Source organism: Cupriavidus sp. L7L, from assembly GCF_004353535.1.
In the GTDB taxonomy this organism is placed as follows: Bacteria; Pseudomonadota; Gammaproteobacteria; order Burkholderiales; family Burkholderiaceae; genus Cupriavidus; species Cupriavidus oxalaticus_A.
Map to the genome: position 1 here is coordinate 287,239 of NZ_SMNY01000003.1, position 56,053 is coordinate 343,291.

Genomic DNA, 56,053 nt, shown 5'->3' on the forward strand with positions numbered 1-56,053 from the left:
TGAACGACGCGCCGACCCGGACGCTGGCAGCGGCTCAGGCATTCGGGGCAATACGCGGCCCGGAGTTTACGCCCGAGGAGCTGCGGTTGCGCAGCTTGATCGGCAGCCGGGAAGCCGCCGTCGCCTGAACCGCGCCTCGCGTCGCCAGCCAGTCCAGTCGCCCACGCACGCTGTACGTCCGGGCCGCGAGGGGCCCGACGCGGCGAACGCCACCTGGTTCGTCGTGGCGCTCCGGGGAAGGCGGCCTCGACTTCGAGGAAGAAAGCCTTCGATCACACCGGTGTTCAGCAGTTCGGGCAGCTGCGCCGCGGATCAGCCGTGCATGGCCGACAGGAACTGCTGCAATTCCGCCGTCCGTGGGTCGCCGAACAGCTGCTCAGGGGTGCCGGTCTCGTGCACCCTGCCGTGGTGCATGAAGACGATGCGGTCGCTGACCTTGCGCGCAAAGTTCATCTCGTGCGTGACCATGATCAGCGTCATGCCGTCGGCGGCGAGCGACTCGACCACACTCAGCACCTCTCCCACCAGCTCCGGGTCCAGTGCCGAAGTGATTTCGTCGCACAGCAGCACGGCCGGGTCCATCGCCAGCGCGCGGGCGATCGCCACGCGCTGCTGCTGTCCGCCACTGAGCTGGTCGGGGTAGCTGTCGAACTTCTCGCCGAGGCCGACGCGCTGCAGCAGTGCCTGCGCGCGCCGGCGCGCATCCGCCTTCGGCACGTCCTTGACCAGCGTGGGCGCGAGCATCACGTTCTGGCCTGCGGTCAGGTGTGGGAACAGGTTGAAATTCTGGAAGATCATGCCGACGCTCTGTCGCAGTTCGCGCATCGTCTTCGCGTCGCCGTGACGCAGCACCTGGCCGTCGATCGACAGCTTGCCTTGCTGGAAAGTCTCGAGCCCGTTCAGGCAGCGCAGCAGCGTGCTCTTTCCAGAACCGCTGCGGCCAATGATGCAGACGACCTCACGCCGGCCGATCTGCAAGTCGATGCCCTTCAGGACTTCGTTGTCGCCATACTGCTTATGCAGGCCCTCGACATCGACGAGAGCAAATGGCTGGGTGGTGGCGTGTGATGTGGACATGGATATGCAGCTTGGAGAGCCTTGCTAAGGCTTGGTAGGCGTGGGTGGGGGGCTCGGTGCGAGCCCCCGTCGCGGTTCTATCTGCGGATTCAGGCATGCGCCTGCCAGCCGCGTTCGAGCCTGCGGCTCCAGAGCGACAGCGGGAAGCACAGCGCGAAATACAGCAACGCGACGCAGCTATAGACCAAGAAGGGCTGGAAGGTCGCGTTCGAGATCATCTGCCCGGCCTTGGTCACTTCGACGAAGCCGATCACCGAAGCCAGCGCAGTGCCTTTGACGATCTGCACCATAAAGCCCACCGTCGGCGCCACCGCGATGCGGGCCGCCTGCGGCAGGATCACGTAGCGCAATTGCTCGCGCAGGTTCAGCGCAAGGCTGGCCGATGCTTCCCATTGGCCGCGCGGAATCGCATCGACGCAGCCGCGCCAGATCTCGGTCAGGTAGGCGCTGGCATAGAGCGTGAGACACAATGCGGCGGCGAACAGCGCCGAGGTTTCGATGCCGATCAGCGCCAGCCCGAAATAGGCCAGGAAGAGCTGCATCAGCAACGGCGTGCCCTGGAACAGCTGCACGTACAACGCAATGCCGCGCCCCGCCCCCGGCACCCGGGAAATGCGCGCCACCAGCAGCAGCAGGCCGACGACGCCGCCGCCGACGAAAGCAATCAGCGACAGTCCGACGGTCCAGCGCAACGCCAGCAGCAGGTTGCGGAAGATGTCCCACAGTGAAAACTCGATCATGGCCGTCTCCTGTCAGCGTCCGAACAAAAAGCGCGGCCCGATCCAGTTCAGGGCCTGGCGCACCGCAACGGCCAGCGCCAGGTACGCGACGGCAACGGCGATATAGGCTTCAAAGTTCCGGAAGGTGCGGCTGGCGATAAGGTTTGCCGCATAGGACATTTCCTCCGCGGAGATCTGGCTGCAGACCGACGAGCCCAGCATCACGATGATGATCTGGCCGACCAGTGCTGGCCAGACACGCTTGAGCGAAGGCGGCAGCACCACGCGCGTGAAGATCTGCCAGCGGTCGAGCGCCAGGCTCTGCGCGGCTTCGATCTGCCCGCGCGGCGTGGATTCGAGGCCGGCGCGGATGATCTCGCAGGCGTAGGCGCCCAGGTTGAGCGTCATCGACAACACGCAGGCCACCTCGGGCGTCAGCCGCACGCCAATCGTCGGCAGGCCGAAGAAGACGAAGAACAGCTGAATGATGTAAGGGGTGTTGCGGATCGCCTCGACATAGCCGCCGACCATGGCGCGCACCCACGCCGGCGCGTGCAGGCGCGACCAGGCGCACCCGATGCCGAGCACGGTGCCGGCGACTGCCGAGAATGCCGTCAGCAGAACGGTCAGGAAGAGGCCCTGCAGCAGCATCGGCCATTGCGAGAGCACTGGCCCGAAATCAAAGGAAATCATACGCAACAGCCACACAGAAGCGAAGGTGGAACCCGCGACGGCGCGCGCCGCCGCGGTCTTGGCAGGTTCTTATTCGGGCAACTCGCCGGTGCCGCGGCCGAGCCAGCGCTGCGCATAGTTACCCAGCGTGCCGTCGGCCCTGGCTTGGCGCAGGATCTCGTTGACCTTGGCCAGCAGTGCGGTTTCGCCCTTGCGCACGCCGATAAAGTTAGGCGAGTCCTTCAGCAGCAGCTTGTATTCGGCGTCCACCTTCGGATACTTCTGGATCGCCATGGCGGCGACCGCAGCCCCGGTGGCAACCAGCTGGGTCTGCTGCGTCACGAAGGCGGCCACCGTCGAGTTGTCATCCTCGAAGCGCTGGATCTTCAGCGTGGGCGGCGCGACCTGCTGCAGCACGTCGTCCTGAATGGTGCCGCGCGTCACAGCGATGGTCTTGCCCCCAAGGTCGGCAAAACTCTTGATGCTCAGGCTCTTCGGCCCGAACACCGCCTGGTAGAACGGCGCATAGGCGATCGTGAAGTCGATCACCTTGGCACGCTCGGCGTTCTTGCCCAGCGCCGACACGATCAGGTCGATCTTCTTCGTTTGCAGATAGGGAATGCGGTTAGGCGTGCTGACCGGCACAAGGTCGGCCTTGACGCCCATCTTGTCGGCAATCATCTGCGCCACGGCCACATCGAGCCCCTGCGGCTTCAGGTCGGGGCCCATGAAGCCATACGGCGCAAAGTCGACCGGGATGCCGATTGCAATCGACTTCTTCGCCATCACCGCGGTCAGGGAATCGTCGGCCTGCGCAGGCGCCATGGCGACCAGGGCGGCAGTGACGAGGACGGTGGCAATGGCGGTGAACTGTCTGCGTTTCATAAAACACCCTTTCTTCAGTCGGTCGAGGAGAACGAAGGGCCAATTCGCAAGATGCATGCCACGGCTCCTTGAAGCGTCGCCCGGAACCAGGAAGAGATAACACTCTCTTTAGATTCGACGGATTACGCGAGATCAGGCAAGCCATGGTGGCAGTTGGCATCGTCTTTGCTCGGGAAAGATCGAAACGTGGAACAGTAGTTTCACATGCTACAAATAGAGAAACTCTGGTTCCATAACTGTGCGAGACGGCGCCAAACCGGTGCAGCCGGAACGAGACCCAGGTATCGCAATCGATCGCTCCGACATGAACACTTACGACGCGCTCGAAGCGCAGATCATCCAGTGCTACGGTGAGTTTTCCGGAACCGACAAGAAGCTCGCCGACGTACTGCTCAGCCGCAAATCCGAGTTGCTCGGATACTCCGCTACCGAGCTCGCCGACCTGGCGAGCGTGTCCAAGGCGAGCGCCGCCCGCTTCTTCCGGCGGCTCGGCTATGCCGACTTCGGCGCGTTCCGGCAGGCGTTGCGCGACCAGCGCGCCAGCCAGTCTCCGCTGGCAAAGATGGGGCGCGCTGCCACCCCGCGTGGCGCTCGCACTGGTGTGGCTTTACCCGCGCTCGCCGGACTGCAGGCACATGTTCAGCTCGACGCGCACCGCCTGGCCGCCCTGCCGGAGCAGCTCAGCGAACGGGTACTCGATACCACCCTGCGCGAACTGGCCGATGCGCGCCGGGTCTGGGTGGTCGGCTATCGCAACAGCTTCATGCTGGCCTTCTATGCCAATGCCTTGCTGTCGCAGGTACGGCCGGAGGTCTACCTGCTCAACGAGCAGGCCGGCAAGGATGCCGAACTGATCGCGGAAATCGACAGCAAGGACGTGCTGCTCGCGGTCGATTTCCGGCGCCGCGCGCGCCGGCTCGCACCGATCGTCACGCTGGCCACCGAGGCGGGGGCGAAGATCATCCTGCTCAGCGATGCGCCGGTCTCCGCGCTGACCACGCACGCCACCGCCGTGCTGCGCTGCTCGCACCATGGCGACCAGGTGTTCGACTCCTATGTAGCCGCGACCAGCCTCGTCAATTACCTCGCCACCGCGATGGCGCGGCGCGCCCGCAAGCGCGCGCGTGCGCGGATGGCGCGGGTCGAACGCGCGCATGACCTGCTCGACGATCTCGACCTGCAGGCGTGAGCGCCCCGCATCCCGAATACAGCGCGAGTCGGCTCGCGCAACCCCCTCTCCTGTCAACACCGGAAGTCCCATGTCCACGTTACCGCAGCTCAAGCTCGATCTTTTCGTCAACCCTGCGCGCACCCGCAGCGAAGACTATGGCAGCACGCGCGAGGCCATTCTCGGTGCGCCGGCGCTGGCCACCGCGCAACGCGCCATCACCGCCTGGGAGGGCTACCGGCCTACGCCACTGCATGCGCTGCCGGCGCTGGCCGCCGCGCTGGGCGTCGGCAAGATCCACTACAAGGACGAAGGCACGCGTTTCGGTCTCGGCAGCTTCAAGGCACTGGGCGGCGCCTATGCGGTGGGCCGCCTGCTGGCGCGCGAGATCGGCAAGCGGATCGGCCGCGCGTTGACCCCTGCCGCCCTCACTTCGCCCGAACTGCGCGCGCTGTGCGCCGATTACACGGTGACCTGCGCCACCGATGGCAACCACGGGCGTTCGGTCACATGGGGCGCCCGGCGGTTCGGCTGCGCCTGCGTGATCTACATCCACGCCGCCGTCAGCGAAGGACGCAAGGCGGCGATCGAGCAGGTCGGCGCGACCGTGGTACGGACTACGGGCAACTACGACCAGGCGGTCCAGCAGGCCGACCGCGACGCTCGCGAACGCGGCTGGCACGTGATTTCCGACACTTCGTATCCCGGATACATGGACGTCCCGCGAGATGTCATGCAGGGCTACCAGGTCATGGTGGCCGAGGCCGTCGACGCGCTGCCCGAGTGGCCAACGCACGTCTTCATCCAGGCCGGCGTGGGCGGTTTCGCCGCCGCCGTCTGCGCCTACTTCTGGGAACGCAACGCAGCGCAGCGCCCGGTATTCGTGGTGGTCGAGCCGGACGCGGCCAACTGCCTGTACCGCAGCGCGCGCGCCGGCCACGTGACGGCGGTGACCGGCACGCTCAATACGCTGATGGCGGGCCTCGCCTGCGGAGAAGTGTCACTGCTGGCGTGGGAAGTGCTGGCCCACGGCGCGGATGCCTTCTGCACCATCGATGACGGAGCGGCGGTGGCGACGATGCGCTTGCTGGCGAATCCCGCTGATGGCGATCCCGCCATCGTCGCCGGCGAATCCGCGGTAGCGGGCCTGGCAGCCGCCATTGCGGGCATGCAAGATCCGCAAGCGCGTGCAGCGCTGGGCCTCGGCGCGCGCAGCCGCCTGCTGTTCGTTGGCAGCGAGGCCGATACCGATGCCGGGTTGTACGCGCGGCTGGTCGGGCGCAGTGCCGACGCCGTGCGCGCGGGAGCGCAGGCATGACAACGAACCTTAGCGCGGACAGCGGCCGCACGGCGCTCGACACCGAGTTCCCGGGCATCGACGGCGCGCGGTTGCTGCGCCGGCTCGACGAACTGAATACGCATGGCGCCATCAACGGCGGCGGCGTCTGCCGCTTGGCGCTGACTGACGCCGACCGCGCGGGGCGCGACTGGACCGTCGCGCAAATGCGTGCGCTCGGCATGGAGGTTACCATCGATGCCATCGGCAACGGCGTCGCGATTCATGCCGGCCATGAAGACCTGCCGCCGGTGATGGTCGGCTCGCACATCGATACGGTACGCACTGGCGGCAGGTACGACGGCAACTATGGCGTGATGGCCGGACTGGAAGTGGTCGCTGCGCTGCGCGATGCCGGCGTGCGGCTGCGCCGCCCGCTGGCGATCGCCTTCTTTACCAACGAGGAAGGCGCCCGCTTCCAGCCGGACATGATGGGCTCGCTGGTTTTCGTGGGCGGCATGCCGCTCGACGAAGCGCTCGCGGCAGGCGGCATCGACGGCAGCACGGTCGGCGCGGAACTGGAGCGAATCGGCTATCGCGGCGATGCGCCGGTCGGCCGGCCCGAGGTCGACAGCTTTGTCGAGCTGCATATCGAACAGGGCCCGGTGCTGGAGCGCATGGGCGTGCAGATTGGCGTGGTTGAAGGCGTGCAGGGAATCAGCTGGACCGAATTCGTGCTGGAAGGCGTGTCCAACCATGCCGGCACCACGCCGATGGCCCTGCGGCACGACGCTGGCTACTGCGCCGCACGCATCGCCACCTTCGTGCACGATCTGGCGCTGCGCTACGGCGGCCGCCAGATCGGCACGGTCGGCGCGATCCGCTTCGAGCCGAACCTCGTCAACGTGATTCCGAACCGCGCGACCTTTACCGTCGATCTGCGCAACACCGACGTCACGGCGCTCGCGCAGGCGGAAGCCGAGGTGCTCGCCTTCGCGCACCAGACCTGCGCGACGGAAGGTGTCGCGCTGCGCCAGCGTTCGCTGGCGCGCTTCGAGCCGGTGGCGTTCGACCCGCTGGTGACCGACCTGGTGCAGCGGCACAGCGACGCGCTAGGCCTGTCGACCACGCGGATGCCGAGCGGAGCGGGCCACGACGCGCAGATGCTGGCGCGCGTCTGCCCTGCGGGCATGATCTTCGTTCCCAGCGTGGGCGGACTCAGCCACAATGTTCGCGAGTTCACCGAAGCGGCCGACCTGGTGCGGGGCGCGCAGCTGCTGATGCGCGTGGTCGTCAGCCTGGCCAACCGTCCCTGAACGACCCGGGCACAGCCCCCCGATCCAACACCTTCTCTTCCCCCGAATTTCAGGAGTCAATCGTGTCCCGTTTCATCCATGTCGCACTTGGCCAGCTGGGCCCGATCGCACGCGCCGATACGCGCGTGCAGGTGGTCGCGCGGCTGTGCGAAATGATGCGCGAAGCCCATGCCTGCGGCGCGCACCTGATCGTCTACCCTGAACTGGCGCTGACCACGTTCTTCCCGCGCTGGTATATGGACAGCGATGGGGAAATCAACAGCTTCTTTGAACGCGAGATGCCGAGTGCCGACACGCTGCCGCTGTTCGCGCTGTCGCGTGAGCTCGGCGTGGGCTTCTATCTCGGCTATGCGGAACTGGCCAACGAGAACGGGCGCGAGGTTCGCTACAACACCTCGATCCTGGTTGACCGCAGCGGCACCATCGTCGGCAAATACCGCAAGGTGCATCTGCCCGGCCACTGCGAGCACGAACCATGGCGCCGCTTCCAGCATCTGGAGAAGCGTTACTTCACGCCCGGTGACCGCTTTGGCGTCACCGAGGCCTTCGGTGGCAAGATCGGCATGGCCATCTGCAACGACCGGCGCTGGGCCGAGACCTATCGCGTGATGGGCCTGCAAGGGGTGGAGATGGTCCTGATCGGCTACAACACGCCGGTGCACAACGCGCCCGCGCCCGCGCACGACGACCTGTCGCTGTTCCACAACCAGCTGTCGATGCAGGCGGGCGCCTACCAGAACGGCACCTGGGTGGTCGGCGTGGCAAAGGCCGGGATCGAGGAAGGCGTCGACAGCATTGGCGGCAGCTGCATCATCGCGCCATCCGGCGAAGTGGTCGCGAGCTGCATCACCAAGGGCGACGAAGTGGCGATCGCACGCTGCGACCTCGACTTCTGCGCGCTATACAAGCGCACCACCTTCAACTTCGACCTGCACCGGCAGCCGCACGCCTACGGCATGATCGTCGAGCGCAGGGGCGAAACGCTGCGCGCCGATGGGTCGCCGCTTGGCTAACGGAGCTGAACAGACCAGGCGATGTTCACCGGGTTGCTGAGGCAGGATGAGGGACGCGACACGCGACGAGCGGGCTCGGGAACCGAAGCCCGGCGTAGCGGTGGCCGGCAGCATGCCAATCAACGTGGCGCCCGCAGGGCGTCATCCAGGCCCTTGCTCCTGTCTTCGCTGTCAGGGACGTCGCCCATTCTGCCGCGAATGTAAGTAAGGATGCGGCGCGTTCAACCGGTCGTCGCTCAGCTTGCCGGCTTCCGCAGCCTTGATCCAGTTGCGCAGCGTCTGCTCCGACATACCCAATTCGCGGGCCACGGCGCTCACCCCCTGTCCGTCCTTCAGAGACAAGGCGGCCTTATATTCCCCCATGGATGCTCCATTTCAAATGCTGATGCCGCTCGGAAAATGTCAGTCTCAGCATTGATCCTCGAGACCAATTGAAGTCCCACTGGCAAGCCTGCCGATGTGAATCCTACTGGTAGTGACGCGGCTGGTTGCCCGGTGAGGTTGAACGGGTATGTGTAGTACTGCCAGGTGCAGGGATTTCGTCCCGCAAACTGAGGCGGTACGTCCACGTTCACCGGGAACGCCGGCACGGGCGCTGTAGGTGTGAGGAGCAAATCGAACGACTCGAACATCGCGCGGATCCTTTCGCGAAACTCGTAGCGCGCGAACACTTTCGTGTAGTACTCCAGTAGCGACTGGTCGAGCGCCTTGTCGAGAAGCGATGCCACGGCCGGATCGAGGATCTCCCGCGACTCGCTCAGTGTGCCGTTCAACCGTGTCCCCACTCCCGCATAGAATTCCGCCATCCACAGCTGGTCCGGGTCTGGGCCAATTCCTTCCGGCAGTTCGACAATCTCGCATCCCAACTTCTCAAAAACCCTCACCGCGGATTCGCAGAGACTCAAGACCTCTTGGTCGGGCTTCGCGTAACCGAGCGTGGGGCTCCATGCCAATCGCATGCCTTTGACTGGGAGATCGCAGGCTTGAAGCCACGCCGGCACGGGAGCGGCGACCGAGAACGGATCGCGCCCATCTTGCCCAGCGATTGCCGACAATAGGAGAGCGGCGTCTCTAACGGTACGCGCCAGAGGACCGACATGCGCCAGCGTTGGTGTGGCTGAAGCGGGGAACACCGGCACGCGCCCAAACTGAGCCTTGATGCCAAACAGGCCGGTAAGTGCCGCAGGCTCGCGGATCGATCCACCGCCATCGGTACCCAGTGCGAATGGTGTAACGCCAGCCGCCACGCTGGCAGCCGCACCGCAACTTGATCCGCCCGGCGTACACTCGGTATTCCACGGATTTCGCGTCACGCCCGTGAGCGGAGAATCGCCGACAGCCTTGCACCCGAATTCGCTCGTAGTCGTGGTTCCCACTATGCACGCGCCCGCCTGCTTGATGCGCCCTACGGCCGGCGCATCCGTCTTCGCAATGTTGCTGGCCATCGAGCGCGAGCCGAACGTCTGCCTCACACCGCCCACGGAGATGAGATCCTTGACCGAGATGGGCAATCCGTGGAGCAGGCCCACGGGCTCCCCGGCCATCAGAGCCCTTTCTGCCGACCTGGCAGCGTCCATAGCCAGGTCAGGCGTTCTGGTCACGAAGCAGTTCAACAGCGGCTCGACCGCTTCCAAGCGTGTCAGACACTCCTTCATGACCTCGACCGGTGAAACAGCCTTGCTCAGGATTGCCTCGCGCAGATGAAGTGCCGAGGAATATGCGTAGTCCTGCATGGTTAGCTTTCTCTTCGACTTAAATCAGACCCAGCGCTCGATCAAGCTGAGGCTCCGTACTCGCGACGCACTGTTCGAATTGCGCCAGGATCTGGTCCTTTGCAAGGCTGCGACCGATGAGCACGACACGGGTTTCCGCCTCGCTACGCGGCCAATCCTCTGCATAGGTCAGCGGACTGAATACACTTTGAACTCCCTGCAGAATGACCGGCTTGTCGATCTCAAAGAAATTTAGCAATCCCTTTACCCGATACAGGTTGCTGCCGTACGTCTCTACCTGATGAGCGAGGAACCTCATCACCTTGTCATAGGAGAGTGGACGCGGCTCTCGAATACTGATTGAGGCAATATCGGCAAGGTGAGATAGACTCGGATCATGCTCATGCACATGCCCGGTTACGCACTCTGTGCAGGAGGCGTCGTGCTGATGCTCATGGCTGCCATGACTGGCGTGGTGGGCACGCTCTGCGCCAATCCATGTTGCGATCGCGGACTGCTTGGTATTCGGATCAAACAAGTCGAGGCCAAGGAGCGCGTTCGCCCGCAGGTTTCCAAAGGAAGCGACCTCCTTAGGCGACAACGGATTCAGGCGATTGACAATCTCATGGGCGCGCTTTCGCTGACGATCAGTAGCCAGGTCGCTCTTGGTGAGCACCAGCTTATCGGCGAGAGCAACCTGCCTCATCGCTTCCTGCGAGCCTTCGACCTGGCTCTCGATGTGCACCACATCCACCAGCGTCACGATTGCGTCCAGACGGTAGGTCAGACTCAGCGACATATCCGTGTAGAAGGCCTGCGCAAGCGGGGTCGGGTCAGCAAGGCCCGTGGTCTCGATGATAATGCGCTCGAAGTCGACTTTTGGTTCTACGAGGCCCGCCTTACGCATATAGAGCTTGTACAAGGCTCCGATGAGATCGTCCTTACTGGAGCAGCAGATACAGCCGTTGCTGAGTTCCAGCATATCGTCTGACGACCTGGCGATCAGGTCCCCATCGATTCCAATCTCGCCAAACTCGTTGACAATGACGGCGATGCGACCGCTCGAGGGATCTGACAGGATGCGATTGAGCAGCGTTGTCTTGCCTGCACCTAGAAATCCTGTCAGCAGCGTGATGGGAATCCGCTGGTCGTTGTTGCTCGCTTCGGTCATGGTCTTGTATCTCCGCTGCTTGGGAGGCAGCAAGCGATTTGCTGCCTCCCCTGTCATTTAGACTGTGTTCCTACGCTCAGGCATCGAGAACGGCCCAGGCCCGGACCGGCGAACCGCTGCCCTGATGGATCTTGAGAGGCGGGCCATAGAACATGAATTCCTTCTTTCCGACCAGTTCCTCGAGATTCACGAGCCACTCGTAGTGGGTAATGCCACGATCTCGGCAAACGCGATGGCTAGGGAACAGGTTATGAGAGGGCTTGTCGGTGGACGGCCCCTCGACGCCGTGCAGCTTGGATCCCCGGTCAGCCAGCCAGTGCGTAGCTTCCGCGGTCAGGCCAGGATTGGTCCAGACCACCTCAACATTCGGGTAGTGGCGCTTATGGAGGCCGGTGTTCATCAGTACGATATGACCGTCTACCTTCACCCCTGCCTTCTCTTCCGCTTCCTCCAAATCCTTAACGTCAATATCGCCAAGGTCCGGGATGTGGGTCAGATCGAAGCAGACTGCCTTCCCCATGAACATGTCCAGAGGCATTTCGTCCACGGGCAAGCCGTCCGGATTGGTGTGATAGAACGCATCCACGTGCGTCGCGATATGGTCGATCGTAGCGATGAACGTCGTGGCGAACGTCATCTTGTCTTCCGGCACGCCCAAGCCAAAGGACTGTGTCTTTTGATGCGTCAGATGCGGCGTGACGATCGGACGCTGGAACAGCTTGTGCGCCGGCATGTTGTCAGCCAGCGTCAGCGTCAGGTCAACGATACGTTGTGGCATTTCCCTTCTCCTTTCTTACTCTCAGTGAAAACACGTGAATTCCTCTTACCGACCGGTCGGCCGATACAGCGGTGATTCGACAATCCAATAGGACCAATAGGGCGGCAGACTTCAAGCTGCCTTTCCCAGGTATGCCTCCATCACCGCCGGGTTTCCGGCGAGTTGTGCCGACGGACCACTCATGGTGATGCGACCGTTCTCCATCACGTAAGCACGAGTGGTTACGGAAAGTGCCTGCACGGCCAGTTGTTCGACGAGCAGAATTGCCAAGCCCTGCCGGTTCAACTCTTTCAAGACCGGAAATAGAAAATCGAGGACCTTGGGCGCTAGACCGAGAGATACTTCGTCGATCATCAACAACCTGGGCTTGGACAATAGCCCCCGACCAATCGCAAGCATTTGCTGCTCGCCACCCGAGAGGGAACCTGCAGCTTGCAATCGCCGTTCCTTCAAGCGTGGAAAGAGGTCGTAGATCCTGTCGATATCTCCCCGCAGGGACGCGACGCCCTTTCGCTGAGCGTGTATGTAGCCACCGAGGATGAGATTGTCTTCCACGGTCTGATCCGCGAAAACGTAACGCCCCTCTGGTACCATCGCGATTCCGCTCGCAACCATTTCGTGCGGACCACGGCCATGCACCTGCTGCCCTGCAAAAGTAATGGCGCCAGCAACCGGCTTCACGACCCCCGCGATGGCCTTGAGAGTTGAGCTCTTGCCAGCGCCATTTGATCCGATGATGCCGACGAACTCGCCCTCGTGAACTTCGAGGGAAACCGCACGTGCCGCTTCGATCCGTCCATAGTTCACGGATACGCTATCAAGTTTCAATAAGGGGTTGCTCATGACCGCACCTCCAGCGCAGGCTCAGGATCTTCCTGTGACTTGCTTGAGCCAAAATAGGCTTCAATCACGGCAGGATTGTTTCGGACTTCGGCCACCGGCCCCGACGCGATTACTTTTCCGTAATCCAGGACGGTCACATGGTCCGAAACAGCCATGATCATGTCCACATGGTGCTCGACAAGAATCATCGTCATGTGACGTGCGGCAAGGTCCCGGATCAGTCCACTGAGGCTTTCGATTTCGCCGTGCGTAAGGCCCGCTGCAGGCTCGTCAAGCAAGAGAAGCTTGGGTGATAGAGCAAGCGCTCGCGCAATCTCCAGCCGTCTCTGGTGACCAAACGGGAGGTTCTTGGCCAGTTCATCTGCAAAGCCCGCGAGTCCGACGTACTCAAGTAGAACCTGCGCCTCGTCCTGGAACCGCTTCTCATCACGAAAGAAGCTAGGCATCCTGAACAAGGTCGAGAGCAATCCGCTTTCAAAGCGCGTGTGATAGCCGACCAAAACATTCTCGAGAACTGTCATGTTGCCGAATAGCTCCGTGTTCTGGAAGGTTCGTGCCAGCCCCATTCTTGCGAGTTCGTGGCTCACCTTTCTAGTGGCTGAGACACCCAGGAATTCAATCTCCCCGCCGGTTGGTGCGTAGAATCCGGATACACAGTTGATGAACGTCGACTTACCTGCACCATTGGGGCCAATGACGGCGTGAACCTGCCCTGCCCTGAGAACTTCACTGACGTTATCGTTGGCAACCAGGCCGCCAAATGCCATCGTCAGTCCCTTTGTCTTCAGGCAGACCGCGCCTCGTTGCGCATCGACCTGCAGCATTGTGTTGATACGCGTGCCGAGCCGCGGCCACTCCTCGGATGCACGGCTAACGGAAGCGCGAAACCGACCGCGAAGATTGGAGAGGGTACCGACGACGCCCAACGGGAGACAGAACATGACCAGCGCGAGAAGCGCGCCGTAGGCGAAACGTTGCCACTCCCCGAAAGCCTGCAGGTACTCCGGAAGGAACGTCAGAACGCTCGCGCCCAGTACCGGCCCAACGATGGTTCCCGAGCCACCGAGAATAACCATCAGAAGGAATCGGACCGAGTCGTCAAATCTGAACGTGTCGGGGTTGACGTACAGATTCAGATAGGCATACAGACCGCCAGCCATTCCGGCAAAAGCTGCAGCAATGACAAACGAGAACGTTCGAATGGCAATGGGATTGATGCCCATCGAGCGAGCCGCAATTTCGCTCTGACTGACCGCACGCATCGCTCGCCCGAAGCGCGACTTCATAATGTTGTAATGCAGTACGTACGCCGCGAGGAACAGCACTGCAAGTAGATAGAAGTATCCCGTATCGTCCAGCGCTTTACCCAGAAAGGCTGGTCCCGGAATTGCCGAAATCCCGTTTGTTCCACCTGTTACGCCCTGCCACTCAATGGCAACGTTCTCAACAATAATGCCGAATGCGATTGTGATGACGGCAAGATAAACGCCCTTGACACGTACCGTTGGGTAGGCGAGTAATGCGCCGAACAGGGCGGCTACTATCGTCGCAATTACGATTGTGGCGACGAATCCGACGCCAAGCTTGGCGGCCAGAATCGCGGCTACATAGGCACCGATGGCAAAGAGTCCTGCCTGCCCCAGACTCACCAGTCCCGTGAGGCCTACCAGGATGTTTAGACCAAGTGCGACAAGCGCGTAAATGGTTAGAAGCATCCATATACGCAGCTCATAGGTGTTCGACACAAGCTGGGGCAACAAAGCCATCCCTACGCCGAGCGCGCCTACGAGCGAGGGAAACAACAAGGATCTGAGTTTTTCGGCTTTCATACCTTCATTGCCTCCTTCTTGCCAAACACGCCTTGAGGGAACGCGAGCAGCACGAGAATCATGATTGAGAATCCGATGACTTCCCGTGCCGCTGTGCTGATGTAGCCCTCCACGAATTTCTCCATGACGCCGTAGAGCAGACCCGTAATCACTACGCCACGTGCACTCGTGATGCTTGCCATGATCGCAACGGCGAAGCCCTTGAGGCCAATGAGCACGCCCATCGTCGTAGAGACCTGTATGATTGGTCCGACGAGAACCCCTGCGGCACCCCCGAGACCTGCGGCCAAGCCGAAGGAAATGGCAGTGATGCGATTTACGTTGATGCCCATCAGACCCGCTGCCACTCGATTAAATGCAACTGCCCGCATGGCACGACCTAGCACGGTCCGTCGATAGAAAATGTCCAATGCAAGCATGAACAAGACGGCAAAGGCCGGAATGAAGAGCTCTTGAGCGTAGACGCCGGCGCCGAGAATTGAGATGGGCTTGTCTACCCCGGGGGAAGGCAAGGCTCTCGCGAACGATCCGAACTTGATCGTGGCATACGACTCCACCATGATGCCGATCGCAATCGTGGTTAGCATCCAGCCGATCGCCGTACCGTCCTTGTTGAACGGACGAACGGCAAATCGCTCGATTAGCACGCCATAGCCGATGCATACAAGGATTGCTGCAGGGATCCCAAGCACTATTGGGATATTCGCGTCCATAGAGACTACGGCGATCACAGCTCCGACCATTAGGACGTCGCCGTGGGCGAAGTTCACCGATCGACAAGCTGACCACATGATGCAGAACCCCAACCCGATCAGGCTGTAGATCGCCCCGATGGACAGTCCGCTGAGGATGTATTGCACAAAGGAGCTCATTGCAGATCCCTCCTCTTATCCTTTCGGATATACGTTTTAGGAAACTCGGGCAAAAAGAGATCCAGCAGAAGCATCCGAATCAATGCTTCTGTTATGGATAGTTAATGCGCGATTACTTGTAGGGAGTCTGGTCTACCGGCAACAGTGAACCGTTGTACCAAGCAGTGAGCTTGTAGTATTTCTGCTTGATCGCATCGTGCTGCTCTTGCGCCTGTCCGAACGCCGGATCGTAATTCGCCACCAAGCCCTCATATTTGACTCGGTAGAGTGCGTCGCGGACCTTCACACGGTCATAGCTCCCGGCTCCTGCAATAGCCTTTGCGAGGATATGTACGGCGTCGTATGCATTCGCGGTGCCACTCCCCATTTTCAGGTCAGCAGGGCTCTTGACCTTGTATTTGTCGGCGATCTTTTGATACACGGCGGCCGTCCTGGGCTCTTGCTTGCCCATCCAGGAAAAAGTCTGGAAGACCAGCACTCCATTCGCCAACGGGCCGGCGAGTTCGCCCAGGTTCCCGGCCAGTCCCCAGGCGCTGGCGATTACCGGCTTGTACTTGAGCTTGTCCATCCCCCGGAGAATTTGGTTGCCTTCCCGGTCCAACGCAAACATGACGATCGCATCGGCGCCTGCATCCCGCGCCCGGATGAGTTGCGCCGTCATATCCTGGTCGCCCCAGTTGAACGTCTCCATGGCAACGGGACTGATGCCCTTAGCCTGCAAGGCCGCCTTCACGTCGGGAGCGGCCCCATTTCCCCAGCCTGTGTTTTCATAGAAGACGGCAATTTTCTTGCTCGCGGATTTTCGCAGCGCAACATCTGCGAGGTATTGCGCAACCCAACGGTCCTTGGCCGAGACCCGGAACATCCAAGCATTTTTGCCCGAATCGTGCTCGATGATTTTCGTTCCCGCCGCCATGACGCCGACGTAAGGGATGCCGATCTGTTCAATAGGCTCACGCATTGCGAGGGCAACGCCACTATGGTATCCGCCGAGTATGGCGATGCAGTTGTCGGCCATGGCGATGCGCCTGACGTTGTCGACGCCTTTGGGCGGTTGACCGCCGTCGTCATACACCTTGAGCACGAACTTCTTGCCGAGCACACCGCCGCTTGCGTTGATCTCGTCGATCGCGATCTCGGCCCCCATCCGAGCCGCCAGTCCAGTAAAGGCCTGCGGGCCCGTCAGTGCGCCCGACAAACCAATGCAGGGCTGGCGCTCCTGCGCATGGCCGATTTGGGCGGCCGTCGTACAGATTACAGCGCATGCAGCTGCTGTCACTTTGCGAAACGAACTTTTGAATATCGACTTCATTGCAGACTCCCCATTTGTCTCATAACGGTGCAGGAAACTTTCTTTACGCACTCTTTTAAGGCGGTTATTAATGAAACAGTATCTTGTATCCCCGGTTTGGGGCGTCCATGTTGTGGACTCTTTTTAATTGCCACAAAGTTGTTAAAAAGATATCCTCAGGATCAAAGAGTTACAACGCTTCTTGGTAAAAATAGAAGTCCACGATATGGACCATGTGGTTGCGAAAGCATCGAAGGAGACTCTTTAGATGAAAAAGGTGGCCCCTACCCCAGCATTTTCTGAACGTAGTAAAACGTCCGGCACGCAGAGCATCGAACGCGCGGCAAGGATCCTTCGCGAGATCGCTTCCTATAGCGTTCATGGTTTACGCCTAGTTGATTTGTCCAAACAACTCGGTATCGAACGCCCTACCGTCCATCGGATGCTCAACTGCCTGATTCGGGAGGGGTTGGTGATGCAACATGCGACGTCTCGGCGGTACCTGCTGGGATATGGTCTCTTCGAGTTGGGTCTGACCGCGGCCTCTCACTTCAAGCTCTGGCAGCTTTGCGAGCCATCGCTGAAGCGTTTGGCAGACGAGACTGGCGGCATTGCCTTCATGACGATCCGGAGCGGGGCGGACGCCATCTCCGTCGCTCGTGCGGAAGGACGGAACGCCATCAATATCCCGAGTCTGGAGATCGGCGTGCACCGGCCACTGGGAGTCGGGGCGGGAAGCCTTGCGCTGCTCATGTCCCTGCCGGACGATGAAATCGAGCGGATCGTGTGCGCCAACGCGAGGCGTTTGTTCGGCTACGGCAAGCTAAGCGTTCCGCTAATGCTCGAGATTGTCAGAGCCTCCCAGGAGGTTGGGTATGCCGTGCACGATAGCCGCCTCATCGAAGGCGTGAGCGGAGTCGGGATCGTTGTGCATGACAGCCATGGCGCGCCACTCGGAGCAATCAGTATCACGGCCTTAGAAGAACACCTACCTGTCAGCCGCCAGATTGAATTTCTTGCCCTGCTCCGGAAGGAGTCGCGCAAGATTCAGAATCTTGTTCATCAATCGAACTTTGACATGGCCCAGTATGCTCATTTGCTCGCAGAAGGTGAGCTTTACAGTACTCGCGCGTTAGAGGTGGAATCCACCATAGCCCACCGCTGAGCGACCGTCTGGTTTTGGAATGGCAACCCGCTACCGTCGGTGCGTCCCACCTGGCCGCCAAGCAGATCGGTGACCATCGGGGCGCTGCCCTTGTAGGGCACCTGCGTAAGGTCGATGCCTGCCAGGCTCTTGAAGTACTCCATGGTCAGGTGATTCGACGTGCCATTGCCCGCCGACGCGTAGTCGAGCTTGCCCGGCTTTGACCTGGCCAACGCCACGAAGTCCTTGAGCGAGCGGATCGGCGAATCCTCGCGAACTGCCAGAAGGTTCGGCGAATAGGCGCCCAGCGCCACCGGCACCAGGTCCCTGGCCGTGTCGTAAGGCAGCTTCTTGTAGAGGTTCCCTTTGACGCGCCGGCCGCGCGGCGCCGCAGCGCCTTGCGGCCCAGCCACCTTCACTCGCCGCGGAAGGCCGGCGTGCGTTTGCCGTGGAACGCCTCGACGCCCTCGCGGAAGTCCGCCGAGCTGCGCAGCCGGCTGTAGCAATGGCCTTCCAGTTCGATGGCGATCGACAGCGGCGCGTCCTCGGTGTCGTTGAGCAGCTTCTTGGCGGTGCGCTGCGCCAGCGGCGAGAAGCCGCGCAGCTCGTCGACCAGCGCATCGGTAGCGGCGGCCAGTTCACTGTCAGCCACGCAGTCGACAGCAAGGCCCCAGTCATAGGCCTGCTTGCCCGGGATGCGCCGCGAACGCATGACGATGTCCTTGGTGCGACCAATGCCAACCATCTTCTGCAGGCGTGCCGAGCCGCCCGAACCGGGGATCTGGCCCAGCTTCTGCTCGGGCAACGCATATTCGGTGCTTTCCGTCGCGATGCGGAAATCGCACGCCAGCGACAACTCGAAGCCCACGCCGAAGCAGTAGCCCTGGGTGGCAGCGATCACCGGCTTGCTGCACCGCGCCGGCGCCGCAACGTTCCATGCCAGCTTCGACACATGCTCGGGCGAAGCTTCGAGGAAGCCCTTGATATCGCCGCCGCTGGAAAAGTGCTTGCCCTGGGCGCGCACCACGATCACGCGCACGCGCTCGTCGTCGTCAAGCGCCTCGAAGGCCATGCGCAGCTGGTCGCGGGCATGCATCGAGATGACGTTGTACGGCGGGCGATGCAGCACGATGTCGGCGCGCTCGCGCGCGGCGTCGACATCGACGGAAAAGCCGTCGAGATCCTTCAGCAGGTCCTGGCCGCGGTGGGTCAGTTGGGTCATGTCTTTGCTCCTGGTTTGGTTTTGCTCGGGAATTCACGCCGCGCCGTCCGGCGGCAGCAGCACGTCGCAGGTGTACTCGCCCGCGGACAGCTTGCGCCGCAGGATCTTGCCCACCGGCGACTTCGGGATATCGGCGACGAAGACGTAGTCGCGTGGTCGCTTGAAGTTGACCAGATCCGACGCGCGGCAATGGCCGTCGAGCCCGTCGGCGCTGACGAAGGCCTTGCGCTTGACAAAGGCCACCACGCGCTGGCCCCAGCGTGGATCGGACACGCCTGCCACAGCCACTTCATCGACCGCAGGATGCAGCGACAGCACCGACTCGATCTCTACCGGCGAGATATTTTCACCGCCGCTGATAATCATGTCGTCGACCCGCCCGGTCACGTAGAGGTCGCCATCGGAATCGAAGTACCCGGTGTCCCCGGTGAAGTACCACCCGTCGCGCAGCGACTTCCTGTTGGCGTCGTCGCGGTTCCAGTAGCCCTCGAAGGCCTCGTCGCCAAGCAGGTCGGCGATGATCTGCCCTTCCTCGCCCGGCGTGGCCAGCGCATCGGGCGAACTGGCATCGAGCCGCACCACCCGCAGCCGCGTGTTGAGCCCAGCGCGGCCCGCGCTGCCCGGCTTGTGGGTGGCATGCTGGTCGACGCTGAAGGTGTATACCTCCGACGAGCCGTAGTGGTTGACGAACAACTCCGGCCTGAAGGCCTTGGCCAGGCGTTGCAGCAAGGCATCGCTCATCGGTGCGCCGGCAAACCCCAGCTTGGTGACTGAACTGCTGTCCACGGCATCGAACTGCGGGTCGCCGAGCAGGTCGTGGTATAGCGTCGGCACCAGGTAGAGGCAGGTAAGCCGGAGGCGGGCGATCTCAGACAGCGCCTGGGCGGCATGCCAGCGGCGCAGGCAGACGAACAGCCCGTCAACGAGCGCCATGGCCAGGAGCGAGCGCACCCCCATGGTGTGGTACAGCGGCATCACGCCCAGCGTGCGCTCGCCGTGCCGGTACAGGTTTTGCGCCACGTGCGCCAGCGCCGCGGCGCGTTCCTGCCGGTGCCTGCGCGGCACGCCCTTGGGCTTGCCGGTGGTGCCGGAGGTGTAGAGCATCAGCGAGACATCCTCGGCGCCGGCCTGGGGGATGCCGCTGTGCGGTGCACTTTCCAGCAGCGTGTCGAAGGCGAGCGTCGCACCGGCAACGTTGTCCAGGCCGATGCGCGGCATGGCCTGCGCGGCCGCGCTTGCGGCCACGGCCTCGGCGCTCACGGGTTCGTACACCAGCGCACGAATCTCCGCATCGCCAATGCAATAGTCGATCTCGTCGGCCTTGGCACGCCAGTTGAGCGGCACCATCACCACGCCGGTGAACTGGCAGGCCCAGTGGAGCGTGGCCATCTCCCAGCGGTTCTGCAGCACGGCAAGGATCCGCTGGCCACGCCGCAGGCCCTGCGCTTCCAAACCCGCGGCCACCCGCAGGATGCGTTCGTGCCATTGGAGATAGGTCAACCCCAGGTCCCCATCGACGATGGCGGGCGCGTGCGGGCTGCGCTCCACGCTTTGCAGGAAAGTGCGTCCCAGGTCAAGCATGGCTTGCCTCCTTCGCGGGCTGCGCGCCGGCCCGGCGTGCCTGTGCGCGCGCGGCCGCCACGTCCAGCACGGCAGCCACGATCGGCGTGTAGCCGGTACAGCGGCAGATATGGCCGGACAGCATCTCGCGCACCTGGGCTTCGGTGGGGTCCGGCACGCGCTGCAGGTAGTCCGCGCATGACATCAGGATGCCCGCGGTACAGAAGCCGCACTGCAGCGCATGGTGGCGACGGAACGCCAGCTGCAGGTCGCCAAGCTGGTGGTCCGGCGCCAGTCCTTCGACCGTGTCGATGCGGCGGTCTTCGGCCTGCACAGCGAGCATCAGGCAGGAGCGCGCGGCCACGCCGTCGACCTGTACGGTGCAGGCGCCGCAGACGCCATGCTCGCAGCCCACGTGGGTGCCGGTGGCGCCCAGTTCATGGCGCAGGAAGTCCGACAGCAGTTCGCGCGATTCGCACCAGCCGCTGCGCTGCCGGCCGTTCAGGGTTACCGAGATACAGCGCCGCTCGTCGCGACGCATCACGGCAGCGGGCAACTCACCCGCGGCGATGGTTCCTTTGTGTTTCACTTTGCCTCCTCGATCACCCGCATGCCCAGCTGCCTGACCAGGTGGCGGCGATACTGCGCACTGACATGGGCGTCATCCTGTGCGCCCAGCTTCCAACTGAAATCGTTGATGGCCTCCGCCAGCGCGCGGCCTTCCAGGCGCGGCCAGGTCTCCAGCACCGGCCGGTCGGCCACGCCGCCCACGGCGAGCGCGATGGCGTCGTCGGTCACGATGGCGGCGCACGCGACCAGCGCGAAGTCGCCATGCCGTGCCGAGAACTCCGTGAAGCCGTAGCGCGCACCCGCGCGGCGCAGCGGAAAGCGCACCGCTTCCACCAGTTCATCCGGCTCGCGCGCCGTCATCAACATGCCCTGGAAGAACCGCGCTGCGGGCAGCACGCGGCGCCGGCGCGAGGAGCGCAGCACCACTTCGCCGCCCAGCGCGAGCAGCACCAGCGGCAGTTCCGCGCTGGGGTCGGCGTGGGCGATCGAACCGCACACGGTACCGCGGTTGCGGATCTGGAAATGCGAGATGTACGGAAACGCCAGTGCCAGCAAGGGAACCTCGTCGGCCAGCGACGGGCGCCACTCGACGCTCCCCTGCGTGGCGGCGGCGCCGACCACGAGGTGGCCCTGCTCGACCCGTACGGTATTGAGCTCGTCAGTGCGCGAGATATCGACCAGCAGCTGGGGCTGCGCCAGCCGCATGTTGAGCACCGCCATCAGCGACTGCCCCCCGGCCAGTACGCGGGCCCCCTCTCCGCCGCGCGCGAGCGCCTCCAGTGCTTCCTGCGTGGTCCGCGCACGCACGTAATCGAATGCCGCGGGTTTCATCGGCGGACTCCCAGGCGGGCAAGCAGGCGCGCCAACCAGCCCGGCGCCTGCGCGGGCTCGCCGGCGGCCTGCCGCCCCAGCGATTCGAACAATTGGCGCAGCACCACCTTGGCCGCGCCCTCCAGCATCCGCCCGCCGACCGCGGCGACCTTGCCGGACACCTCTGCCTCATAGTCGTAGGTCAGGCGGGTACCGCTGCCGTGCGGCACGAGCTCGACCACGCCGTTGCCGCTTGCACTGCCCAGCGACGAAATGCCGGCGCCGGCCAGCCGCAAACGGTGCGGCGGGTCAAGATCGGACAGCGAGATCTCGGCGGCGTAGCGGGCCTTGATCATGCCCACGCCAACGGTCACGTCGGCGCGGTACTGGTTCTCGGCCGTGCTCTCCAGCGCATGGCATCCGGGCACCACCCGGGCCAGCGCCTCGGGATCCAGCAGCACCGCGAAGATGGCTTCCGGGCTGGCCGCCAGATCGACCGTGCCGCGCGCGGTGAGCGCCTTGCCCCCGCGCCCGCCGGCAGCCGGCTGGCTTGCGCGCGCCGCCTCCAGCAGTTCCGGGCGGGAGGGTGGCGGGTCGTCGATGCCCAGCAGCGCCATCACCCGGGCGGGCGTCAGCGGCAGCCTGATGTCGGGGATCCCGAGCGCGTCGGCCACGGCATTGGCGATGCACGGCGGCGTGCTCATGTTGTTGCCTTCGCCCAGGCCCTTGGCCCCTAGCGGCGTGAATGGGCTCGGCGTCTCCAGGTGGACGATGACCGGGTCCGGCACTTCACAGGTGGTCGGCATCAGGTAGTCGGCCAGCGTGCCGGACTGGAAGCTGCCGTCCGCCCCGTAACGGAACTCTTCCATCAACGCCGCGCCCAGCCCCTGCGCAAAAGCGCCCCGGATCTGCCCGTCGGCCAATGCCGGATTGAGCAGCGTGCCGGCGTCGTGCGCGGTGACATAGTGGTCGATGCGCACGCGCCCGGTGGCGCGGTCGACCTCTACCCCGCACATGTCGAAGGCAAAACCGTACGTGGCGGAGGTATTGATGCGGTCGGCCTCGTCCGGCGCCTCCAGGTTGGGCGGCGACCAGAACACGGTCTCGCGCAGGCCCGGCTCCTCGCCCGCGGGCAACAACTGCGGCGACCAGTGCGGCGCATTGCTGGCCGCGCGTCCAAACGGCAAACCCGCGTCGGCGGCGCCTTGCACGAAGACGCGACCATCCCCGAACACCAGCGACTCGGGTGCGCAGCCAAGCTGCGGTGCGACAATGCGCGCCAGCTTGTCGCGCACCCGCATAGCGGCCAGGTGGACCGTACCGGCCACGGCGCCCGCGAAACGGCTGGAGTAGTTGCCGGAAGCTACCGACCAGGCATCCTTGTGCGTATCGAACTCGACGTTCACGACCACGTCGGCCGGCTCGATGCCCAGTACGTCGGCAACCACCTGCGCGCAGACGGTCATATGGCCCTGGCCCGCGGGCGTCGACGCGATCGTCACCACCACGCCGCCCAGCAGGTCCACGCTGACCGTCGCACTGGCGATCGCCCCGTTCTTTGGACCCGACTTCTTGCGGGCCTCGGCTGGCATCGCCGTGGTGATATACCCCATGTTCGACACCGACGGCTCGACGATGGCCGCAAAGCCGATACCGTACAGCCGCCCTTCACTGCGCGCCTGGTCACGGCGCCGCACCAGCGCTTCGTAGCCACCCTCGGCCTGCGCGCGCGCCAGCGCCAGCTGGTAGTTGCCGGAATCGAGCAGCGCGCCGGACGGCGTGCGGTAAGGGAAGGCATCGGCGGCGACGAAGTTGCGCCGGTAGACATCGAGCGGGTCCAGGCCCAGTTCGACCGCGATCCGCTGCACCAGCCGTTCCAGCGCAAAGTACACCTGCGGACCGCCAAAACCGCGCACCAGCCCGGTGGGCGTCTTGTTGGTGAGCACGACGCGGTTGCGCACCAGCAGGTTCGGGATCGCGTAGGCACCCGTCAGGCAGCCATGCATGCGGTAAAAGGTGGCCGGTTCCGGCGCCCGCAGGTAGCCGCCGCAGTCCTCCACCTGGTCATAGGCAAGTGCGACGATGCGGCCATCGGCCTCGACCGCGGCTTCCAGCGTGGTCAGGCGGGCGGTCGCGGAGGTGGCCGCGCTCAGGTGCTCGAGCCGGTCCTCCACCCACTTCACCGGTGCGCCGGCCTTGCGTGCGGCCAGGCACATCAGCACCACGTAGGGAAACACGGCCTGCTTGACGCCGAAGCTGCCGCCCGAGTCGCGTGGCGCCTTGTGGCGCAGCCGATTCGCCGGCACCTTGAGCGCCATGGCCATCACCGCATGAAGCGAAAACGGCCCCATGAAATTGGAGGTGACGTCGTAGCCTTCCTCGCCAGCCAGGTATTCGGCGATCACTACGCCGCACTCGATTGGCGCGCAGGTATTGCGCGGGTAGTGCGCGGTCAGGCTGACCTTGTGCGGCGCCGCCGCGAACGCGGCTTCCGGCTCGCCATAGCGAAAACTGCGGTCACTGACCACGTTGGTGCCGACTGCCGGATGCAGCACGGGCGCGCCGGCTTCCAGCGCGCCCTCGATGGACACCACCGGTGGCAGCACACGGTACGACACCTTGACCAGGTCCAGCGCGTCCTCGGCCAGCGCCCGGCTTTCGGCCACCACCACCGCAACCGGCTCGCCGACGTAGCGCACTCGATCGACGGCAAGCGCCCACTGCTCCATCGGCGACTTCACGCCGACCACGAACGGGCGCGACCACGCGGCAAGGTCCGCACCGGTCAGCACCGCATGCACACCGGGCGCAGCCAGCGCGGCGGCGGCATCGATCTCGCCCAGTTCCGCATGAGCATGCGGCGCACGCAGCACGGCTGCATGCAGCGTACCGGGCTTGATCGCAAGGTCGTCTCCATAGCGGCCGCGGCCGCACAGGATCGCCGCGTCTTCTAGCCGCTCCATCGAGCGGCCCACATGCGGCTTGCGGACCGGCGCGGTGTCGCCAGGCGCGACGCGGGGCGGCTCGGCCCGGCCCTGGCGCAGCGCATGCTGGTCGCCGCTGCCGGTGCGCGCCGCCGGGGCGCCATTAAGCAGCGCTGTATCGCTCATTGCGGCGGGATCCTTGCGTCCCGGACGACCTTCTGCCACTTGCCCAGTTCCTTGCCGATAAAGGTTGTGAAGTCCGTGGCACTGCCGCCCGCGGGCGCGACCCCCTGCTCCTGGAAGGTCTTGCGCACGTCCTCCATCTTCAGGATCTTGTTGATCTCGGCGTTGAGCCTGCTGACGATGGCCGGTGGCGTACCGGCCGGCGCGACAAAGCCGTGCCAGGACGAAACCTCGTAGCCCGGCACGCCCGCCTCCGATACCGTGGGCAACTCCGGCGCGGACGCCGCGCGATGGTGGTCGGCAACGGCAATGGCGCGGATCTTCCCTGCGCGCACCAGCGGCAGCACATGCGGCAGCGCGTCGAACGCCACCTCCACCTGCCCGCCGCCCAGGTCGGTCAGCATCGGCGTGCTGCCCTTGTAGGGGACCTGCGACAGGCTGATGCCCGCGGTGCGCTCGAACAGCGCCATCGCCAGGTGGTTCGACGAGCCGCTGCCGGAGGAGCCGTAGTTGATGCTTCCCGGCGCGGCCTTGGCCGCGCGCACCAGGTCCTGCACCGAGCGGATCGACGAACCGCGCGAGACCACCAGCGTCATCGGCGACTGGCCGGCCAGGATAATCGGGACGAAGTCCTTGCTGGTGTCGTAGGGCAGCGATTTGTACAGCCAGGGATTGGCGGCAAACGGGAACTGCACCACCAGCAGCGTGTAGCCGTCGGCAGCGGCCTTGGCGACGAACGAGGTGCCGATGATGGTGCCGGCACCCGGCTTGTTGTCGACGATCACCGGCTGGCCCCAGGCTGCGCTCAGCTTGCCGGCAACCACGCGGCCGAGGGTGTCGTTGAACCCGCCGGGCGGATAAGGGACCACCAGGCGGATCGGCTTGGCCGGATAGGTTTCGGCCGCCACCGCCGTACCGGCCAGCAGCGATGCGAAGGCGAGGCCGAAGGCCACGCGAAGCGTTTTGCAAATCATCCCTGTCTCCATGCTTGTATTGGTATTCACCGCGATCCGCGGGCCGCCGCGCCGGCTATGTCGTTGCCAGCCGGCCGCGATCGGTGTCAACCGGTTCGGCCTCGTCTGCCCGTGCGCTGCGGGCAAAGTCGTCTGCCAGGCCGCTCCACCGCTGTGGCAGCTGGTCGTGCTCGATCGAGAACAGGTCGAGGATGCGGCCAACCGTGTGGTTGACGATGTCATCCACGCTCTGCGGGTGCGCGTAGAAGGCCGGCACCGGCGGCATGACAATGGCGCCCATCTCCGTGACCGCGGTCATATTGCGCAGGTGCGCCAGGTTCAGCGGCGTCTCGCGCGCGACCAGCACCAGGCGCCGCCGCTCCTTCAGCACCACATCCGCGGCGCGCGTCAGCAGGTTGTCGGCAAACCCGTTGGCAATGCTGGCCAGCGTTTTCATCGAACACGGCGCGATCACCATGCCCTCCGTCACGAACGACCCGCTCGCCACCGCGGCGCCGATGTCGCGCACGCTGTGCGCCACATCGGCCAGCGACTCGATCTCGCTGCGCCGGATGCCGAGTTCCTGCGCGGCGGTCAGCGCACCCGACGAAGACACCACCAGATGGGATTCGACTGCATCGATTCGTGCCAGCGCCTGCAACAGCCGCACGCCGATGACCGCGCCGCTCGCGCCGGAGATGCCAACGATGATCCGCTGCCTTGCAGTCATGATGCTAGGCCTCCTGGCCAAGGTAGGCCTGCCATGACGGCGGGCCGGAATTAGCCAGCAGGGACTCGAGGTGCACCGCGTCCTCACCGGGAATGCGCACACGGGTAAACACATGCGAGTCGTAGGTGACCGGCCGCGTGGCGTCGATGCCCATCTTGGCGCTGATACCCTGCAGGTGCGGGGGTGCTTCCATGCCGGCCTGGCTGGCCGCCACCGTGGTGGACGGATCGAGCACCGAGCCCTGGGCCCCGGGTACAACCACCAGGTCCCGGTCGGCCTGGAAGCGCGTGGCGACGGCCCACTCGACCTCGGCCGGATCGTGCACATCCACGTCGGTATCGACCACGGTGACCTGCTTCAGGTCGTAGTGGGCCCCGAACGCGCACAGGATCACGTTCTTCGCCTCGCCTTCGCGCTTCTTGCTGAACTTGACGTAGAGGTGGTACCGGCACACGCCGCCTACCGACAGATGCACGTCCTGCACGCCCGGATGGCTGCGCCGCAGGTGCGACAGCAGCGTCGCCTCGCGCGGGATAGCGCCGAGCAACAGGTGCTCCATTTCGGCAGGCACGATGGTGTGGAAGATCGGATTGCGCCGATGCGTCACGGCATCGACCGCGATGACCTCGCGCGGCTCGCGCGCGCTGTAGTACTTCGGAAACTCGCCGAACGGGCCCTCGGGTTCGCGCACGCCGGGAAGGATGCGCCCCTCGATCACGATCTCCGCATCCGCGGGCACCACGACGCCATTGGTCAGGCACTTGGTGGCGCGCAAACCGCTGCCGTGCAGGGCGCCGGCGATCTCGAGTTCGTCGCGATCGATTGGCGTGATCGCCTGTGATGCCAGCATGGTCAGCGGGTCCACGCCGATCACCACAGCCACGGGCAGGGCGTCGCCCGCTTCTTCTGCCGCCTGATAGAAGGCGTGCAGGTGGCGCGGCAGCATCAGGATCGCCATGCGGTCTGGCCCATGCACCTGGATCCGGTTGATCGACACGTTCTGGATGCCGGTACGCGGGTTACGCGCAATCACCAGTCCGGCGGTGACATAGGGGCCGTTGTCGTGTTCGCTGTGCGTCGGGATCGGCAGCAGCCGGTGCAGATCAAGGTTGCCGTCCTCGCGGCGGTGGACCACCTGCTGGCAGGCGGCCTCGCCCGGGCCAAGTTCGGCCACCGGCAAGGGATTGTCCACGGCATCGCTGAAGCGCGAAAGCAGCGCGGCCTCCGGCACGCCCATGGCTTCGGCCAGCCACGCACGCCGCGACATGAAGCCGCTGACCACAGGGATCTGGTGTGCACCCGGCCGGGAGAAGAACGCGGCCTGGCGGCCATCCAGCCGCTTCGCGATGGCGGCCAGCTGGTGCTCGAGCGACACCGGGACGTCGACGCAAGCCAGCCGCCCGGTATCCGCCAGATGCCGCAGCCAGCTGCGCATCGTCAGCGGCCCATGCTGCTGGCCGGCCGCGCCGGAGTCGGCGCCGCGTGCGATGTCGGCCTCGAATTCATACATGGAGTTGCTCCTGTGGATCCTGCTTGTCGCCTGCCGCGTTCTGCACGGGCGAGGCGTATCGGTGTGAAGTTGTGACAAGCGTAGCGGCTCTATTCCATAAGCTCTAATATTGTTTTCTGATGTAAAAAATCAGTTCTGATGATGTCAGTACTTGTACGGGTGCATGGCGTTGGAACGACCTTTTCGCGGCGACGCAATGCCAGGTGCACATGACCGCTGCCGCGGGGACCCAAATGATCCGGGGTCTGGCATCCGGTGTTATAAGGTTTGAGACATCATCATCAGATCTTATGACCCATAGGGACCCATCAAGCACATGGACTTGCGCCAGGTTCAATACTTCATCGCCTTGTTCGAGGACGGCTCCGTCACGCGTGCCGCCAAGCGCCTGAACATCGTCCAGCCGGCACTCAGCATGCAGATCGCCAAGCTGGAGGATGAACTGCGCCAGCAATTGTTCGAGCGCACTGCCTATGGCATGTCGCCGACCGCGGCGGGGCGGCTGATGTACCGCCTGTTCCTGCCGGTCATGCGGGACTTCACTGCGGCGCGCGAGCAACTGGTGCAACGCGACGAAGTGGTCACTGGCAGCGTGGCGATCGGGCTGATCGCGTCGGTCACCGAGGGGGTGCTGGTGGAATCCCTGTCACGCTTCAATGCCCGCTATCCGCAGGTCGAGGTGACCGTTGCGGATGGCTACAGCACGACACTGATCGACTGGGTGGCCGGCGGCCGACTGGATGCGGCGATCGTCAACAAGCCGCGCGAGCGCATCTCGCTGGAGGCGAAACCGCTGCATGACGAGGAGATGGTGCTAGTAACCAGCGCATTGCACGGCCCGGAACTGCCCCCGACCATCGAGCTGTCGCGGCTTCCCAACCTGGAGCTGGTGCTGCCAAGCAAGCACCACGGCTTACGAAGCGTGCTGGATACGGCGGCGCAGCACGAGGAGATCGTGCTCACCCCGACATTTGAGATCGATGTCCTTGGGACGCTCGTCAACTTTGTCAAAGCGACGCGGTTTGCAACGATCCTGCCCCACATCGTCGTGCGCCGCGCCGTCGAGCAGGGCGCGCTGCGCGCGCATCCAATCCTGGCCCCCCGGATCGTACGGCACATCATCGCTGTCACCCATCCACGCCGCCCGTTGAGCAAGGCGGGCGAGTTACTGGTCGGCATTATCGCGGACGAAATTCGCCGCTTGTCTACCAACAGCGAGGCAGCAAATCCGACGCAAATTCAATGATTCGAACCGCGGGCGCCTGTGAGCGCCCCGGGCCGCTGTCCTGGGCCAGCGCCTTGTCCCACCGACTGCGCTACGCTGCTGGCTCGCGCATAACGAGCCAGCAGGTCGACTTGCGTTTTGTGCGCGGCAACTTTGGCTATGCCTCGATCGACACCACCAGCCCGGGGTCGGGCAGGCCAAAGCCATCCGGACCATGTATCATTGGTCATCCGCATCGAATCGATAATCGATTCATCAATATCTTGGTGCAATACTTTGCCATCGTGGTGCAGTGGATCACGCCGATGGTGCTCCTTCAAGCTGACCCATGTCCACGGAATCTCAGCGGCCGGACCCGCTTTTCAACCAGTCGCTCGAGAAAGGCCTGGAAGTCCTGCGCGCATTCAATGGCGTTCACCGCACCCTGACGCTGGCCGAGCTGGCCGATCTGACTGGCATGACCAAGAGCTCGGCGCAACGCACGGTCCATACCCTGGAGCGGCTCGGCTATGTCGACAAGCATCCGCAAACACGCCGCTTCCGTCTGACGCCGAAGGTAATGGAGATCGGCTACAACTACCTGGCGGCGGATGCCCTGATTCCCGTTGCCAGCCCCTATCTGTCGCAACTGGCGAATGCCAGTGGTGAAACGGCAAATCTCACCGAGCCCGTGGGACTCGACATGGTCTATGTGGCGCAGTTGATGACGGCCAAGTATGTGCCCGTGCTGACGCCCGTGGGCATGCGCATTCCGATGTACTGTACGAGTTCCGGCCGCGCCTACCTAAGCACGCTGCCCGATGAACAGGTGCGGGCGATGCTCGGGGCCTCTGCGCGCGTGAGGCGCACGCCGGCCACCCTGACCGATGCCGAAGCGATTTTCGAACGGGTAGTGGCTTGCAGGAGCGTGGGCTACGCCTGCAACGAAGAGGAACTGTTCCTGGGCGACATGGGCGTCGGCGCGCCGATCGTGAACAACCGTGGCGTTGCGGTTGGTGCGGTCCATGTGTCGCCGCCTGCCAGCCGTTGGACCATGGCGGAGGCCCAGAAGAAGCTCGGGCCACTGGTCGTGGAATGCGCGTGGGCCATTTCCAGGTCCATCGGACATTGAAACCCCCGCGGGCTCGCCCCCTCGTGTGCGAGAAAACGCGGCGCCCGCGGGCGATGCATCGGCCTTCAGCGTGCGTGCGCCAGCATCGCCTGAAGCAACACGTTGGCGCCGGCTTCGATATGCTCTGGCAGCGCGTCTTCCAGTTCGTTGTGGCTGATGCCGTCCTTGCACGGCACGAAGATCATCCCCGTTGGCGCAAGCTGCGCAAGATAGACGGCGTCATGCCCTGCCCCGCTTACCACGTCCATATGGGGAAGGCCCAGTGATGCCGCAGCCCGTCTGACACTGTCCACGCACGATGCCGCGAACAGGCACGGCTCGAACTTGACGACCTGGCGGATGTCGACCGATACCGCGGCCGCCTCGGCAATTCCCGCGAAGGCCTCGCGCATGGCCGCGTCCATCCGGTCGAGCCCTTCCTGCGACAGGTTGCGGAAGTCCACCGTGAAATCGACCCGCCCCGGGATCACGTTGCGCGAATTGGGCCTGACCTCCACATAGCCTACCGTGCCGCGCCCATGCGGCGCTTCCTCGCGCGCGATGCGGTTCACCATCTCGATCATGCGCGCGGATGCGAGCAGCGCATCATGGCGCAGGGCAAGCGGTGTCGGACCCGCGTGGGCGTCCTGGCCGGTCACGGTCACGTCGTACCACTGCTGGCCGAGCGCGCCCGAGACCACGCCGATCGGCAGGCCCGCCGCTTCCAGCACCGGCCCTTGCTCGATGTGGGCTTCGAAATAGGCGGCATACATGCCGCCCGGCACCTCGCCCGCGGGATGTTCACCGCGATAGCCGATAGCCTCGAGCGCCGCATCGACACGCACGCCGTCGCGGTCCGTCCGGGCGCGGGCATGATCCGCCGCGAACACCCCGGCAAACACACCTGATCCCATCATGACAGGGGTGAAACGCGTGCCTTCCTCATTGGTCCAGAACGCGACTTCGAGCGGCGCGCGCGTGTCGATGCCGAGATCGTTGAGCGTGCGCATTACCTCGAGTCCGGCCAGCACGCCGAAATTGCCATCGAACTTGCCGCCGGATGGCTGCGTGTCGATATGGCTGCCCGTCGCCACGGCCGGCGCTTCGGGGTCGGTTCCATGGCGGCGTGCGAACACGTTGCCGATCTCGTCGACACGTACATCGAGCCCGGCCTCGCGGAACCACTGCACGACGAGATCGCGGCCCTTGCGGTCCGCGTCGGTCAACGCGATGCGGCATACGCCGCCATTGGCCGTAGCGCCGATCGCGCCGAGATCCATGAGGGACTGCCAGAGGCGGGCGCCATTGATGCGGGGAAGGTGCTGCGAATCCATGTGTGTCATGCCTGCGGTGGTTGAACATCGTGCCCTATGCAGCAAGAAGCAGACCAATGCATGCGCATGTCCTGCTGGCATATCAATTGCTAGATCGTTCGCAGCCATTCCCAACCCAGGAGCATTGCCCGTGAACCACCCTACGTCCATCCAAGCGAAAGGTTTCTCCGCTGCTGTGCGGTCCGTGTCCGCGGCCGTCGCGCTCTCGCTGCTCGCCTTGCCCGGTGCCGCGATGGCCGAGAAGGTGTTGCGCATCGGCATGACCGCCGCCGATATCCCCCGCACGCTGGGCCAGCCCGATCAGGGCTTCGAGGGCAACCGCTTCACCGGCATTCCCATGTATGACGCACTCACGCAATGGGACCTGTCCAAGAGCAACGGGCCCAGCCTGCTGATTCCCGATCTTGCCACCGAGTGGAAGGTCGAGGACAAGGACAAGACCAGGTGGACCTTCAAGCTGCGCCCCGGGGTGAAGTTCCACGATGGCTCTCCGTTCAATGCCGATGCCGTGGTGTGGAACGTCAACAAGGTCCTCGACAAGACGGCGCGACAGTTCGATCCGAGCCAGGTGGGCGTGACGGCTTCGCGCATGCCTACGCTGCGCAGTGCGAAGAAGATCGACGACCTGACCGTTGAACTGGTCACGTCCGAGCCGGACTCCTTCCTGCCGTATAACCTGTCGAACCTGTTCATGGCGTCGCCCGCGCAGTGGGAGAAAAAGTACGCCGCGGTCCCCGCATCGGTAACCGATGCGGGCGAGCGCAGCAAGCAGGCATGGGTCGCGTTCGCCGCCGACGCGTCGGGCACGGGCCCGTTCAAGATGACGCGGTTCGTGCCGCGCGAGCGCCTTGAACTGGCAAAGAATGCAGCTTACTGGGACAGCCGGCGCGTGCCCCGCATCGACAAGGTGGTGATGGTGCCGATGCCCGAAGCCAATGCACGCACCGCGGCACTGCTGTCTGGCCAGGTCGACTGGATCGAGGCACCGGCCCCCGACGCCATCGCCCAGATCAAGAGCCGCGGATTCAACGTCTACGCCAACGCCCAGCCCCATGTGTGGCCGTGGCAGCTGTCGTTCGCACCGAACTCACCCTGGCTCGACAAGCGTGTGCGTGAAGCCGCCAACCTCTGCGTGAACCGCTCTGAGCTCAAGGCGCTCCTTGGCGGCTATATGGCGGAGGCCAAGGGCATTGTAGAGTCCGGCAATCCCTGGTGGGGCAACCCGAAGTTCGACATCCGGTACGACGCCAATGCGGCGCGCAAGCTAATGAGCGAAGCGGGCTACTCCTCGGCCAGGCCGCTCAAGGTCAAGGTACAGGTATCGGCCTCCGGCTCCGGCCAGATGCAGCCGCTGCCAATGAACGAGTATGTCCAGCAGAACCTCAAGGAATGCTTCTTTGATGTCGATTTCGATGTGGTCGAATGGAACGCGCTGTTCACGAACTGGCGCGTCGGCGCCAAGGACGCAAGCGCGCACGGTGCCAATGCCATCAACGTGAGCTTTGCCGCCATGGATCCGTTCTTTGCCATGGTCCGCTTTGTCAGCACAAAGACGCAGCCTCCGGTTTCGAACAACTGGGGCTATTTCGGCAACGCCGAATTCGACAAGCTGATCGAGACGGCACGCACGTCGTTCGACGCCAAGGCACGGGACGCGGCGCTGGCGAAACTGCACGCCCGCATCGTCGAGGAAGCACCGTTCGTGCTGATTGCGCACGACGTCGGTCCCCGTGCTATCTCGAAGAAGGTCAAGGGCGTGGTCCAGCCGCAAAGCTGGTTCATCGATATCGCCACGATGTCGATGGATTGAACCTGTAACCCGGCACCCGCTCTCTTTCGCTCAGCAGGAGAGCGCCCAAGGGGACGGACTCGCCACGTCTCGTCCAGCCCCCGCCTCCCTGCCCGCACGGGCAGGGAGCGCATGACACCCACACGACGGGCACAGACCATGACTTATCTGTTCCACCGCGTTCTCTATGCGTTTCCGATCCTGCTCGGGGTCGCGCTGCTCTGCTTCTCGCTGGTCCACATCGCTCCCGGCGATCCGCTTGTGTCCGTGCTGCCTCCCGACGCCTCCGAAGAACTGCGGCACCAGCTCACCGCGCTATATGGCTTCGACAAGCCGTTCCTCGAGCAATTCGTGCACTGGCTGAGCCGCGCACTGCACGGCGATCTGGGCACTTCCATCGCCACCAGCCGGCCCGTGATGGCTGAAGTGTCGAACGCCGTGGTCAACTCGATCCGGCTCGCGGCGGTGGCCACGCTAATCGGCTTCGCTCTCGGCAGCCTGTTCGGCTTTGTCGCGGGCTACCTGCGCGATTCAGTAGCCGACCGCATTGCCTCGTTCCTGTCGGTACTCGGCGTCAGCATTCCCCACTACTGGCTCGGCATGGTCCTGGTGATTGCCTTCTCCGTGCTGCTCGGGTGGCTGCCCGCCACCGGCGCGGGGCCGGACGGCTCCGGAGCCTGGACGTGGGACTGGGCGCACGTCCAGTACATGCTTCTGCCTGCCGTGACGATGTCCGTGATCCCGATGGGAATTGTCAGCCGTACGATCCGCGCGCTCGTGGCGGAAATCCTGTCCAACGAATTCATCGTCGGCCTGCGCGCGCGGGGATTGTCGGACTTCGCCGTGTTCCGCCACGTGGTCAAGAATGTCGCGCCCACCGCGTTGTCGGTGATGGGCCTGCAGCTTGGTTATCTGCTCGGCGGCTCGATCCTGATCGAGACCGTGTTCTCTTGGCCGGGCACCGGATTCCTGCTCAACTCGGCCATCTTCCAGCGCGATTTCCCGCTCCTGCAGGGCACGATCCTGGTACTGGCCGTTTTCTTCGTGATGCTGAACCTGTTCGTCGATGCGCTGCAGACGGTATTCGACCCGCGCATCCAGCGCAACTGAGGAGTCCCGGATGGAAATGACGCTCAACAAATCCGTCGCGCCGCTGGCGATCGAACACTCTCCCGGCTACTGGGCCACGGTCGCACGGCGGCTGCTGCGCAACAAGGTCGCAATGGCAGCGGCTCTGATCCTGATCGCCCTCGTGCTGATGGCGGTATTTGCCCCGGCACTGATGCCGGCCGACCCCTATGCCTCGTCGATCCTGAAACGCCTGAAGCCGGTCGGTACGGAGCACTACCTGCTCGGCACGGACGAGCTCGGCCGCGACATGCTGTCGCGCCTGATGCTCGGCGGCCGGCTCTCGCTGTTCATGGGCATCACGCCGGTGCTGCTGGCATTCGTGATCGGCAGCGCCATCGGCATCGTCGCCGGGTACGCCGGCGGCTGGACCAACACCGTAATCATGCGCGTGACGGATGTGCTGTACGCGTTTCCGTCGGTGCTGCTGGCCATCGCGCTGTCGGGCACGCTCGGCGCCGGCGTGGGCAATGCGCTGCTGTCGCTGACCATCGTGTTCGTGCCGCAGATCGTGCGCGTAGCGGAAAGCGTGACCACGCAGTTACGCAGCCGGGAGTTCGTCGATGCGGCCCGTGCCTCGGGTGCGTCCGCACTGACCATCGTACGGGCCCAGGTGCTCAACAACGTGCTCGGCCCGATCTTCGTCTATGCCACGAGCCTGATTTCCGTATCGATGATCCTGGCCTCCGGCCTGTCCTTCCTCGGCCTCGGCGTCAAGCCGCCGGAACCCGAATGGGGACTGATGCTCAACACGCTACGCACGGCGATCTACACCCAGCCCTGGGTGGCCGCGCTGCCCGGCGCAATGATCTTCCTGACCTCGATCTCCTTCAACCTGCTGGCGGACGGCATCCGTTCGGCCATGGAAATCAAGGACTGAACATGACCGATACGCTCGTCTCCCCCGCCGCCGACATTGGCGGTCCGGCCCAGCCGCTCGTGATCGCGCGCGATCTGGTCAAGCACTTCCCGCTCAAGTCGGCGATCCCGCTGCGCCGGGCGGGCGTGGTGCGCGCCGTCGATGGCATCAGTTTCGACGTGCGCAAGGGCGAAACGCTCGGCGTGGTCGGTGAATCCGGCTGCGGCAAATCCACCACGGCTCGCTTGCTGATGCAACTGACACCCCACGACAGCGGCGAACTGATCTTCGACGCGCAGGGCGTCGGCTCGCCGCAGCTGCCGATGAAAGCCTTCCGCAGCCAGGTGCAGATGGTCTTCCAGGACAGCTACTCGTCGCTGAACCCGCGCCTGACCATCGAGGAATCGGTCGCCTTCACGCCGCGCGTACATGGCGTGCCGGCTCGCGAAGCCACCGAGCGGGCCCGCTACCTGCTGAACCGCGTCGGACTGGAGCCGTCGCGCTTTGCCGGACGCTACCCGCACGAGCTTTCCGGCGGCCAGCGCCAGCGCGTCAATATCGCGCGGGCACTGGCGCTGCGCCCGCGGCTGGTGATCCTGGACGAAGCGGTGTCCGCACTGGACAAGTCCGTCGAGGCCCAGGTGCTCAACCTGCTGCTCGATCTCAAGGCCGAGTTCGACCTGACCTACGTCTTCATCAGCCATGACCTGAACGTGATCCGCTACCTGTGCGACCGGGTCATGGTGATGTACCTGGGCAAGGTCGTGGAAGTCGGCGATACCGAATCCATTTACCGGAACCCCGCCCACCCTTACACGCGCGCGCTGCTGGCCTCGATGCCGTCGATGGACCCCGACCATCGCACCCTGGCCGCGCCGCTGGCCGGCGACCCGCCGAACCCGATCAACCCGCCATCGGGCTGCAGCTTTCATCCTCGCTGCGCCAGCGCGGAGCCCGTCTGCGCCCGCCGCGCACCGGCGTTGTCCCACGCGCTGGCGGAACACCCCGTGTCCTGCCTGATGGCAATGCCCGATGGCGGCCATTCGCAGCCGTTGCGCCGCATGACGCCCGGCCTGCACGCCGCTGCACACTGAACCTGGCCGGAGATGACCATGCCCTCTAATACCCCCGCCATTTCACTCCGGGACCTGCGCGTGACGTTCGCGGGCGGCGGCAAGACCATCCAGGCCGTCAACGGCGTGTCGCTCGATGTTGCCACGGGAGAAGCCGTCGCATTGATCGGCGAGTCCGGTTCCGGCAAGAGCGTTACCCTGCGCGCGCTGATGCGCCTTCACCCGCCGCGTCGCACGAAGATGAGCGGCGATATCCGGGTCGCAGGGCAGGACGTGCTGAACCTGGACAAGCGGGCACTGGCGCGCCTGCGCGGGGGCACCGTGGCGATGGTGTTCCAGGAACCGCTGCTGGCGCTGGATCCCGTCTACACCGTGGGCCAGCAGCTCATCGAGTGCATCCGCACACATCGCAAGGTATCGAGCGCCGAAGCACGGGAACTCGCGCTCAAGGCGCTGGAAGCCGTACGGATCCCGAGCCCGGAGCGCAGACTGGCCGCCTATCCTCATGAAATGTCCGGTGGCATGAGGCAACGTGCGATGATCGCGCTGGCGCTGTCCGCGCAGCCGAAGATCCTGCTGGCCGACGAGCCCACTACGGCGCTCGACGCCACGGTGCAGATCCAGGTACTGATCCTGTTGCGCGAACTGCAGCGCGAACTGGGCCTGTCCATCGTCTTTGTCACGCACGACATAGGCGCCGCGGTGGAAATCGCCGACCGCGTCGCGGTGATGTACGGCGGACGCATCGTCGAGGAAGGTCCGATCCGCACGCTGATGCGCGAAGCGCGCCACCCATACACGATCGCGCTGCTGCAAAGCCGCCAGCACGGCATGCATCGCGGCGAGCGGCTGCCATCCATCGACGGCGCGCCGCCGGATCTCGCGGCATTGCCGCCGGGCTGCGCGTTCGCGCCGCGTTGCCCGCACGCCCGCCCCGAATGCCTGGCCGACGTGCCGCGCGCGGTGTCGCTCGGCAACGGCCATCAAGTCAGTTGCACCCTCGTTTCCGCGCGCGCCGCGGCCGAGGCCGCCTGAGTCCCTCAGGCTTCAGCATTCACCGGTAAAAGGAACCCGACAGCCATGAGCCTGGCCACCCATCCGTCCCGCGCCTTCCTGCCCTACCCCGAGGCGCCTGTTCCCAACGCGGCGCAGGGCCCGCTGAGCGGGCTGACATTCGCGGTCAAGGACCTGTTCGATGTAGCCGGATACCCGACCGGCGGCGGCAACCCGCATGTGCTGGCGCGCTCCGGCATCAAGACGGCCACAGCGCCGGCGGTATGCAGTCTGCTCGAGGCCGGTGCCACGTTCCTGGGCAAGGTCCATACCGATGAACTCGCGTTCTCGATGAATGGCCAGAACTATCACTATGGCGGCCCTTACAACGGCGCCGCGCCAGACCGGATTACAGGCGGCTCCTCGTCGGGATCGGCATCCGCGGTATCGCACGGCCTGTGCGATTTCGCGCTCGGCACCGATACCGGGGGCTCGATCCGGGCGCCGGCCAGCCATTGCGGCCTGTTGGGCATCCGCCCCTCGCACGGCCGTGTCACGCTGGAGCGGTGCATGCCGTTGAGCGAGTCGCTCGATACCTGCGGCTTTTTTGCACGCGACATCGGCACATTCGCACGCGTCGCCGACGTACTGCTCGGCAACGACAGCCAGCCGCTGGCCGTGCCCCCGAAACTGCTGCTTGCCGCGGATCTCTTCGAACTGCCAACGCCCGAGGCACGCGCGGCGCTCGCGCCAGCCGTTGCCCGCATCGAATCCCTGCTTGGCACGGCCATGCCTGTCAACGTGGCCGACCGCCCCCTGTCCGAGCTGTACTGGGCTTTCCGGTACGTGCAGGGGTGGGAAGCCTGGCAAGCCGACGGCACCCTGATCGAGGACTTTGCACTGCAGCTCGGCCCCGACGTGGCCGGCCGATTCCAGTTCAGCAAGGGCGTCACGCGCGACCAGTTCGAACACGCCAGTACGATACGCCACGCCTTCACCGCACACCTGGGCCGCATGCTCGGGCAGGACAGCATCCTGGTGCTGCCGACCATGCCGGACATTGCCCCGCTGCGGACCGCGCCGGCGGAGGCCCTGGAAGACTATCGCACGGCCGCTGCGCAATCGCTGTGCCTGACGCCGCTGACCGGGTTCCCGCAATTGACTCTGCCTCTGTCTGGCCGCCAGGGTGCGCCGCTCGGCATTTCCCTGCTTGGACCGAAGGGAAGCGACCGCAGACTGATCGCCGTGGCCGAAATGCTGATGGCCGCGCTCGCCTGAGATACGCTCTTCGGTACGCCTTCCCACTCGCCTACAGGACCGACATGACCCGACTTTGCATCACCGCCGCCGGCTACACGTTCATCGCCGAGACCAATCCGGACGCGCCGCAAACCGTGGCCGCGTTCCTGAAGCTGCTGCCCTATCGGCAAAAACTGATCCATGTGCGCTGGAGCGGAGAAGGCTGCTGGATTCCGCTCGGCGAATTCAGGCTCGGCGTCAGCTTCGAGAACCACACGAGCCATCCGTCTTCGGGCGACATACTGTTCTATCCTGGCGGCTACAGCGAGACCGAGATCATCCTGGCCTATGGCAGTTGCTGCTTCGCGAGCAAAATGGGGCAACTCGCGGGGAACCATTTCCTGACCATCGTCGGAGGCAACGAGAACCTCCGCGCCCTGGGCACCAAGGTACTTTGGGAAGGAGCGCAGGAGGTGGTGTTCGAGCTCGCCGAATAGGGTGCCTGCCGACTGCCCGGCCAGCCGCCTCTCACAGTCGTGCAGACCACGGCAGGCATCGCTCAACTGCGCCATGCCAGGGCATTGACGGATGCCCGGCCACCCACCGTCGACAGCCGCGAGCGCGCCACTGCTCAGGTACAACCGTGTACGGCTGACAAGAACTGCCGCAACGCGGGGGTCCGCAGCTGGCCGAATACCTGGTCGGGCGTGCCCGCCTCGTGCACCTTGCCCGGGTGCATGAACACGATGTGGTCATTGACCTTGCGCGCAAAGTTCATTTCGTGCGTCACCATGATCAGCGTCATGCCGTCGGCGGCAAGCGACTCGACCACACTCAGGCAGTGAAGATGGCAGTCCAGGACACGGTTGTCAGCGCGTCCATCCCTCCGCTATGCGTTTTGAAGATACCAGATGTTGGAATTCTTGAATTTACGATGGCGCGAGCGCTTCCTAGACTCCTCCGGACAAAAGAAGCATCCGGAGACAGACATGGTGAATGCCAAACTACCCGCGCAACCTGCCCGAGGCCCTGGCGAACGCCAGCCTGGGCGACAAGTATCCCCTCGAGAAAGGCTGTGTCTACCTGAGCGGCGCCCAAACGCTGGTTCGCCTGCCCGTGCTGCGTAGGACGCGGCAGCGGCGGATGGCGTTGCTGGCCCAATATCGCAGTAACGCGCAGAGGGCTGCGGCCTGACCCGGCCCGCAGCAGATTAGAATCGGGCGCGTCCGGCCTGCCCGTGATGGGGCGCGCGACGGCGCACCGCGTTTTGGCGAGTAGCTCTCCACCCTTGTAAGACACCCGCCCCGGTGACAATATCGCGTCGGCCAGGGCCATATGGCCCAACATCCTTGGAACACTGAAAAATGAGCACGGAAAATCAATTGCAATTCGTTGTAGAGCCTCACCCCCAACCCACCCCCGCCGATGAGATCGCAGCCAGGTTGGAAAACCCGACCTTCGGACGCGTTTTCACAGATCACATGGTCACGATCCGTTGGACCGACGGTCGCGGCTGGCATGACGCCAAGGTCGAAGCACGCCGTCCTTTCCAAATCGATCCCGCCTGCGCAGTACTGCACTACGCGCAGGAAATCTTCGAGGGCATGAAGGCATACCGTGGCGAGGACGGCAAGATCTCCCTGTTCCGACCAGAGGAGAACGCAAGGCGTTTTCGCGCCTCCGCTGCCCGCATGTCGATGGCCGACCTGCCCGAGGCCACATTCCTGCAAGCCGTGGAAGCGCTCGTCGATATTGACCGCGCCTGGATTCCGGGAAGCGAGGGGAGCCTCTACCTGCGCCCGTTCATGTTCGCCTCGGAGAGTTTTCTCGGTGTGCGCGCGGCGGCCGAGTATATATTCTGCGTGATCGCGTGCCCGGTCGGCCCGTATTTCAAGGCCGGCAAGTCGGCGGTGACCGTATGGGTTTCGGATCAATACACCCGCGCGGCCCCTGGCGGCACCGGCGCGGCCAAGTGCGGCGGCAATTACGCGGCCAGCCTGATCGCGCAGACCGATGCCTCGGCCAAAGGCTGCGACCAGGTGGTGTTCCTTGATGCTGCGGAGCACCGCTGGATCGAGGAGCTCGGGGGCATGAATGTGTTTTTCGTGATGGATGACGGCTCCCTGCGCACGCCCCCGTTGACAGGGACAATCCTGCCGGGCGTTACCCGCGCTTCGATCATCGAACTGGCCGGGCACGAGGGTATTCCGGTCAACGAAACACCATATGACTTCGAGTCGTGGCGCACGGATGCAGCCAGTGGCCGGGTTAAGGAAACCTTCGCCTGCGGCACGGCCGCGGTCGTCACCGCCATCGGGCAGGTGCGCCACGCTGGTGGAGAATTCACGATCGGCAATGGTGGGGAAGGCGAAGTCACGCAACGCCTCCGTTCGTTGCTGACCGGCATCCAGCGCGGCAGGATCGCCGACCCGTTCGGATGGGTCCATCACGTCGATTGAGAACGGCGTGTCTGACATCAGCGGCATGCACGGAATCGGAAGCCAGTCCGCGCCGCGTTGATTCGGTTTGACGTCTATCCCCGCCCGCCTTGGCGGTCCGGTCAATTCCAACAAATACCGGGGCCGGTGCGCGACCTGCGTGCCGGCAAGCCCACCGCGAAGGGTGTTGTTGGTACGCCTGCCCACCAAGGAAACGCTAACTTATTGATTTATCGAACCTTCTGCTCAGGCGCTTCGACGGAGCATCTTTATCTTTACTACACTTCACGTTTACCGCTAACGCCAGGCACGTTCGCCGTTCGCCCGCAAGACGACGGCTTCTCGCTGAGCACCCATCCAATGGACGGTGCGCCACGGCTGGATGAGCCGATACGGGGAGCGGCCTCTCGCGCCGAACGGGTGGAGCAAGGAGAAACGACGATGGAACTGCTCGTGGAACAAGTGGAAGTTTGGGCGGCGAGCATACCGGACAAGCCGGGTGGCCTAGCCGGGGTCCTGACGACCTTGCGCGATGTGGGGGCCGATCTGCAATTCATCATTGCCCGGCGCAGTCCGGACAGGCCTGGCGAAAGCGTCGTGTTTGTCACACCATTGCAGGGAGAGCGCGAAATGGTGGCGGCGGCCATCGCCGGATTCAATCTCACGCAAAAGCAGCATTGCGTGCGCGTCATGGGCCAGAATATACCGGGCCTTGCCGCTGCCTTGACCGAGGACCTTGCCGAAGCGAGGATCAACCTACGTGGTTTTTCAGCGGCGGTAATCGGTACGCAATTTGTCGCCTACGTGGCCGTCGACTCGCTGGCGGAGGCGGACCTGGCAGCGGACGTCCTCAAAGCCGTTGTCTGAAGGAGCTCGCATGACGCGCTCGCGATAGGTATCGAGCCGCGTCGCGTGCTCCGGTTTGCTTGATGTGCGCAATGCCACGGGGTCAATCGGCGAATGCACTCCACGCGACGGACCAGACTCCCGCCCGATCTCGTCCAGCGCCTGATTGGTCTCGAGCCTAGATACCGCCGGCATTGCTGGCCGCCAGGGTTGGCTCTGCTGCGCAAGGCGGCCTTACGATAGCGAATTGCCTGCGTCCTGTTGTTACCGCCGGTGCCTCTTGCCTCATACCAGCACGTGGCGTGTCTCTACAAAGAAGCGCTGAATTTCTTCTTCAATATCCGGATCGATCATTCTTTCCGGCCGATTTCCGTTCGGGCAGGCAAGCCTTGGGGTCGTGCCAAACAAGCGGCAAATCAACGGGCGCTCCGAATACACGCTACACCCCTTGGTATCCAGATGGGGGCAATTTAGGTTTGCCAGCGCAGTTTCGTGCTCGGCATCGCTCTTAACGGGAAGCCTCGACATCTCTTCGGTTGAGGTGGTCACCGGCCCACAACAGTCATGACATCCAGGGGTGCACTCGAAGGTGGGAATTCGTGAGCGAAGAAATCTGATCTTTTGACTATTCATTGGTGCAGGTATCAGACAGTCGGTCGGGAGCGAGCCGAGGCTGCGGAAGGCTGCGCGCTACGTGCGACCCAACTGAGCGCCGCAATCGAGTTCAACTACCGTTCCCCCGGCTGTAATCCGAGGAATTCCGACGCCTCTTGCATAGCGCTCTCGGCCAGCTCACGAGCTTCCTCGCCTCCGCCGGGGGACATCAGGCCGACCAGCGCTGCGTAGAGCAAGTGGATCAGATCCACGGCACGGTGATACTGTTCGTCGCTCATGTCTTACTCTCTACGAAGCCATTGAGCCGTGTCATCAGCTCAGGTTTGCGCAACTTTGCGCCTGATCGGGCCGTCGTTTCAGGTGCTTCCCCGCCCGGGCAGATGTTGCACGAGCCAGATCATTACCGACACCGCGGCAATGGCCCAGAGGATCACGATCACCAGCGCCGCAACGTGGCTGACGGGGCGATTTGCGGCCTCTGCGGCGGCTACGCGATGCTGGCGCATTACTTCCGCAGGAATCCATCGTATTGCCAGCAACAAGCCGAGCGGTACCAGCACCACGTCGTCCAGATAGCCGAGCACTGGAATGAAATCCGGAATCAGGTCAATGGGCGACAAGGCATAGGCTGCGACCAGCAAGGCTAGCGCTTTCGCATACCAAGGCGTGCGGGGATCGTGCGCGGCCAGCCACACCGCGTGCACATCTTCCTTGACTGCCCGAGCCCAACGCCGGGAACGTGCGGCCAAATGAGGCAGAAGGTCCCGGCGCCACAAGTGCAGGCGCACATCGTCGAGCACCGGAACCGCCGCGAGGGCGAGCAGCAAGGTTGCCAGGACAAGCGTGGCGCTGAACCCGACGTGCTTGAACCCCAAGGCGCCAATGACGCCGCCGGCAAAGAATAAGGCGACCAGGGTGATAAGTACCTGTAGCTTGTGCCGATTGGCGAGCACCAGTGGCTTGCTCGAATCGGCTCTGGACAGGTTGCAATAGAACAGCTTGCCCAGTTCGATACCGATGTCGGTGACCATGCCGGTCACGTGCGTGGTGCGGATCTCGGCGTTCGACAGCTTGGTGATCATGGCATTTTGCAAGCCCATGATGAAACAGAGCACCATGACCGTTGCTGGTACAAACAACCATTCGTGGTGCTCGAGATTGCTGCCAAGCAGGCCAAAACACACCAACAGCGCAGCTTCCAACATGAGCGGCAATGCGTATTCGCTATGCAGCCGCTCGCGCCGAGCCCAGTTTATCAGCACCGCCGAGCAGGCGGCACCCGCCAAAAACGACAGCATGGCCCCCAGGCCGTCCAGCATCAGCCAGAAACTGCCAAGCGCCAGGTTGTCGGCCATCGCGGACACGATCCCCGACATGTGAGAGGTGTACTGCTGCACGGCCAGGAAGCCTCCCGCGTTGGTCGCTCCGGCAACGAAGGCCAGGTAGCAGGCGAGTTGCCGATTGATCCCGGGATTGCGCTCCTTCCCGGTGAGCTTACGCAGGTACAGGATTGGCATGGTCGCGTCGGTAAGGTGGTGTGCGCGCGGGGGGGCGGTGTCAATACCGAGTCTGCGACCTTCCGAGCTTAGGCCAGAAGGCGCGATCCGACGCAAGCCGCTCGCCGTGCTTCAGGCGGCGAGCGGCCGCGGTCAGGTTCAGCGAATGCGCCGTTTCCAGGATGCGCGCACGCGCCGTCAGCGCGTTCAGGGAGGGCAGCTTGTGCGCACATTTCCAGGCAAACAGCGTGTAGTTACAACTGTCTTCGGAAAGGGAAAGCGATATCGACTGACCAAACGAGGCGCTGACTTCCTCCAGGTAGAGCGGAATATCGGGATCGCTTTCGAGAAAATTCGCAACCAGCACCCCGGTATCGGTCAAGCGTGCATGACAGTCGGCATAGAAGTCCGCGGTGCCAAGCTGCACCGGCATGCCGTCGGCCAGGAAGCCATCCACCAGGATGACGTCCGGTCGCGCATTCCGGTTCGAGACATATTCGGCGCCATCCGCGCAAACTACCTCGAGTCGCTCGTCATCCGGCGGGATGTGGAACTGGTCGCGCAGGGCAATGACCGCCGGATTGATCTCAATGGCCACAATCCTGGTATTGGGTAGGTGCCGGTAGCAATATTTGGCCAGTGAACCGCCCCCCAGGCCGATCATCGAGATTCTGGCGGGCGTTGGGTGCAACAGCAGGAATCCCATCATGGTCCGGGTATAACCCAGCACGAGCCTGTCGGGATCCTTGCGCGACATGAAGCTTTGGGTGGCCAGCGCGTCGAAATGCAGCGACAGGGCGTGCTGGGTTTCCAACACCTGGGGCGTACCGTCGTTGGCCGCCTCGGCCAGGAATTTCAGATAAGCCTCGAACGAGGAGCGGTCGGCGTGCATCTGTCGGTTTCCATTAACGAGACTTGGGGAGCGCCTCGCCCCTCAACAATGCCGCGATAGTGACGACAGCGGCGGCCTCGTCCACGCCGTCCGCCTGGATGCCCAGGTGTGTCCCCACTTGGGCGGACAGGCGCATGACCTCCATAACGTTCTTGGCGTTTGCGATCCAGGGGCCGCTGGCGAGCAGGATCTTGCACTCAAACTGATTGGCCGTGAAAGCCAACCGTGCAGAATTCCGTCCTTGAAATCCGTTGCCGGCAGTTACTTCTATCGTCACTTCTACCACTGCGCCCTCATCAGAAAAAGGTGCCCTCAAGACTCGTTCGCGCGGGACCGCGCCCCTGCCAGCCTGCACACCGTGCCGATGGCATGCCGGCGCATCCAGGAGATGTATATAATGATAATGGCATTATAATACGATGACATTGTTAGACGCATGGAATCCAAGACCGCCCGCCTGACCGTATTGATCGATCCGGAGAAAAAAAAGGCCTTTGAGGCACTCTGCGCCGCCCAGGACCAGACGCCATCCCAAGTCGTTCGCCAGATGATTCGCGACTATTTGCAGCGGTACGAGGTGGACTACGCCACCCGGCCGACGCTCGGCGCGCCGAGGTCAGTGGCGAAGGAAGTGGGTGATGCGTAGCAGGACGGGAGCCGGCCGGTGCCCACGCTCAAGTGCGCACCGCTGATGCCAGGGCCGGATCGCTAGCGCCGTGTGGCACCGGCCTGCCGAACGGCGCTTAGTATTCCGCGCAGGATCTCTATTGGCGGCGGCGGACAGCCCGGCACGGCTACGTCGACCGGGATCACGTTGGCGACACGGCCGCAGCTCGCATAGCTCTCGCCGAAGATCCCGCCGGTACAACCGCAGTCGCCTACCGCCACCACCAGTTTCGGCTCCGGGGTTGCCGCGTAGGTGCGCAGCAGCGCCTCCTCCATATGACGCGAGACGGGCCCGGTCACCAGCAGCATGTCGGCGTGGCGCGGGCTGGCGACGAACTTGATGCCCAGGCCTTCGATGTTGTAGTAAGGATTACCGAGCGCGTGGATCTCCAGCTCGCAGCCATTGCACGAGCCTGCGTCGACCTGCCGGATCGTCAGCGCCTGGCCGAGAATGTCGAGCAGTTCCCGGTGGATGCGCTGGATAGAGGCAGCCTCCCCCGCGCCGGGCGGCGCAGGCTCAGTGACGATGCCGGTGTGGGCGATTTGCTTGAGGATTTGCCACATCAGAGGTCGTGCCCCGCATAGCTGAGGTTGAAGGATTTGTTGATCAGCGGAAAGTCCGGCACGATGTTGCCGATGATGGCGTGCTCAAGCACCGGCCAGTTCTGCCACGACGGGTCGTGGCAATGACAGCGGAGGATGCGGCCGTCATCGGCAAGTTCGAGCGCGACGAGGACTTCGCCGCGCCAGCCCTCCACCCATCCCGCCCCAATGGCGGCACCGGCGGGCGCTTGTAGCGCAAGTCGCGTGGCCCCATCCGGCAAGCCTGCACAGATGGCACGGATCAGTCGCAGCGACTCCAGCACCTCATCGAATCGCACCGCGACACGGGCGGCGACATCGCCGCCGCGGTGTCCGGCCATTTTTACGGCAAGGCTATCGTAGGGCGGCCAGGCATGGTCGCAGCGCAGGTCCGCCGCTCGGCCGCTGGCACGTCCGGCCAGCCCCGTCAGCCCAAGCTGGGCGGCAAGCTGTGGCGTGACGCGGCCCGCCCCAAGAAAGCGGTCCTGCAGGCCCGCATGTTCGTCGTACACTGCGCGCAGCACGCGCACTTCCCGCTCAATGTGGTTGCACTGCTGCCGCAAGCGCTCAAGCATGGCTGGCGTCAAGTCCTGCGCTACGCCGCCCGGTACCACGGCGTCCATCATCAGCCGGTGGCCGAAAGCCTCTCCGGACAGCCGCTGCCAGTCTTCGCGCAAGCGCGAGAATTGCGCCAAGCCGAAGGCCAGCCCCGCGTCGTTGCCCAGCGCCCCCAGGTCACCCAGGTGATTGGCCATGCGCTCACGCTCGAGCATCAGGGCACGCAGCCAGTTTGCGCGCGGCGGGGGCGCACAGTCCCAGGCAGACTCGAGCGCCATGCAATAGCCCCAGGCGTAGGCCACGGTGGAGTCGCCCGAGACCCGGCCGGCCAGACGGTAGCCCTCCAGCGGCGGCAGTTCGGTGAACCGCCGCTCGATGCCCTTGTGCGTGTAGCCCAGGTGTTCTTCCAGCCGCAGGACCTTTTCTCCGACCACGGAAAAGCGGAAGTGGCCGGGTTCGATGATGCCGGCATGCACCGGGCCGACCGCGATCTCGTGCACCCCGTCGCCCTCTACACGCACGAAAGGATAGTCGGCCGGCAGTTTGCCGGCCGTGGCCGCACTCAGCTGCGCGCCGTTTTGCAGCGGTCGCGGCCCTGGCGACCACAGGCCGTGGTCCAGCCAGGGCCGGGCGTCGTGGCTGCCGTGCACGGCGATACCCGCCAGGTCGGTCATGGCACGCTGCATTCGGCCTGCGCACGGGAATGCACTGCTCAGATCCGGCACGGTGGGCGCGACACCATCAAGCCGCAATTCGAGCCATATCAGTCCCCGCGGCATGGCATACGCCACGCATGCGGCCAACGTACCGCCGATGGCGCTGCGGTCGGCGCCCCACAGTCCAACAAGGCGCCCACCCGCATCCGCCACCGCGCGGGCCGTGGCAGACCAGTCGTCTTGCCCGACCTGGCCGTGCCAGACCGGCAGCGGCGCAGGCAGCCGCGCCAGGTCAAGGCTGAGATCTGACAGTGTCATCGGTCTAGCTCCCCAGCATTGCGGCTGCCTGCCGGTACCAGGTGTCGAGATAGGGCGGAATATAGAGGCCCAGCATCAGCCCCAGGGCGAGGTGCGCGAACACTGGGATCAGCGCTGGCGGATGCGCCAGCGGCTTGAGCGTGGTGTCACCGAACACCATCGGTTGTACCCGGCTGAACACCGCGGCGAATGCCAATCCGAGCGCAATCAGCAGGAAGGGCGTGGCCCACGGCTGCTCGCGCATGGCGGTCGTGACGATCAGGAACTCGCTGGCGAAGACCCCAAACGGCGGCATGCCCAGGATGGCGAGTGCGCCTACCATCAGGCCCCAGCCGACGGTGGGGCTGACACGGATCAGCCCGCGGATGTCGTCCATGATTTGCGTGCCCGCTTTCTGCGCGGCGTGGCCCACAGCGAAGAAGATTGCGGACTTGACCAGCGAATGCACCGTCATGTGCAGCAGGCCGGCGTAGCTGGCGATCGGCCCGCCCATGCCGAAGGCGAAGGTCATCATGCCCATGTGCTCGATGGACGAATATGCAAACATGCGTTTGATGTCGCGCTGCCGGATCAGGAAGAAGACCGCCGCGACCACCGATACCAGGCCGAACCCCATCATCAGGCGGCCGGTGAGATGGTTGCCCAGTGCCGCATCGGTCAGCACCTTGCAGCGCAGCACGGCATAGAGCGCCACATTGAGCAGCAGGCCGGAGAGCACGGCGGACACCGGGGTCGGGCCCTCGGCGTGGGCATCGGGCAGCCAGTTATGCAGCGGGACCAGGCCGACCTTGGTGCCATAGCCGATAAACAGGAAGGCGAATGCCAGCGTGATGATGTTGGGATCGAGCTGGCGCTTGACCGCGTCCAGATTGGTCCACAGCAACGCGCCCCCCTCCGCGCCGATGACTTTCTCGGCGGCCATGTAGAGCAGCACCGTGCCAAACAGCGCCTGGGCAATCCCCACCCCGCACAGGATGAAGTACTTCCATGCCGCTTCGAGGCTGGCGGCGGTGCGGTAGACGCTGACCAGCAGCACCGTGGTCAGCGTGGCGGCCTCCATCGCAACCCATACGATGCCCATATTGTTGGTCGTCAGCGCCAGCAGCATGGTAAAGGTGAAGAGCTGGTACATGCTGTGGTACAGGCGCAACCGCGGCGGCGTCATCTTGCCGTGGTCGTGCTCCACCCGCATGTACGGCCGCGAGAAGATCGAGGTCGTCAGGCCCACGAACGCAGTCAGCGCAACGAGAAAGACGTTCAGGGGATCGATGTAGAACTCCCGGCCCCATGCCAGCATGGGGCCATCGGCGACGATCCGCACTGTAAGCATGCAGGCGGCGAGGAATGTGCCCAGGCTGAAGGCGACATTGATGTCGCGTGCGCGTTCGCGATGTCCCGTCAGCGCGAGCACCAGCCCGCCGGCGAGCGGCATTGCAAGCAACAGGGCCAGCGCAATCAACTCAATCCTCCTTCAGCTTTTCAAGGTGACGGATGTCCAGGCTGTCGAACTGCTCGCGGATCTGGAACATGAACACGCCCAGGATCAGCACGCCGATCAGTACATCCAGCGCGATGCCCAGCTCGACCACCATCGGCATGCCGTATGTCGCGGCGGTGGCTGCAAAGAAGAGGCCGTTCTCCATCGCCAGGAAGCCAATGACCTGCGGCACCGCCTTGGAGCGCGTGATCATCATCAGGAAGGACAACAGCACGCATGCCAGCGCAATGCCCAGCGTGCCGCTGGCTAGCTTCAGCGACAGCCGCGCGATTGGCATGGTGAGATTGAAGGCGAAGATCACCACCAGGATGCCGATCAGCATGGTGGTGGGAATGTTGATCAGCGTCTCGACGTCCCAGCGGATCTGGAGACGATCGATAACGCGGTGCAGCAGATAGGGGATGAGCAACACCTTGAGTACCAGGGTCAGGCCGGCCGACAGGTAAAGGTGCGGCTGGCCCGTCACGTAGCCAACGACGGCGGTGGCTAATGCCAGGGTCGCACCCTGCAGCGTAAACAAGTGGATCAGCGACAGGATCCGTCGCTGCGAGATCATGGCGAAGGCGAGGATCAGCAGCACCGCGCCGAGCAGGTTGACGAACTGGGTGAGGAGCGCAGTCATTAGCTTGTTTGTCAGTGAGCCAACAGCAAGTGGACCAGCATGCCGATCACCGCCAGCAGAAAGGCAGTGGCCAGGAACTCCGGCACGCGGAAGATGCGCATCTTGGCGCTCACCGTCTCCAGCGCCGCGAGCAGGATTCCACCCACGATGAGCTTGAACAGCAGCACGGGCAGCGCCAGCAGCATGGCCAAGGGGGCTTGCGCTTCAGCGATTCCCCACGGAAAGAACAGCGCCAGGCCGATGCAGGAATAGGCAAACAGCTTCAGGCTTGCCGCCCACTCGAGGAGCGCCAGATGCCGGCCCGAGTATTCCAGGATCAGCGCCTCGTGGATCATTGTCAGCTCGAGGTGGGTGGCGGGGTTGTCGACCGGTACACGGGCGTTCTCCGCCAGCGATACCATGGTGAACGCAACGCCGGCAAACGCCAGTCCGGGGTAGATGGCCAGGTCGCGGTGAGCAATCGTCTCGACAATGGTGGTGAGCGAGGTCGACTTGGAGACCAGCGAGGCGGAGAACAGCACCATCAGCAGCGCGGGTTCCGCCAGGAAGCCGATCAGCATCTCTCGCCGCGCACCCAAGGTTCCGAAGGCAGTGCCGACGTCCATCGCCGCCAGCGAGATGAAGACCCGCGCCAGCGCGAACAGGCCGACCAGGGCGATCGCGTCGGCGGCCGGCGCGAGTGGCAAGTCGGTGGACACGGTCGGGACGATCGAGCAGGCCAGCGCCATGCATCCGAACACCACATAAGGCGTGGCGCGAAACAGAGGCGACGCATTGTCCGCAACCACCGATTCCTTGTTGAACAGCTTGTGCAGCATTCGATATGGCTGCCAGACGCTGGGCGCCGATTTGTTCTGCAGCCAGGCCCGCCACTGATTGACCCAGCCGGTCAGCAAGGGCGCCAGCGTGATCGAGATCACGATCTCGAGTAGCTGTGACAGGGTCCCGGTCAGGTTCATGCAACCCTCATCGCATCACGGCCAGCAGCGTGGCGGCCAGGGTCAGGAAGCTGTACAGCAGGTAAGCCGAAATCCGTCCCTGCTGCATCCGGCCGATCAGGCGGGCCAGATACGATGCCAGAGCGATCACGGGGACATACAGCCAGCGCCAGAAATGGTCCGCAACCGTGACCCGGTAGCGCGGCTGTTCGTCGAATGGCGTCGGCAGGTCACGACGCATCAGGAAAAACGGCTCGAAGATCTGGCGGATCGGCTGACCAAACCCCTCGGCAGTGTCCTGCATGCGCGCAGTGCTCCATGGGAAGCCGCAGGCCCAGGGCGGACTGCGGCGAAGCCGACCGTGGTAGAAGCGGCGCACCAGCAGATAGGCAAGCGCAAAACTGGCCAGAATACCTAACAGGAAAATGACCGGCCCATAGCTGGCCTGAGCCAGGCCGTTAGGCGCCAGCAGCCAGCCGCCGCCGGCCGCGGCCCGGGCGCCGAGTCCGCTCGCCACTAACTGCTGCGTCACCGGATCGATCAGCTGGACGAATTGGGTCGGGAGCAGGCCCAGCGCTATGCAACCCAGCGCCAGCCACAGCATGCCCGCGCGCTCCCCGCGCCCGGCGTCGTGCGCGTGGGCCAACTTGGGCTCACGCGGCTGACCGAGGAAGATCACGCCGAAGAACTTGACCATGGTGTAGCCGGCAAGGGCCGCCACCAGCGCGATCAGCGCGGCGACGACTGGGATCAGCATGGTCAGTATCGGCTCTGGGAGGCCAGGCGTGAACAGGAAGCTTTGCAGCAGCAGCCACTCCGAGACGAAGCCACCGAGCGGGGGCAGCCCCGCGCTGGCCAGCACGCCCAGCAGCGTCAGCCAGCCTACCCATGGCATATAGCGAATCAATCCGCCCAGCTTGCCAAGGCTTCTCTCGGCGGTAGCATGCAGCACGCTCCCGGTTCCCAAAAAGAGCAGGCTTTTGAAGAAGGCATGGCTGGCGACATGGTAGAGCGCGGCAGTCAGGGCCAGCGCGGCCATTGGCTTCATGCCGTAGGCCGAAAACAGCAGTGTCAGGCCCATGGCAACAAAGAGCAGGCCCATGTTCTCGATCGACGAATAGGCCAGCAGCCGCTTCATGTCGGTCTGTACCGCGGCGAAAACCACGCCGAACAGCGCGGTGGCCAATCCAACGGCCAGCAGCACTACGCCCCACCACCATAGACGCATCTGCAACAAGTCGAAGGACACCCGCAACAGGCCGTAGATCGCAGTGTTGAGCATGACACCGCTCATCATTGCCGACACCGGCGACGGCGCTGCCGGATGCGCCTCCGGCAGCCAGACGTGCAGCGGCAGGATGCCCGCCTTGGCGCCGAATCCAAACAGGGCGAGCAGGAAACCGACGGAGGCCCAGAACGGCGTCAGCGCCTGGGCGCGCATGTTGGCAAACGTATAGTCGCCGGTGTTGGCCTGTAGCACGCCAAAGCACAGCAGGATAGCGATCGCTCCGATGCGCGCCATCGTGATGTAGAGATGGCCGGCGGCGCGCACTTCGGCGATCCGGTGGTTGGCCGTCACCAGGAAGAACGATGACAGCGCCATGGTTTCCCACATCACCATGAATGAGTAGGCGTCGTCTGCCAGGATCACCACGGCCATGCTGGCGAGGAACAGGTGGTACTCAAGGCAGAGCAGGCCCGGCGGCGTGCCTTCCCCCTTGCGGAAGTAGCCAGCCGCAAACGTCGAGATGCCGGCCGCCGCTCCCCCCATGACCATCAGGAAGTAGGCGGACAGGCTGTCGAGCCGGACGTGGAACGGCAGTGCGGGCAGGCCAATGGGCAGCACGGCGACCTCGGGCGTGCCGAACACAGCGTGGAGCGCCAAGCCGAACAGCGCCAACCCTAGCAGCCCCCCGATGGGGAATAGCAGGTGGGATACCAGGTCAAACCGATGCAGCGCCAGGACCCCTGCCACGCCGACAAGCAGCCAGGCCCCAACCACAACAAGCATCCAGTCGAGATGGAGCCATTGCGTGAGTGGGGGCACGCTGCTCATGGATCAGGCTCCGCGGCGGGCCGCACGGCGCTTGGCAGGAGGTTTCGCAACGCGCCGCGACGGCGCGCCAACCGGTGACTTCTCTTTGCCCATGGCTTCCGCTTTATCCGTGTCCACGCCGCTGAGGACGTAATCGACGCCATGCTGGGCGAGGTAGTCGCGGATAAAACGCCGTATCACCTGCGAGGCGGTCAGATCCTGCTGTGCGCAAAGGCGCTCGAAGGCAGCCTTCTTGTTGGGATCGATGAGCAGCGTAAGCCGAGCGGTCTTTTGCTCCATGGGAGCCTCAAGATGGCAATACGATGATTACATGATTCACATCATAGATGATGGCCATGCGAATCCAAAGGACTTCGCAGTCGAGCCGCGCTCTCCCGCGTGGCGCCGGCGTCAGCAGAATGCGCACAGGCTTGCCGACCGCAGCATGCGACAAGTTGTAAACATTTCGTAGACCCAACCGATTGGGGTCTGCACCGAGCTTCGGATAGCGGTCGAGCAGTTGGGAGAAAGCGCCTGCGGTACCTCGACTGCTCAGCTCGGTCCACGCGACGGCAGGCCATACTGCGAGATCGCGTGTCTGTAGTTCGGACTAATGCGAATTGACTGATTAATTATTCTTAGAGTGTCGATAAAAATGTCAATTCATTTTCCGCCACCTTTATTCGACATGAGTTCCAGCCGGATACCTCGGTGACAAGTTTATTTTCCGCCACGGTTGTGGTCCAGTCCCAATCAGCCTTGCGGGGCCGTGTTTCAGTTCACCCTGCCGCCTCAGGACTGAATGCCTCTCCCCGACACCGGGGAAAGGCAGCAGGAACTTAAAGCGGCGGCTCGCATATTCCCAGTCGCTGCGCCATCAACACAAGCTCGGCAAACGTGTGCGCCTTCATCTTGCGCATGGCCTGGCCGCGATGAATCTTCACGGTGATCTCGCTGATACCAAGCTCGCCAGCGATTTGCTTGTTCAGCCGACCGGCAACAACCAGACACATGACCTCGGCCTCACGTGGTGTGAGGCCCTGATAGTTGGCTCGCAATTCATCAAGCTTGCGCATGCCACGGCGGCGCTGTTCATCCTTTTCCAAGGCTGCCGTCACGGCATCGAGCAGGTCCTGTTCGCGGAATGGCTTCGCCAGGAAATCCTCCGCGCCAGCCTTCATGGCAGCCACGGTCATGGGGATGTCGCCGTATCCGGTCATAAAAATGATCGGGACCGGGATGCCTATTTGCGACAACCGGGTCTGCAGGTCCAGGCCGCTCTGCCCGCGCAGCCTGACATCAAGCAACAGGCAGGTAGGCGCATCCGGAAACGCAAATGCGAGAAGTTCGGCAGCGGATGCGAACAGTGCGACACGCATGCCGACGGATCGGAAGAGATTCTCCAACGCGCCGCGAAGCGCTGCGTCGTCATCAACGATTAACACCATCGCTTCATCACTCGCGCTGTCCGCTGCTATGAAGCTGTTGATTGTCACGGTCTATCTCCAGTGCACCCATCGGTGCGGGTGCGCGAGCCTTCAGCCTGAGCCATGGGCTTCGCAAAACATTTTGTTACATCACGCTATGGGGTCGTCGGCTACTTATACCATGGGGTTAGTTCGAATCCGCAACCCACTGCCGTCATTCGGGTCGCGGCGATGGCAACGGCCGCACTCAAAACTTCAGCGGTCACTCATGCTGGTCATCGAACGGTGATCGGCCTATAGGCGCATCCCGTCCAGAACAACGGGCTTTGTCATAGTCGACAGGGCCGCGTGGCTAGGTGTCGGTTCAGCGTGAACCGAAGGAAACGGTATTCCTTGGTCCGCCGCTGGCGGGAACTTCTTTTACCGTCGAACATTGCCCGCGACGCCGGCATTTCCACCCTCTACCTCGTCCGCAACGAGATTGCGGTCAGCGACCAGCCTGCTCCAACGCGCAAGCTCCTGTTGAATAAACGCCTGGAAATCTGAGGGGCCCGCGTGCACGACTTTGAAACCGTAACCCGAGAGTACCTCGCTCTTCGACAACTCGGAAAGGACCTGCTTCACCGCTAGATCAAGTTTCTCGATTCTCTCCTTCGCGGTCCCCTTGGGGGCCAGAACGCCATACCAGCCGGTGACCAGCATGTTTGGCAAGCCGGCCTCGGCAAAGGTGGGTGTCTCGGGCGCTATCGATAGACGCGCGTCGTTCGCAACCGCCAGTGCCCGTAACTTCCCGGACTTGATGTGTCTGAGGCTATCGGCGCCAGCGAAGACTGCGTCCACATCACCGCTGATCGCTGCCATGACCGCCTGGACGCCGCCGTGGTACGGAACATGTGTCACGCGAATCGAGGCAGATTGCGAGAGCAACTCTATGGCGAGATGGCTCGTATTTCCGTATCCAGACGATGCCACGGTAACCGGATGGGACTTCGCCCGGACGACAAGGTCGGATACAGACGTGATTCTGGAAGTGGCTCCCACATAGAGAACCAACGGTTGCTTTGCTATGAGAGAGACTGGTTGGAAGTCGCTGACGGGGTCATAGCCCGCCGACTTACTCACGAGCGGCCCGATCGCGTAGGCAGCGAGGGCGAGCACCAGCGTATAGCCATCGTTCTTAGCGCGCTGTATGTGCCGCAAGGCGATCTGTCCGCCTGCACCGGGCTTGTATTGAAGCACCACAGGCGCTCCCAGGGCCTTTTGCAGGCCGTCGCTGAGTGGGCGCGCCAAAAGATCCGCCGGCCCCCCCGGAGGATAAGGTACGACGATGATGACTGGTTGATCCGGGTAAGCTGCCCACGCTGGCTGAACGGAAGTCATCGTTCCTCCCAGCAACAGCCATGCGCCAAGCACAGTCGCGCTTCGCACAATGGGCGCACGCTTCGTCCTGGCTCGCTCCATCGTCCATGTGGAGGTGCGTTCTACGATCGCGAGGGCTTCGAGTCGCA

General features: G+C 63.8%; 54 protein-coding genes and 2 pseudogenes (1 of these 56 cut by a window edge). 19 read left to right on the top strand and 37 right to left on the bottom strand.

From position 1 onward, the window contains the following. Positions 1-128 carry the end of an NAD(P)/FAD-dependent oxidoreductase gene (locus E1J61_RS03325; RefSeq protein ID WP_133092719.1) on the top strand. Its footprint begins 1,396 nt before the window's first position, so 128 of the gene's 1,524 nt are visible here — the last part of the coding sequence; its start codon lies off the left edge, out of view; its stop codon occupies positions 126-128. A 184-nt stretch (positions 129-312) separates the two neighbouring features. Here E1J61_RS03325 and E1J61_RS03330 read toward each other — a convergent pair whose 3' ends face one another. The 4 genes from E1J61_RS03330 to E1J61_RS03345 all read right to left on the bottom strand — a co-directional run bounded on the left by E1J61_RS03330 (position 313) and on the right by E1J61_RS03345 (position 3,353). Continuing rightward, entirely contained in the window at positions 313-1,077 is a 765-nt protein-coding gene (locus E1J61_RS03330) for an amino acid ABC transporter ATP-binding protein (RefSeq protein ID WP_133092720.1), read from the bottom strand. A gap of 89 nt (positions 1,078-1,166) precedes the next feature. Continuing rightward, positions 1,167-1,817: an amino acid ABC transporter permease gene (locus E1J61_RS03335; protein WP_133092721.1), complete on the bottom strand. Its 651-nt coding sequence runs from the start codon at positions 1,815-1,817 to the stop codon at positions 1,167-1,169. A gap of 12 nt (positions 1,818-1,829) precedes the next feature. Then, positions 1,830-2,489 carry an amino acid ABC transporter permease gene (locus tag E1J61_RS03340; protein WP_133092722.1) on the bottom strand — a complete coding sequence of 220 codons (660 nt, stop codon included), beginning with the start codon at positions 2,487-2,489 and terminating at the stop codon, positions 1,830-1,832. A gap of 69 nt (positions 2,490-2,558) precedes the next feature. Further along, complete coding sequence (locus E1J61_RS03345; protein ID WP_133092723.1) at positions 2,559-3,353, bottom strand: transporter substrate-binding domain-containing protein; 795 nt, start codon at positions 3,351-3,353, stop codon at positions 2,559-2,561. Positions 3,354-3,657: 304 nt separating this feature from the next. On the opposite strand from E1J61_RS03345, the gene E1J61_RS03350 reads away from it, so the two are divergent. From E1J61_RS03350 to E1J61_RS03365, 4 genes are all read left to right on the top strand, one after another. Further along, on the top strand, positions 3,658-4,542 hold the full coding sequence (locus E1J61_RS03350; RefSeq protein WP_133092724.1) for a MurR/RpiR family transcriptional regulator: 885 nt from the start codon (positions 3,658-3,660) through the stop codon (positions 4,540-4,542). A gap of 70 nt (positions 4,543-4,612) precedes the next feature. After that, on the top strand, positions 4,613-5,839 hold the full coding sequence (locus tag E1J61_RS03355) for a diaminopropionate ammonia-lyase (RefSeq protein WP_133092725.1): 1,227 nt from the start codon (positions 4,613-4,615) through the stop codon (positions 5,837-5,839). After that, positions 5,836-7,113, top strand: coding sequence for a Zn-dependent hydrolase (locus E1J61_RS03360; protein WP_133092726.1), 1,278 nt, complete (start codon positions 5,836-5,838; stop codon positions 7,111-7,113). Before E1J61_RS03355 ends, E1J61_RS03360 begins: the two co-directional genes overlap by 4 nt. Before the next feature lie 62 nt (positions 7,114-7,175). Next, positions 7,176-8,126, top strand: a complete 951-nt coding sequence (locus tag E1J61_RS03365; RefSeq protein ID WP_133092727.1) for an N-carbamoyl-D-amino-acid hydrolase — start codon at positions 7,176-7,178, stop codon at positions 8,124-8,126. A 234-nt stretch (positions 8,127-8,360) separates the two neighbouring features. Here the strand turns inward: E1J61_RS03365 and E1J61_RS03370 are convergent. The 8 genes and pseudogenes from E1J61_RS03370 to E1J61_RS03405 all read right to left on the bottom strand — a co-directional run. Further along, positions 8,361-8,489: pseudogene (locus E1J61_RS03370) on the bottom strand (transposase); the annotation flags it as partial. Further along, a complete protein-coding gene (locus E1J61_RS03375) occupies positions 8,459-9,859 on the bottom strand; it encodes an amidase (RefSeq protein WP_133092728.1) in 1,401 nt (466 codons plus the stop codon). The gene E1J61_RS03375 and the pseudogene E1J61_RS03370, both read right to left, overlap by 31 nt. A 19-nt stretch (positions 9,860-9,878) precedes the next feature. Continuing rightward, positions 9,879-11,009 (bottom strand): GTP-binding protein, encoded by a 1,131-nt coding sequence (locus E1J61_RS03380; protein ID WP_133092729.1) that lies wholly within the window; start codon positions 11,007-11,009, stop codon positions 9,879-9,881. A gap of 76 nt (positions 11,010-11,085) precedes the next feature. Beyond that, on the bottom strand, positions 11,086-11,787 hold the full coding sequence (locus E1J61_RS03385; RefSeq protein ID WP_133092730.1) for a cyclase family protein: 702 nt from the start codon (positions 11,785-11,787) through the stop codon (positions 11,086-11,088). A gap of 111 nt (positions 11,788-11,898) precedes the next feature. Next, positions 11,899-12,630, bottom strand: a complete 732-nt coding sequence (locus tag E1J61_RS03390) for an ABC transporter ATP-binding protein (protein ID WP_133092731.1) — start codon at positions 12,628-12,630, stop codon at positions 11,899-11,901. Continuing rightward, positions 12,627-14,459, bottom strand: a complete 1,833-nt coding sequence (locus E1J61_RS03395; protein WP_133092732.1) for an ATP-binding cassette domain-containing protein — start codon at positions 14,457-14,459, stop codon at positions 12,627-12,629. Before E1J61_RS03395 ends, E1J61_RS03390 begins: the two co-directional genes overlap by 4 nt. Next, positions 14,456-15,331 carry a branched-chain amino acid ABC transporter permease gene (locus E1J61_RS03400; RefSeq protein WP_133092733.1) on the bottom strand — a complete coding sequence of 292 codons (876 nt, stop codon included), beginning with the start codon at positions 15,329-15,331 and terminating at the stop codon, positions 14,456-14,458. The genes E1J61_RS03395 and E1J61_RS03400 overlap by 4 nt, the downstream gene beginning before the upstream one ends. A gap of 112 nt (positions 15,332-15,443) precedes the next feature. After that, positions 15,444-16,643 carry an ABC transporter substrate-binding protein gene (locus tag E1J61_RS03405; RefSeq protein ID WP_133092734.1) on the bottom strand — a complete coding sequence of 400 codons (1,200 nt, stop codon included), beginning with the start codon at positions 16,641-16,643 and terminating at the stop codon, positions 15,444-15,446. Positions 16,644-16,890: 247 nt separating this feature from the next. On the opposite strand from E1J61_RS03405, the gene E1J61_RS03410 reads away from it, so the two are divergent. After that, on the top strand, positions 16,891-17,787 hold the full coding sequence (locus E1J61_RS03410) for an IclR family transcriptional regulator (protein WP_133092735.1): 897 nt from the start codon (positions 16,891-16,893) through the stop codon (positions 17,785-17,787). Here the strand turns inward: E1J61_RS03410 and E1J61_RS03415 are convergent. Genes E1J61_RS03415 through E1J61_RS03455 form a run of 9 tightly spaced genes read right to left on the bottom strand, consistent with a single transcriptional unit; the run spans position 17,739 to position 28,228 of the window. Further along, a complete protein-coding gene (locus tag E1J61_RS03415) occupies positions 17,739-18,179 on the bottom strand; it encodes a tripartite tricarboxylate transporter substrate-binding protein (RefSeq protein WP_165971415.1) in 441 nt (146 codons plus the stop codon). The genes E1J61_RS03410 and E1J61_RS03415 overlap by 49 nt on opposite strands. Positions 18,180-18,181: 2 nt before the next feature. Next, positions 18,182-18,988, bottom strand: a complete 807-nt coding sequence (locus E1J61_RS03420; protein ID WP_133092737.1) for an enoyl-CoA hydratase/isomerase family protein — start codon at positions 18,986-18,988, stop codon at positions 18,182-18,184. 33 nt (positions 18,989-19,021) lie between these two features. After that, complete coding sequence (locus E1J61_RS03425; RefSeq protein WP_133092738.1) at positions 19,022-20,569, bottom strand: AMP-binding protein; 1,548 nt, start codon at positions 20,567-20,569, stop codon at positions 19,022-19,024. After that, positions 20,562-21,089, bottom strand: a complete 528-nt coding sequence (locus E1J61_RS03430; RefSeq protein ID WP_133092984.1) for a (2Fe-2S)-binding protein — start codon at positions 21,087-21,089, stop codon at positions 20,562-20,564. The genes E1J61_RS03425 and E1J61_RS03430 overlap by 8 nt, the downstream gene beginning before the upstream one ends. 44 nt (positions 21,090-21,133) lie before the next feature. After that, on the bottom strand, positions 21,134-21,949 hold the full coding sequence (locus E1J61_RS03435; RefSeq protein ID WP_133092739.1) for a xanthine dehydrogenase family protein subunit M: 816 nt from the start codon (positions 21,947-21,949) through the stop codon (positions 21,134-21,136). After that, positions 21,946-25,038, bottom strand: a complete 3,093-nt coding sequence (locus E1J61_RS03440; RefSeq protein ID WP_256376123.1) for a molybdopterin cofactor-binding domain-containing protein — start codon at positions 25,036-25,038, stop codon at positions 21,946-21,948. The genes E1J61_RS03435 and E1J61_RS03440 overlap by 4 nt, the downstream gene beginning before the upstream one ends. Next, a complete protein-coding gene (locus E1J61_RS03445) occupies positions 25,035-26,009 on the bottom strand; it encodes a tripartite tricarboxylate transporter substrate binding protein (protein ID WP_133092740.1) in 975 nt (324 codons plus the stop codon). The genes E1J61_RS03440 and E1J61_RS03445 overlap by 4 nt, the downstream gene beginning before the upstream one ends. A 55-nt stretch (positions 26,010-26,064) precedes the next feature. Then, entirely contained in the window at positions 26,065-26,718 is a 654-nt protein-coding gene (locus E1J61_RS03450) for a UbiX family flavin prenyltransferase (protein WP_133092741.1), read from the bottom strand. A 4-nt stretch (positions 26,719-26,722) separates the two neighbouring features. After that, a complete protein-coding gene (locus tag E1J61_RS03455; protein WP_133092742.1) occupies positions 26,723-28,228 on the bottom strand; it encodes a UbiD family decarboxylase in 1,506 nt (501 codons plus the stop codon). Positions 28,229-28,544: 316 nt separating this feature from the next. Between E1J61_RS03455 and E1J61_RS03460 the strand changes: the two genes are divergently transcribed. Both E1J61_RS03460 and E1J61_RS03470 read left to right on the top strand, forming a co-directional pair. Next, the gene (locus E1J61_RS03460; RefSeq protein WP_133092743.1) at positions 28,545-29,474 is read left to right on the top strand and encodes a LysR family transcriptional regulator; all 930 of its coding nucleotides are present in this window, start codon (positions 28,545-28,547) and stop codon (positions 29,472-29,474) included. Between the two features lie 307 nt (positions 29,475-29,781). Next, entirely contained in the window at positions 29,782-30,564 is a 783-nt protein-coding gene (locus E1J61_RS03470) for an IclR family transcriptional regulator (RefSeq protein ID WP_133092744.1), read from the top strand. Between the two features lie 65 nt (positions 30,565-30,629). Here E1J61_RS03470 and E1J61_RS03475 read toward each other — a convergent pair whose 3' ends face one another. After that, on the bottom strand, positions 30,630-31,877 hold the full coding sequence (locus E1J61_RS03475; RefSeq protein WP_133092745.1) for a Zn-dependent hydrolase: 1,248 nt from the start codon (positions 31,875-31,877) through the stop codon (positions 30,630-30,632). Positions 31,878-32,109: 232 nt separating this feature from the next. Here E1J61_RS03475 and E1J61_RS03480 point away from each other — a divergent pair, with 232 nt between their 5' ends. The 7 genes from E1J61_RS03480 to E1J61_RS03510 all read left to right on the top strand — a co-directional run bounded on the left by E1J61_RS03480 (position 32,110) and on the right by E1J61_RS03510 (position 39,455). Further along, positions 32,110-33,687, top strand: a complete 1,578-nt coding sequence (locus E1J61_RS03480) for an ABC transporter substrate-binding protein (protein WP_240746119.1) — start codon at positions 32,110-32,112, stop codon at positions 33,685-33,687. A 138-nt stretch (positions 33,688-33,825) separates the two neighbouring features. Then, positions 33,826-34,776, top strand: a complete 951-nt coding sequence (locus E1J61_RS03485; protein WP_133092747.1) for an ABC transporter permease — start codon at positions 33,826-33,828, stop codon at positions 34,774-34,776. A gap of 10 nt (positions 34,777-34,786) precedes the next feature. Continuing rightward, positions 34,787-35,674, top strand: a complete 888-nt coding sequence (locus E1J61_RS03490) for an ABC transporter permease (protein ID WP_133092748.1) — start codon at positions 34,787-34,789, stop codon at positions 35,672-35,674. 2 nt (positions 35,675-35,676) lie between these two features. After that, positions 35,677-36,747, top strand: coding sequence for an ABC transporter ATP-binding protein (locus E1J61_RS03495; protein WP_133092749.1), 1,071 nt, complete (start codon positions 35,677-35,679; stop codon positions 36,745-36,747). Positions 36,748-36,759: 12 nt separating this feature from the next. Beyond that, on the top strand, positions 36,760-37,761 hold the full coding sequence (locus E1J61_RS03500) for an ABC transporter ATP-binding protein (protein ID WP_133092750.1): 1,002 nt from the start codon (positions 36,760-36,762) through the stop codon (positions 37,759-37,761). A 45-nt stretch (positions 37,762-37,806) separates the two neighbouring features. Then, a complete protein-coding gene (locus E1J61_RS03505) occupies positions 37,807-38,997 on the top strand; it encodes an amidase (RefSeq protein WP_133092751.1) in 1,191 nt (396 codons plus the stop codon). Positions 38,998-39,041: 44 nt separating this feature from the next. Further along, entirely contained in the window at positions 39,042-39,455 is a 414-nt protein-coding gene (locus E1J61_RS03510; protein WP_133092752.1) for a DUF3830 family protein, read from the top strand. A 134-nt stretch (positions 39,456-39,589) separates the two neighbouring features. On the opposite strand, the pseudogene E1J61_RS03515 reads toward E1J61_RS03510, so the two are convergent. Then, positions 39,590-39,796, bottom strand: a pseudogene (locus tag E1J61_RS03515) (amino acid ABC transporter ATP-binding protein); the annotation flags it as partial. Positions 39,797-39,954: 158 nt separating this feature from the next. Between E1J61_RS03515 and E1J61_RS03520 the strand changes: the two are divergent. From E1J61_RS03520 to E1J61_RS03530, 3 genes are all read left to right on the top strand, one after another. Beyond that, a complete protein-coding gene (locus tag E1J61_RS03520; RefSeq protein ID WP_195429246.1) occupies positions 39,955-40,152 on the top strand; it encodes a hypothetical protein in 198 nt (65 codons plus the stop codon). A gap of 170 nt (positions 40,153-40,322) precedes the next feature. Further along, entirely contained in the window at positions 40,323-41,417 is a 1,095-nt protein-coding gene (locus E1J61_RS03525; RefSeq protein ID WP_133092753.1) for a branched-chain amino acid aminotransferase, read from the top strand. A gap of 420 nt (positions 41,418-41,837) precedes the next feature. Then, positions 41,838-42,263, top strand: a complete 426-nt coding sequence (locus E1J61_RS03530; protein WP_133092754.1) for an amino acid-binding protein — start codon at positions 41,838-41,840, stop codon at positions 42,261-42,263. A gap of 264 nt (positions 42,264-42,527) precedes the next feature. Here the strand turns inward: E1J61_RS03530 and E1J61_RS03535 are convergent, their stop codons facing one another. From E1J61_RS03535 to E1J61_RS03550, 5 genes are all read right to left on the bottom strand, one after another. Then, a complete protein-coding gene (locus tag E1J61_RS03535) occupies positions 42,528-42,875 on the bottom strand; it encodes a YkgJ family cysteine cluster protein (protein ID WP_133092755.1) in 348 nt (115 codons plus the stop codon). A gap of 95 nt (positions 42,876-42,970) precedes the next feature. Further along, positions 42,971-43,135 (bottom strand): hypothetical protein, encoded by a 165-nt coding sequence (locus E1J61_RS37290; RefSeq protein WP_165971416.1) that lies wholly within the window; start codon positions 43,133-43,135, stop codon positions 42,971-42,973. Between the two features lie 78 nt (positions 43,136-43,213). Then, the gene (locus E1J61_RS03540) at positions 43,214-44,374 is read right to left on the bottom strand and encodes a DUF1275 domain-containing transporter (protein ID WP_133092756.1); all 1,161 of its coding nucleotides are present in this window, start codon (positions 44,372-44,374) and stop codon (positions 43,214-43,216) included. Positions 44,375-44,414: 40 nt separating this feature from the next. Then, positions 44,415-45,245 carry a fused MFS/spermidine synthase gene (locus E1J61_RS03545; RefSeq protein ID WP_133092757.1) on the bottom strand — a complete coding sequence of 277 codons (831 nt, stop codon included), beginning with the start codon at positions 45,243-45,245 and terminating at the stop codon, positions 44,415-44,417. Between the two features lie 13 nt (positions 45,246-45,258). After that, positions 45,259-45,531, bottom strand: coding sequence for an HPr family phosphocarrier protein (locus E1J61_RS03550; protein ID WP_133092758.1), 273 nt, complete (start codon positions 45,529-45,531; stop codon positions 45,259-45,261). Positions 45,532-45,681: 150 nt separating this feature from the next. Between E1J61_RS03550 and E1J61_RS03555 the strand changes: the two genes are divergently transcribed. Then, positions 45,682-45,891 carry a ribbon-helix-helix protein, CopG family gene (locus E1J61_RS03555; RefSeq protein WP_133092759.1) on the top strand — a complete coding sequence of 70 codons (210 nt, stop codon included), beginning with the start codon at positions 45,682-45,684 and terminating at the stop codon, positions 45,889-45,891. A gap of 62 nt (positions 45,892-45,953) precedes the next feature. Here the strand turns inward: E1J61_RS03555 and E1J61_RS03560 are convergent, their stop codons facing one another. The 9 genes from E1J61_RS03560 to E1J61_RS03600 all read right to left on the bottom strand — a co-directional run bounded on the left by E1J61_RS03560 (position 45,954) and on the right by E1J61_RS03600 (position 55,925). Continuing rightward, on the bottom strand, positions 45,954-46,475 hold the full coding sequence (locus tag E1J61_RS03560) for an NADH-quinone oxidoreductase subunit B family protein (RefSeq protein ID WP_133092760.1): 522 nt from the start codon (positions 46,473-46,475) through the stop codon (positions 45,954-45,956). Beyond that, the gene (locus E1J61_RS03565; protein ID WP_133092761.1) at positions 46,475-48,025 is read right to left on the bottom strand and encodes an NADH-quinone oxidoreductase subunit C; all 1,551 of its coding nucleotides are present in this window, start codon (positions 48,023-48,025) and stop codon (positions 46,475-46,477) included. Before E1J61_RS03565 ends, E1J61_RS03560 begins: the two co-directional genes overlap by 1 nt. Positions 48,026-48,029: 4 nt before the next feature. Then, positions 48,030-49,484 carry a hydrogenase 4 subunit F gene (locus E1J61_RS03570; protein ID WP_133092762.1) on the bottom strand — a complete coding sequence of 485 codons (1,455 nt, stop codon included), beginning with the start codon at positions 49,482-49,484 and terminating at the stop codon, positions 48,030-48,032. Between the two features lies 1 nt (position 49,485). Next, positions 49,486-50,145 carry a formate hydrogenlyase gene (locus E1J61_RS03575; RefSeq protein WP_133092763.1) on the bottom strand — a complete coding sequence of 220 codons (660 nt, stop codon included), beginning with the start codon at positions 50,143-50,145 and terminating at the stop codon, positions 49,486-49,488. A gap of 11 nt (positions 50,146-50,156) precedes the next feature. Next, a complete protein-coding gene (locus tag E1J61_RS03580) occupies positions 50,157-51,104 on the bottom strand; it encodes a respiratory chain complex I subunit 1 family protein (RefSeq protein WP_133092764.1) in 948 nt (315 codons plus the stop codon). 7 nt (positions 51,105-51,111) lie between these two features. Continuing rightward, positions 51,112-53,139 carry a hydrogenase 4 subunit B gene (gene hyfB / locus E1J61_RS03585; protein ID WP_133092765.1) on the bottom strand — a complete coding sequence of 676 codons (2,028 nt, stop codon included), beginning with the start codon at positions 53,137-53,139 and terminating at the stop codon, positions 51,112-51,114. Positions 53,140-53,142: 3 nt separating this feature from the next. After that, entirely contained in the window at positions 53,143-53,418 is a 276-nt protein-coding gene (locus E1J61_RS03590) for a ribbon-helix-helix protein, CopG family (RefSeq protein WP_133092766.1), read from the bottom strand. A gap of 539 nt (positions 53,419-53,957) precedes the next feature. Then, entirely contained in the window at positions 53,958-54,566 is a 609-nt protein-coding gene (locus tag E1J61_RS03595; protein ID WP_133092986.1) for a response regulator transcription factor, read from the bottom strand. A 399-nt stretch (positions 54,567-54,965) separates the two neighbouring features. Continuing rightward, positions 54,966-55,925, bottom strand: a complete 960-nt coding sequence (locus tag E1J61_RS03600; RefSeq protein WP_243736754.1) for a tripartite tricarboxylate transporter substrate binding protein — start codon at positions 55,923-55,925, stop codon at positions 54,966-54,968. Positions 55,926-56,053: the final 128 nt, after the last annotated feature.

Bases quoted from the DNA above. Each gene is read 5' to 3' on its own strand.
- E1J61_RS03490 (WP_133092748.1), top strand. From the start codon at position 34,787: ATGGAAATGACGCTCAACAAATCCGTCGCGCCGCTGGCGATCGAACAC.
- E1J61_RS03335 (WP_133092721.1), bottom strand. From the start codon at position 1,817: ATGATCGAGTTTTCACTGTGGGACATCTTCCGCAACCTGCTGCTGGCG.
- E1J61_RS03495 (WP_133092749.1), top strand. From the start codon at position 35,677: ATGACCGATACGCTCGTCTCCCCCGCCGCCGACATTGGCGGTCCGGCC.
- E1J61_RS03540 (WP_133092756.1), bottom strand. From the start codon at position 44,374: ATGCCAATCCTGTACCTGCGTAAGCTCACCGGGAAGGAGCGCAATCCC.
- E1J61_RS03565 (WP_133092761.1), bottom strand. From the start codon at position 48,025: ATGACACTGTCAGATCTCAGCCTTGACCTGGCGCGGCTGCCTGCGCCG.
- E1J61_RS03560 (WP_133092760.1), bottom strand. From the start codon at position 46,475: ATGTGGCAAATCCTCAAGCAAATCGCCCACACCGGCATCGTCACTGAG.
- E1J61_RS03475 (WP_133092745.1), bottom strand. From the start codon at position 31,877: ATGGATTCGCAGCACCTTCCCCGCATCAATGGCGCCCGCCTCTGGCAG.
- E1J61_RS03590 (WP_133092766.1), bottom strand. From the start codon at position 53,418: ATGGAGCAAAAGACCGCTCGGCTTACGCTGCTCATCGATCCCAACAAG.
- E1J61_RS03505 (WP_133092751.1), top strand. From the start codon at position 37,807: ATGAGCCTGGCCACCCATCCGTCCCGCGCCTTCCTGCCCTACCCCGAG.
- E1J61_RS03555 (WP_133092759.1), top strand. From the start codon at position 45,682: ATGGAATCCAAGACCGCCCGCCTGACCGTATTGATCGATCCGGAGAAA.
- E1J61_RS03450 (WP_133092741.1), bottom strand. From the start codon at position 26,718: ATGACTGCAAGGCAGCGGATCATCGTTGGCATCTCCGGCGCGAGCGGC.
- E1J61_RS03510 (WP_133092752.1), top strand. From the start codon at position 39,042: ATGACCCGACTTTGCATCACCGCCGCCGGCTACACGTTCATCGCCGAG.
- E1J61_RS03575 (WP_133092763.1), bottom strand. From the start codon at position 50,145: ATGACTGCGCTCCTCACCCAGTTCGTCAACCTGCTCGGCGCGGTGCTG.
- E1J61_RS03455 (WP_133092742.1), bottom strand. From the start codon at position 28,228: ATGTATGAATTCGAGGCCGACATCGCACGCGGCGCCGACTCCGGCGCG.
- E1J61_RS03485 (WP_133092747.1), top strand. From the start codon at position 33,826: ATGACTTATCTGTTCCACCGCGTTCTCTATGCGTTTCCGATCCTGCTC.
- E1J61_RS03445 (WP_133092740.1), bottom strand. From the start codon at position 26,009: ATGATTTGCAAAACGCTTCGCGTGGCCTTCGGCCTCGCCTTCGCATCG.
- E1J61_RS37290 (WP_165971416.1), bottom strand. From the start codon at position 43,135: ATGAGCGACGAACAGTATCACCGTGCCGTGGATCTGATCCACTTGCTC.
- E1J61_RS03525 (WP_133092753.1), top strand. From the start codon at position 40,323: ATGAGCACGGAAAATCAATTGCAATTCGTTGTAGAGCCTCACCCCCAA.
- E1J61_RS03545 (WP_133092757.1), bottom strand. From the start codon at position 45,245: ATGCACGCCGACCGCTCCTCGTTCGAGGCTTATCTGAAATTCCTGGCC.
- E1J61_RS03410 (WP_133092735.1), top strand. From the start codon at position 16,891: ATGAAAAAGGTGGCCCCTACCCCAGCATTTTCTGAACGTAGTAAAACG.
- E1J61_RS03530 (WP_133092754.1), top strand. From the start codon at position 41,838: ATGGAACTGCTCGTGGAACAAGTGGAAGTTTGGGCGGCGAGCATACCG.
- E1J61_RS03360 (WP_133092726.1), top strand. From the start codon at position 5,836: ATGACAACGAACCTTAGCGCGGACAGCGGCCGCACGGCGCTCGACACC.
- E1J61_RS03395 (WP_133092732.1), bottom strand. From the start codon at position 14,459: ATGAAAGCCGAAAAACTCAGATCCTTGTTGTTTCCCTCGCTCGTAGGC.
- E1J61_RS03600 (WP_243736754.1), bottom strand. From the start codon at position 55,925: ATGACTTCCGTTCAGCCAGCGTGGGCAGCTTACCCGGATCAACCAGTC.
- hyfB (WP_133092765.1), bottom strand. From the start codon at position 53,139: ATGAGCAGCGTGCCCCCACTCACGCAATGGCTCCATCTCGACTGGATG.
- E1J61_RS03435 (WP_133092739.1), bottom strand. From the start codon at position 21,949: ATGAAACCCGCGGCATTCGATTACGTGCGTGCGCGGACCACGCAGGAA.
- E1J61_RS03425 (WP_133092738.1), bottom strand. From the start codon at position 20,569: ATGCTTGACCTGGGACGCACTTTCCTGCAAAGCGTGGAGCGCAGCCCG.
- E1J61_RS03405 (WP_133092734.1), bottom strand. From the start codon at position 16,643: ATGAAGTCGATATTCAAAAGTTCGTTTCGCAAAGTGACAGCAGCTGCA.
- E1J61_RS03330 (WP_133092720.1), bottom strand. From the start codon at position 1,077: ATGTCCACATCACACGCCACCACCCAGCCATTTGCTCTCGTCGATGTC.
- E1J61_RS03535 (WP_133092755.1), bottom strand. From the start codon at position 42,875: ATGAATAGTCAAAAGATCAGATTTCTTCGCTCACGAATTCCCACCTTC.
- E1J61_RS03520 (WP_195429246.1), top strand. From the start codon at position 39,955: ATGCCAAACTACCCGCGCAACCTGCCCGAGGCCCTGGCGAACGCCAGC.
- E1J61_RS03375 (WP_133092728.1), bottom strand. From the start codon at position 9,859: ATGCAGGACTACGCATATTCCTCGGCACTTCATCTGCGCGAGGCAATC.
- E1J61_RS03500 (WP_133092750.1), top strand. From the start codon at position 36,760: ATGACCATGCCCTCTAATACCCCCGCCATTTCACTCCGGGACCTGCGC.
- E1J61_RS03460 (WP_133092743.1), top strand. From the start codon at position 28,545: ATGGACTTGCGCCAGGTTCAATACTTCATCGCCTTGTTCGAGGACGGC.
- E1J61_RS03430 (WP_133092984.1), bottom strand. From the start codon at position 21,089: ATGCGTCGCGACGAGCGGCGCTGTATCTCGGTAACCCTGAACGGCCGG.
- E1J61_RS03595 (WP_133092986.1), bottom strand. From the start codon at position 54,566: ATGGTGTTAATCGTTGATGACGACGCAGCGCTTCGCGGCGCGTTGGAG.
- E1J61_RS03580 (WP_133092764.1), bottom strand. From the start codon at position 51,104: ATGAACCTGACCGGGACCCTGTCACAGCTACTCGAGATCGTGATCTCG.
- E1J61_RS03355 (WP_133092725.1), top strand. From the start codon at position 4,613: ATGTCCACGTTACCGCAGCTCAAGCTCGATCTTTTCGTCAACCCTGCG.
- E1J61_RS03480 (WP_240746119.1), top strand. From the start codon at position 32,110: ATGGCCGAGAAGGTGTTGCGCATCGGCATGACCGCCGCCGATATCCCC.
- E1J61_RS03470 (WP_133092744.1), top strand. From the start codon at position 29,782: ATGTCCACGGAATCTCAGCGGCCGGACCCGCTTTTCAACCAGTCGCTC.
- E1J61_RS03440 (WP_256376123.1), bottom strand. From the start codon at position 25,038: ATGAGCGATACAGCGCTGCTTAATGGCGCCCCGGCGGCGCGCACCGGC.
- E1J61_RS03385 (WP_133092730.1), bottom strand. From the start codon at position 11,787: ATGCCACAACGTATCGTTGACCTGACGCTGACGCTGGCTGACAACATG.
- E1J61_RS03390 (WP_133092731.1), bottom strand. From the start codon at position 12,630: ATGAGCAACCCCTTATTGAAACTTGATAGCGTATCCGTGAACTATGGA.
- E1J61_RS03350 (WP_133092724.1), top strand. From the start codon at position 3,658: ATGAACACTTACGACGCGCTCGAAGCGCAGATCATCCAGTGCTACGGT.
- E1J61_RS03380 (WP_133092729.1), bottom strand. From the start codon at position 11,009: ATGACCGAAGCGAGCAACAACGACCAGCGGATTCCCATCACGCTGCTG.
- E1J61_RS03420 (WP_133092737.1), bottom strand. From the start codon at position 18,988: ATGACCCAACTGACCCACCGCGGCCAGGACCTGCTGAAGGATCTCGAC.
- E1J61_RS03400 (WP_133092733.1), bottom strand. From the start codon at position 15,331: ATGAGCTCCTTTGTGCAATACATCCTCAGCGGACTGTCCATCGGGGCG.
- E1J61_RS03345 (WP_133092723.1), bottom strand. From the start codon at position 3,353: ATGAAACGCAGACAGTTCACCGCCATTGCCACCGTCCTCGTCACTGCC.
- E1J61_RS03340 (WP_133092722.1), bottom strand. From the start codon at position 2,489: ATGATTTCCTTTGATTTCGGGCCAGTGCTCTCGCAATGGCCGATGCTG.